Origin of the sequence: Shewanella sp. 4_MG-2023, from assembly GCF_030548015.1 — a bacterium.
In the GTDB taxonomy this organism is placed as follows: domain Bacteria; phylum Pseudomonadota; class Gammaproteobacteria; order Enterobacterales; family Shewanellaceae; genus Shewanella.
In genome coordinates, this window is sequence record NZ_JAUORL010000003.1 from 115,343 (window position 1) to 173,013 (window position 57,671).

The following is a 57,671-nucleotide window of genomic DNA, read 5'->3' on the forward strand; positions in this document are numbered from 1 at the left end:
AATATGTTTGGCATGCTCCCAAGCAAAGACTAATGCAGACACAATAACGCCGACAAATACTGCGAAGGCTAAATCTGTGAACACGGTTACCGTTGTTACTAACACAATGACAAACGCATCATGCTTAGGCACTTTGCCCATGACTTTGAAACTGGCCCATTCAAAGGTACCTAAAACGACAATGAACATAACCCCAACTAATGCAGCTAACGGAATTATTTCAATAAAGGCTGCACCAAATAAGATAAATGCCAATAAAGCGAGTGCTGCAGTGATCCCTGATAATCGTCCACGACCGCCAGAGTTGATGTTAATCATCGATTGTCCAATCATCGCACAGCCACCCATAGCGCCGAAAAAGCCACTGGTAATATTACCAACACCTTGACCAACACATTCTTTGTTACCTTTACCACGGCTGTTAGTCATTTCATCAATAACGGTTAGCGTCAGCAATGATTCAATCAAGCCTACAGCAGCAAGAATACAGGCATAAGGCAGAATGATATAAAGCGTTTCTAGCGTGAATGGGACACTTGGGATAGCAAAGCTTGGCAGGCTACCTGCAATTGTTGCTTGTTCATCGCCGCTCATGGTTTTTAAGAAATCGAGTACATTGCGAGTATCTAAATCTAAGCCTACAACCAATGCCGTTACCGTTAAAATAGCCACCAATGAAGAAGGGATAGCAGTGGTTATTTTGGGTAAGAAGTGAATGATCGCCATAGTTAGTGCCACTAAAGCTAACATAATCATTAGGGGCTCTTGTGCAAGCCATACCATGTTGCCAGCAGCATCTTTTACTTTAAATTGGCCTAATTGTGCAAGGAAAATCACAATGGCTAAGCCATTCACAAAACCTATCATCACAGGATAAGGAACAATACGGATAAATTTACCCAGTTTAAAAATACCGGCAGAAATTTGTATTATCCCTGCCAGTACTACTGCGGCAAATAGGTATTGAACACCATGTTCAACCACCAGTGATACCATAACAACAGCCATCGCGCCGGTAGCGCCAGAAATCATCCCAGGACGGCCACCAATAACAGCAGTAATTAGCCCCATGATGAAGGCTGCGTAAAGTCCTACCATAGGCTCAACTTGTGCGACAAAAGCAAAAGCAACGGCTTCAGGAATAAGCGCGAGTGCAACGGTTAAACCAGATAATATATCTGCTTTGCCGCTACTGGTTTTATGACGTAGTAGATCGAACATTTAACCTCTGAAATCTATTGATGTGTTTGATAATAAAAGTGTGAGCATGTTAACAAAAATGACAAACCTTCTAAACCTGAAATTAAACTTAATTTGTGCTAATTCGTATCGTTAGGGTTTTAGAGAGAATTTTTAAGAGGATAAGCTAAGCTTGATATTTTCGTTAGTAACAGAAAAACTAGATCACAGCTGAGGTTTTATAATCAGGATTAATATCAAGGCTTGATAAGGGCTGGTAGTTTGAACAGTCTCTAAGTTTTTAGTAAAAGTTAAGCATAAAAAAACCACGCTAAGAAGCGTGGTTTTTATTACCATCAAAGGTGAATGCTAACAGTTATGCTTTAGACATATCTGCTGAAGCACTATTGGCCACTTTTGACTTAACGCTATTGGCTTCAGTTTGCGAAGCTTGATACTCGCGGCCTTTTGGCACAGCTTGCTGAGTACGAACCTCTGTTACTGGCTTAGTCGTATCTGACATGACCATAGAGCCGAAGCGGCTAGCGACAGGTGCTTTTTTAACAGCTGGTTCAGCTTTAACTTCGGTTGGTGCGACAGTTGTTGGTGCGACTGCGGCTTTACGTTGTATTGCAACAGGCTTAGTCATAGGTGCAGATGCAACCGTTTTAACTTCAACTTTAGCTGTTTCAGGTTTAACTTCAACCGCTGGCGTTTCAGTTTTAACTTCAACCGCTGGCGTTTCAGTTTTAACTTCAACCGCTGGCGTTTCAGTTTTTACTTCAACTGCTGGCGTTTCAGTTTTAACTTCAACCGCTGGCGTTTCAGTTTTAACTTCAACCGCTGGCGTTTCAGTTTTCACTTCAACTGTTGGCGTTTCAGTTTTAACTTCAACTGCTGGCGTTTCAGTTTTTACTTCAACTGCTGGCGTTTCAGTTTTCACTTCAACTGCTGGGGTTTCAGTTTTAACTTCAACCGCTGGCGTTTCAATTTTAACTTCTACTGCAGGTGTTTCGGCTTTAACTTCGACAGCTGGCGTTTCTACAGTAGGTGCAGCTTTAGCTTCGTTAGCTTGCTCTGCATCAAGTTGTTTTTCTAGCTCATCAACAGATGTAAATACAGCAGGGCTTGACGAGGTATCATCTTCATCACGACGACGACGTTGACCCGCTGCACGAAGGTGGCGAGGGCTACGACGGCTACGGCGCTGTCCTTCACGCTTGTCATCAGCATCTTCATTTACGGTTTCAGAAGCATCTTGAGTTGCTGTGATTTCTTCTGCAGATGTTGTGTTAGCAACAGCGGTTTCAGTAACAGGCGCCTGAACCGGTGCTTGCGCTTCAACTGGCGTTTCAGCTTCTACTTTAATGTCAGTTTCAGTGCTAACGTCTTTAGTCACTGGAACAGCAGCCTTAGCTTCAGATTTAGCTGAATCATTTTTAGTGATAACTTCAGCGTCTTTTCTTGGGCGGCGAGTACGGGCAGGTTTTGAATCCTGTTTGGTCTCTGGCTTAGCTTTAGGTTCAACTGCAACTTCAACCTGTGAAGTGGTGGTTTCCGCTAATTTAGCTTCGTTTTGCTCATTTTCAATTCGCACTTTACGACGCATGTTACGACGTTGACGACGCTCTCTCGCTGCTTCTTGCTTAGGCGATTTCTCAGCATCTTGACGTGGCTTTTCTGTCTTCGCTTTTGGCTCTGCTTTAGTTGGACGCTTATCAAGTTGTTCTTTATTAGCTACATCTCTGTCCGACTTTTTATTGCGCGCTTTATTATCACGACCTTTATTATCAGCGTCGTTGCGAGTATTACGGCGGTTGTCATTTCGAGAATCGTTACGACGACTGTCATTACGAGAGTCGTTACGACGATTACGACGGTTGTTTTGTGCTTCTTTACGGTTCTTATCAGCAGATTTAGTTTCAGTTTTAACTGGCTCTGGTGAGGCGAATAAACCACTAATAGCAGCAACAATTTTTGAGAAGAACCCAGGCTCTGCAGGCGCAGCCGGTTTGGCTACTGCAGCAGGTTTAGCTGCAGTTGTAGCTGCAGGCGCCGCTTTAGGGGTACCGAAGCCTTTAATTGCTGGCTGTTGTGCTTCCGCGCGCTCTAATTTGCGAGGCTCGTAAAGTTTTGCAGCAGGCTTTTCAACACGCTTGTAGCTTGACTCAACCACTTCATCATCGCTTCTGAGGCGTGATACGCGGTAATCTGGTGTGGTCATATGTGCATCTGGGATGACATAAACTTCAACTTTATGGCGCTCTTCAGTAATACGAATTGCTTTACGCTTTTCATTTAACAAGAAGGCCGCTACATCGACAGGCACTACTGCTTCTATTTGAGTGGTGTTTTCTTTAATTGCTTCTTCTTCCATTAAGCGAAGAATAGAAAGCGCTAAAGACTCAGTGCTACGAATCGTACCTTGACCGTGACAGCGAGGACATAAATGGCCAGCTGATTCACCAAGAGAAGGACGAAGACGTTGACGAGACATTTCCATCAGGCCGAAGCGTGAGATGCGACCGAGTTGAACACGGGCACGATCTAAATGAACCGCATCACGCATTCTATTTTCAACTTCACGTTGGTGTCTAACAGGGGTCATATCGATGAAATCGATAACCACTAAACCGCCTAAGTCACGAAGACGTAATTGACGGGCAATTTCATCAGCAGCTTCTAGGTTAGTGTTTAATGCTGTTTCTTCGATATCACCGCCTTTGGTTGCGCGTGCAGAGTTAATATCGATAGAGGTCAACGCTTCAGTTGGGTCAATAACGATTGAACCACCTGAAGGCAAACGTACTTCACGTTGGAAAGCCGACTCGATTTGAGATTCAATTTGGAAGTGAGTAAATAACGGCACTTCTGATTCATAACGCTTAACGCGCTCAACAAAATCTGGTCGAACTAAACCTATGTGCTGTTTAGCTTCTTCAAAAATGCGCGGGTGGTCGATTAGAATTTCACCGACATCACGGCGTAAGTAGTCACGTATTGCGCGAACAATAACGTTACTCTCTTGGTGAATTAAGAAAGGTGCAGGTTTGGTTTGCGCGGCCTCTTGAATTGCATCCCAGTGATGTTGTAAAACTTTCAAGTCCCACTTTAATTCAGCAGCATCTTTACCAACACCTGCAGTTCGAACGATTAAGCCCATACCGTTTGGCACTGATAACTCAGACATTGCCGCTTTAAGTTCAGTACGCTCATCACCTTCAATGCGACGAGAAATACCGCCAGCACGTGGGTTATTAGGCATAAGTACTAAGTAAGAACCTGCAAGACTGATAAAGGTTGTTAGCGCAGCGCCTTTATTACCGCGTTCTTCTTTATCAATTTGAACGATAACTTCTTGACCTTCAGATACCACTTCTTTGATATTTGGACGGCCTTGGAAAGAGTAACCTTTAGGGAAGTATTCGCGAGCAATTTCTTTTAGCGGTAAGAAACCATGGCGATCAGCACCATAGTCAACAAAAGCAGCTTCTAAAGAAGGTTCTACGCGGGTGATAGTACCTTTATAGATATTTGATTTTTTTTGTTCATGGCCTGGGCTTTCGATGTCCAGATCATACAATTGTTGCCCATCAACTAGGGCAACACGCAACTCTTCAGACTGAGTTGCATTAATTAACATACGTTTCATGATGACTTAATTCTTCTAATAAGGTCATCAAACAAAGTAAATTCGCTGCATTACGGGCCTAAAATGGTTATGCACAAAGCCTCGCGGCTGGTTTTTAGGCAAGTTAGGTGCGCATTACTGTAAGACGCATCGCTGCGTGTCGCATCCTATTTATGGCTTATTTTTTAATAATTACAAAAACAAGGAATTGGTTGTTCATTATCAACCAACCCCATAAATTTAATATTTCTTCCGATAATGCCCAAGTCGAATTGGTTTGTTTGATAACAAGCTAAAATTTGTTCGAATTTGGGATGGTATTTTTCAGGAAAACTTTTAAAATAAAGATGACACCGACGGTTTAATTGTAAAAACGAATTATTTCGTTTTGTGATGTTTACAATTTGCAAATCAATGACTTGCTACCAGTCTTGTTCATGAATTCTACTGAAAAAACACCGTAATAAATTGAGTTTGTGAACATTTTATCCACTGTTTATCCTCAATCACAGCGCAAATATAGCAATAATCAATTTAGACAGCAATCAAAACTCTCATTCTTATTGTCCCATCAGGTAGAAACTTAGGTTACAATACGCGCCGTAATAACTTAAGGCGCATCATGAATACAGAAACTCCCACAAAAGTTCAATTGGTCACTATTGATGAAGACCATTTCGAACAACGCATTGACAATTTTCTTCTCACCAAATTGAAAGGTGTACCTAAAAGCATGATTTACCGAATCGTGCGTAAAGGTGAGGTGAGGGTTAATAAAAAAAGAGTGAAGCCAGAATACAAGCTTCAACTTGAAGATGTTGTTCGTATTCCGCCAGTTAGAATTGCGGAAAAAGACAACCGCACAGCGCCGTCTGCAAAACTGTCTAAAGTAAGCCAGTTAGAAAGCAGAATCATTCATGAAGATAATCATCTTATCGTGCTGAACAAACCTGCAGGTATCGCAGTTCATGGTGGTAGCGGTGTCGATTACGGTGTGATTGAAGGATTACGTTCTTTAAGGCCACAGCAAAAATTTTTAGAGCTAGTACATCGTTTAGATAAAGACACCTCTGGCGTGTTGCTTATTGCCAAAAAGCGCAGTGCACTTAAGCATTTGCATGAGCAACTTAGAAACAAAACGATGCAAAAGGATTACCTTGCATTAGTTAGAGGTGATTGGCAGGCAAAAGACAAAGTGGTTAAAGTGCCTTTGCTAAAAATTACCTTAAAATCCGGCGAACGTATTGTTCGTGCCAATCAAGAAGGTAAACCTTCTGAAACACGTTACAAAATTATGCAGCGTTACCAAGGATGTACCTTAGTCAAAGCCAGTCCAGTGACAGGTCGAACTCACCAAATTCGCGTGCATTGTCAATATGCCGGCCATGCTATTGCGTGTGACGACAAATACAGTGAGCAAAAATTTGACGATTCTATGCGGGCTAAAGGTTTAAATCGTTTGTTCTTGCATGCTGCAGAGCTTAAATTTAAACATCCTGACAATGATGAAGTCACCACAGTCAAAGCGCCACTTGATGATGTTTTGTTAGCCACTTTAGATAAATTGACTCGTGCATGAAGCTAAATAATATAAAGCAGTACCAATTAGTGATTTTTGATTGGGATGGCACCTTAATGGATTCAGTCGGTAAAATTGTCGATTGTATGCAAAGCGTGGCGCAATCATTAGCACTTGATATTCCCTCTGAGCAAGCGGTTAGGGATATCATTGGCTTGTCTTTATTACCTGCGTTAGAAAAATTATTTCCTCATCATGGGAATAAGTACGATGAATTAATCGCAGGTTATAAACACTATTACCTTAATGTTAATCTAACACCATCGCCTTTGTTTGACGGCATAGAGCATTTACTTGCACAACTCAAAACCGCTGGTTACACCTTGGCAATTGCCACTGGTAAAAGGCGGGCGGGCTTAGACCGAATGTTGGCTGAAACTGGTTTAGGGCAATATTTTGTCGCGACTCGCTCAGCCGATGAAGCGCATTCGAAACCGCATCCATCGATGATTTTATCTTTGCTCGAAGAGTTAAATATTAACGCGGATCAAGCGGTGATGATCGGTGATTCAAAACTTGATATTGCGATGGCGAACAATGCTAAGGTAAACAGTATTGCGGTCACCTATGGCGCCCATAGCCTAGAGGATCTGTTAACTGAAGGGCCCACAGCCACAGTTAATCAGCCGAAAGATATTTTATTACATATATAAGCAGAGCCATAATACGCTTTGCTTACTTTTGTAATTCATAAAGCCGATGTTAACCGCATCGGCTTTTTTGTGAGCCAATTACCAGTTGAACTGACAGCTAGCAAAACGGCATTGTGCAAGCTAAAGACGGTCTTGTTGAAAATTTAGCATTGTGTAAATATTTTTTAGCATCAAAAAGTTTATAGCACGTTTATATTATGGCGCTTTAATAGCTCGATTAAGCGGATTAATGGCAGACCAATGAGGGTATTAGGGTCATCTCCCTCAAGGCGTTCAAATAAAGCAATACCCAGTCCTTCAGATTTAAAACTACCTGCGCAATATAAAGGCTGCTCTAAATCAACATAACGCTCAATTTCTGCAGTCGTTAATTTTTTAAAGTGCACAGTGAAGGGTTCTACAATGCTATAAGCTTGCTGTGTGACATTATGGATAACACTTAAGCCAGTATAAAAGGTAATAGATTGACCTGAGGCTTGCTTAAGTTGTTTAACTGCGTTTTGTTTGTTTAGTGGTTTACCAATGATTTGTCCATTAATGACGGCCACTTGATCAGAGCCGATGATCACAGCAGGAATATGCGCTTGCTGACAGCTCGTTTGATTAAATAACTCAACACCAGCATGTGCTTTTAATTGCGCTAAACGCAAAACTAATTGCTGCGCTGTTTCATCTTTAAGCGGCGTTTCATTGGTTTTTGGGCTGACACATTCAAACGGCAGTTGTAATTTTTCTAATAACGCTTTGCGATAAATAGAGGTGGAAGCTAGGATGATTTTAGTGTTCATGGCTCACTATTCGGGGAATTAGACAATTACTTCTATAATACGATAAAAAAGCGACTGAATGGAGTAATTTTAGTCGGATCGCGCTTGTGATCGCGGGCTGTGACAGGTAAAATTTCGCTTCGATCCATTTTAATGTTGGTGTTTAAGTAATGAGTCTATTTTGTTTGGTTAAGTCATTAACCACAATTTGGATAAATTTTCTTTGACTCTAGCGTTTTCAAACTATAATATGCGCGCCTTATGCAAACAGTAAAGATACCAGTATCAATTGATCCTATTCGAACTGCAGCCAGTGGTCTTCGTTATGAAGGCATAGTGCCTGGGGTTCAAAATAAGCGATTAAATGAATTATGTGCTGGCGATTGTTCCGATGTGACAGTGTCGTTAGAATGTGGCGTCGATATTCAGGGGATAGTCTACCTTCGCGGGAAGGCTGTGACGGAGCTCACTCTGCTATGTCAACGTTGTATGACACCATATACCACAAAGGTTACGGTCGACTTCAGCTTTGGTCTTTGTAAGACCCAAGATGAAATCGATGAGCTCCCGGATGCGTATGAGCCGATTGAGTGCAATGAAATTGGTGAAGTTCGTCTACATCAATTGGTTGAAGATGAATTGATAATCGCTATGCCAATTATTCCTATGCATCAGAATGATGATTGCAATTTAGGAACGAGCGACGTAGTTGTAGGCGAGATTGACCCCTCTCATGAGGAGCGTCCAAATCCGTTTGCAGTGTTAGAAAAACTGAAGAGCAAGTAATCTAGGAGACAGGTCAAATGGCTGTACAACAGAATAAAAAATCACGTTCAAAGCGCGGCATGCGCCGTTCACACGATGCATTGAGCACAGCTCAATTATCTGTAGACGCTACTAGCGGTGAATTACATCTACGTCACAATGTGACTGCTGATGGTTTTTACCGCGGTAAAAAGGTTATCAACAAGTAATTGTTGCTAATCTTATGACGAATCTGACGCTCGCGTTAGATGTGATGGGGGGCGATCATGGCCCCCTCGTCACAGTGCCTGCAGCCTTGCAGGCACTGAAATTTAACCCTCAATTATCAATTTATCTAGTCGGTAATCAAGCCGAAATAGACCCATATCTAATTGATATTGAAACGGCTATTCAAGCAAGAATTCAAATTATCCATACCACTGAAGTCATCACTATGTGTGATCGACCAATTCATGCTATCCGTTCTAAAAAACAAAGTTCAATGCGCTTAGCATTAGAATTAGTTAAAGATGGTAAGGCTCAGGCCTGTGTGAGTGCGGGTAATACTGGCGCGTTAATGGCGCTATCAAAGATCTTATTAAAAACCTTGCCCGGTGTAGATAGACCTGCATTAGTCAGTTGTTTACCTGCTATGACAGGTAAACCAGTCTATTTACTCGATCTGGGTGCTAACGTTTCTTGCGATTCTGAAACCTTGTTTCAGTTTGCTGTCATGGGCTCGGTGTTATGTGAAGTTGTGCATAAACGCTCTAGACCAAAAATTGCGTTACTTAACGTCGGTATTGAAGACGTTAAAGGTAACGATCAAGTCCAACAAGCAGCTCAGCACCTGATACACACTTCTCAAGTCAATTACGATGGCTTTATTGAAGGTGATGAGATATTTACCGGCAAAGTCGATGTTATCGTCTGTGACGGCTTTGTTGGCAACATTACATTAAAAACATCTGAAGGTATTGCTAAGTTATTAGTTCATCAATTAAAACATGGATTAACTCAAGGCTTTTTCGTTCGTTTGTTATCAAAATTCCTCGCTCCACGTATCCAAGCTGTACTGAGTAAGATGAACCCCGACCACTACAATGGTGCAAGTCTGATAGGATTGCGCGGAATAGTAGTAAAAAGTCACGGAAATGCTGATGAAGCCGCTTATTTACAAGCAATCAATTTAGCTGCAACGGAAGCAAAACGTCGTTTACCGGAAATGATTAAAGATCGTCTGGAGACGATTCTTTTAGACATCAATAGCTGATCTCATAATATGTATACAAAAATTCTCGGAACTGGTAGTTATCTGCCGGTGCAAGTTCGTAGTAACCACGATCTAGAAAAAATGGTCGACACCTCTGACCAATGGATTGTGGAACGTACGGGTATTTCAGAGCGACGCATCGCTGCTGAATATGAATCTGTGACTACCATGGGTTATCAAGCTGCGCTGAAAGCCTTAGAAATGGCAGGTGTTGAAGCAAGCGAATTAGATATGATTGTCTGTGGTACAACCAGTGCCAATAATGCATTTCCAGCTGCGGCTTGCGAAATACAAAAATTATTAGGCATTCATACTATTCCTGCATTTGATATTGCTGCCGCATGTTCAGGCTTTGTTTATGCATTGTCGGTTGCAGATCAATTTATTAAAACCGGTGCCGCTAAGAAAATATTGGTGGTGGGCGCTGACGTGTTGTCACGCCTGTGCGATCCTGAAGATCGCAGTACCATCATATTATTTGGTGATGGTGCTGGCGCTGCGGTTATTGGCGCCAGTGAGCAACCGGGTATTATTTCAACCCATATTTATGCCGATGGCCGCCAGGGGGATTTGCTAAAGTGCACATTCCCGCCTCGGGCCAGCGAAACATCAGAAGCTGTGAGCTTTATGACCATGAAGGGCAATGATGTCTTTAAGTTTGCGGTGACGCAATTATCCCATGTGGTGACAGAAACCCTGCGAATTAATAATATCGACAAGTCTGAAATTGATTGGTTAGTACCACATCAAGCCAACTTTAGAATTATTAAAGCGACCGCCAAAAAGTTAGATATGAGTTTAGATAAAGTGGTATTAACGCTGGCAAAGCACGGTAATACTTCAGCAGCTTCTGTGCCTATCGCGTTAGATGAGGCAGTAAGAGATGGCCGTATTAAACGCGGACAGCTTATTTTACTTGAAGCATTTGGCGGTGGATTTGCTTGGGGCAGTGCGCTAGTTAGATTCTAGATATCATTGATAAATAGCAGTAGGATATAACGCGATTAATTTATATTTTACAGCTAGCAAAAAATAAAAAGTTGTTTTTCAAAAACGAATAAAGGTAATAATTATAATGGAAAATATAGCGTTTGTTTTTCCAGGTCAAGGCTCGCAATCAGTTGGTATGCTTGCTGATTTAGCAGCTGATTACCCTGTAGTAACTGAGACATTTGCTCAGGCGAGTGCCGTATTAGGTTACGACTTATGGGCATTGGTGCAAGATGGACCTGCTGAAACTCTAAATGAAACAGATAAAACTCAGCCTGCATTATTAACCGCAAGTGTGGCTATCTGGCGCGTTATCGAAGCAAGTGGCACGATTAAACCTGCTGTTTTAGCAGGCCATAGTTTAGGTGAGTATTCAGCATTAGTGTGTGCTGGCATTATTGCCTTTGAAGATGCGGTAAAATTAGTTGAATTGCGCGGTCAATTAATGCAGCAAGCAGTACCAGCAGGTACCGGTGCTATGTACGCCATTATTGGTTTAGATAATGATGCAATTGCTAAGGCATGTGAAGAGTCAGCAAATGGCGCTGTTGTTAGCCCTGTGAATTTTAATAGTCCTGGCCAAGTAGTTATTGCGGGTGAAAAAGAAGCCACAGAAAGAGCCGCTGGCGCATGTAAAGCTGCTGGCGCTAAAATGGCAGTTGCTTTACCTGTGAGTGTGCCGTCACATTGCGCATTAATGAAACCTGCAGCTGATAAACTGGCACTTGCATTAGAGAATATCAAGTTTAACTCGCCGGTTATTTCTGTGATTAATAACGTTGATGTAGCAAGCCCTAATGATGCAGCTGCAATTAAAGATGCGCTAGTTCGCCAATTATATTGCCCGGTACGTTGGAGTGAGACAGTTGAGTTAATGGCAAGTCAGGGGATTACTGATTTAGCTGAAATTGGCCCTGGTAAAGTATTAACTGGGTTATCAAAAAGAATTAATAAGTCATTAAAAGGGCAAGCAATTAATAATGCAGCCACTTTATCAGCTTTAATCCAATAAGGAATATTCATGAGCATTAGCTTTGATTTAACAGGTAAAGTCGCGTTAGTTACTGGCGCAAGTCGTGGTATTGGCCGTGCCATCAGTGAAACACTGGTTGAAGCAGGCGCTACCGTGATCGGCACTGCAACCAGTGAAAAAGGTGCCGCTGCAATTCAAGATTACCTTGGTGATAACGGCTTTGGTTTAGTATTAAATGTGACTGATAGTGAATCAGTTACACAATTATTCAGCCAGATAAAAGAAAAAGCCGGTGATGTTGATATCTTAGTAAACAATGCTGGTATCACACGTGATAATTTATTAATGCGCATGAAAGATGATGAGTGGCATGATATTCTTGACACTAATTTGACATCACTGTTTAGATTATCCAAGCCGGTTATGCGGTCTATGATGAAAAAGCGCAGCGGCCGTATTATTAATATTGGCTCTGTGGTCGGAACCATGGGTAATGCCGGGCAAGTAAACTACTCAGCAGCTAAAGCTGGTTTGATTGGATTTACAAAATCTCTTGCAAGAGAGGTTGCATCTCGTCAAATTACCGTTAATGCTGTTGCCCCTGGATTTATCCAAACAGACATGACAGATGAGCTTAATGAAGAGCAGCAAAAAGCTTTCATGGCGCAAGTTCCAATGGCTCGACTCGGTCAGGCGCAAGAGATTGCCAATGCGGTATTGTTTCTAGCTTCTGACTCTGCAGCTTACATCACTGGTGAAACTTTGCATGTAAACGGCGGAATGTACATGGTCTAAGGACCATAATTGATAACGACTTTTATTGAATCTCGTTTGATATCAAAGTATGATAATTTTCGTGGTTAGACCACGAAAACTAAGCTTGCAATGTCAGCTGGATCGAATAAACTACTCTCAATCTTACGCAAGTGTGTAATTTGAATAGGAAAGAAAACTAATGAGCAACATCGAAGAACGTGTAAAGAAAATCATTATTGAGCAACTTGGCGTTAAGGAAGAAGACGTTAAATCAGCTGCATCATTCGTAGACGATTTAGGTGCAGATTCTCTGGACACTGTTGAATTGGTTATGGCTCTAGAAGAAGAGTTTGACACTGAGATCCCTGATGAAGAAGCTGAAAAGATCACTACTGTTCAAGCAGCGATCGATTACGTTTCAAAAAATCAGTAATCCCTGATTCACTAAAACAGGTGGCATTTATGCCGCCTGTTTTTGTTTGTGGCGTCGAATAAATGTCGACTTAACTCTCTATAAAAGTGAGTTAACCCATCATTTCTTATCATCCGTTTGATCTTTTTCCTTTGATTGGTGGTGGGTTAACAGAATATCTCTTGGCGAATGCCTCATAAAATACAAAGGTGAATGCTGTGTCTAAACGTCGTGTGGTAATTACAGGTTTAGGACTAGTTACTCCAGTGGGTAACGATGTCGAATCTTCTTGGCAATCTTTATTAGCTGGTAAAAGTGGTATTGCACCTATTACCAAATTTGATGCAACTGAATTTAGTACTCGTTTCAGTGGCTCGGTAAAAGACTTCGATGTTGAGCAATATATGTCTCGCAAAGATGCCCGTAAAATGGATTTATTTATCCAATACGGCATGGCTGCAGGTATACAAGCAATGACAGACTCAGGTCTTGATATGGAACAAGAAAATCCAGCGCGAGTTGGCACAGCGATTGGTGCTGGTATGGGCGGAATGCCATTAATTGAGCAAAATCATGCAGCATTGCTTAAAGGTGGCCCTCGAAAAGTGTCGCCATTTTTTGTTCCTAGCACCATTATTAATATGATTTCTGGTCATTTATCTATTAAGTATGGCATGACTGGGCCAAACTTTGCAGTGACAACAGCTTGTACAACGGGTGTGCATAATATTGGTTTTGCAGCGCGTACGATTGCCTACGGTGACGCCGACGTTATGGTTGCTGGCGGTGCTGAAGATGTTACTTGTCCGTTAGCTGTTGCTGGTTTTGGCAGCGCCAAAGCCTTATCAACTCGTAATGACGATCCAACCGCTGCAAGCCGCCCATGGGATAAAGACCGTGATGGTTTTGTTATCGGTGATGGCGCAGGTGTGTTGGTGATGGAAGAGTATGAGCATGCTAAGGCGCGCGGCGCTAAAATTTATGCAGAGCTTGTTGGCTTTGGTATGAGTGGCGATGCTTTTCATATGACATCACCACCAAGTGATGGTGCGGGCGCTGCTGCAGCAATGGTTAATGCCATTAATGATGCGCAAATTGCCAATGAAGAGGTTGGTTATATCAATGCCCATGGCACTTCGACTCCAGCAGGTGATAAAGCTGAAGCGGCTGCGGTTAAGTCGGTGTTTGGCGACCATGCTTATGATTTACTTGTAAGTTCTACTAAATCTATGACCGGACATTTATTAGGTGCAGCGGGCTCAGTTGAAGCAATTATTACAATCTTAGCGTTGCGGGATCAAATTGTACCGCCTACCATTAATTTGGATAACCCTGATGAAGGTTGTGACTTAGATTTTGTACCGCACGTAGCCAAACCCCATAGTTTTGATTATGCATTGTGTAACTCATTTGGCTTTGGTGGCACTAATGGTTCACTTTTATTTAAAAAGTAACGTGATTAAAATGTAATAAAAAGGCAGTCACTTTAAAAGTGACTGCCTTTTTATTTAAATTAATTAAAGCTTACAGTTTTATTAGTCGCTGCTGTACTCGCTCAATGTCGTTACTCTTACCCACTAATTGAATATGATCGCCTTCTTCAGTTATCAGATCAGGAGTAATCAACATATCAAATTTATTTCTGGCAAGTGCTGTAATACATACTGAACTGTCGGTATTGGCATTCAGCATTTTTTTAATCGCTTTTAGTGACAGACCAACTAAGTGGTTAGGCTTAATCACGTATTCAAATGTCGTTTCAATAATGTTGCTATCATCAATAGCGATTTCAGTACCAATGATATTATCATCATAATAATAAAGTGCATTATTAGGTCCGGTAATGGTCACAATATCACCTGCTGCAATCATATCAGGCTGTTGTTTATCAAGGTTTTGGCTTAAGGTTAATTCAAAACTCACATCAATTGCTGCCTCATTAAGTTGTAACAAGGTTTTATCGACGACCGTACTATCGTTATTTACTTCAAATGAGCGAGAAACAATATTTTTAGTGGTATTGATATTTTTTGGCTTAAATGGATCCATTAACAAGAGTTTACTCTCTGTATATTTAGAGCCAGATAAAAAACCAATGATATAGATAAATATACCCAATAGCAGTACACCAAGTTCTGGCTCTAAATGGAGATGAAGCAGTGTGATGGTGATGCAACCACCGATAAAACTAGCCAGAATACCAAAAACTCTGTGCATGCTAATTAAGCCGATTAAAAAACCTATTACTAATGTTAAAACAAAAGTGATGTATGGGTTGGAATGAAATAAATTTTCAATTGTTTCCATAATTATGACTACTTTATTTTGGAGCGATTTATGCCAACAATACTCATTACTGTATATATTAATTACATAGTAGAGATATTCACCCTTGGTAAAATATCACCAACGATAATCAATACAGTGTGGTGTTATGCAGTCATAATAAAGTGCAGTCAGTTTTATAGACAATCTCATTTGAAGGATGAAACCCTGCATTGAAGTTGCTGAAGATAACTAAAGGGATGAAAGCCTCTTAATGCAGAGGCTACTAATACAAATATGATGCTATTATTTGGATCTAACTCTATTTATATAGTTAGCTATGGCTGATGTGATAGACTTTTTGGCCGGCATAATTTGTTTTGAGTGTGGGTTCCAAAGTGATATAGGTACTTGTAATGCGTCTTGTATTTGTTCTATTTCTATCGGTATAAGATCGTGTGCAGTATATTCCATGGAATTGATTAACAATGGGAAAATGCTCCACCCAAGACCTTCTTCAACCATTTTAATGATGAGAGTCAGTTGATCTACCACTTCATAATTGGAGGAGACAATGATTTTTTTACTCATATCATCATCAAGCATGGATTTTAAGATAAACTGACGGCTAGTCTTCATTTTAGCCAAGGTTGCTTCAGAGTTTAGTGTTGCTAGGTCAGCGTCTTTGTTGGTGAAAGCGGCAAATGACATGTTACATAAAAAAGTATGATCGATGCTGTTTAGCACTTTGCTTTCGTATACATTCACAATTCCAAAATGAATACTGCCGTCTTGTATTCCCACTTTAATATCATTTTTGGTTCTGACGAGGAAGTTAACTTTTAATGATGGGCTGTCAATTAGCAGTTGTTTTCTAATCTCAGATATCACTTGTTGCGGTATAAAACTGCAATACCCAATTGTAATTGAATTAAGCTCACCAAATGCCAAGCTCATGGCCACTTGGTCAAAGGTTTTGGATTGCTCAATAGCCTGTTTGGCATAGTTATAAAGTAGTACTGCATCTTCAGTCGGTTCAACGGTTCTACCGATCCGTTCAAACAGGGTAATGGCTAATTGATCTTCAAGGTTATTAATGACTTGGCCAATAGTTGTACGATGTTTGTCCAGTTTCACCGCTGCTTTACTGAAAGCTTTCTGCTCATAGACAGTTACAAAGGCAAGAAGTTGTTCCAAACTAAAGTTCATAGTTGTCTCTTCAAATAATGAAAAATGCGATGTGGTATGCATTTGGGGTTATACCGTCACTTAAATCACAATTTATCACACATAAAAACAATTGTTTATAGATTTCGATGGGTGAGATCCATCATAGATGATTACAAGATTTTCTCTGCCGCCATTAAAATATATGCATAAATGAGTAAGAAGACATTAAGTCAATGTTTTTTAAATAGTTAATATTATTTAGGTGATAGGCGTATGAGCATAATGCCCCATGAAGTGGTAATCGGTGATGTGTATTTTCCGCCATTATTACTGGTTGCCGCTATGGCATATATATTAACCGGCGTAGTTACCGCTATTGGTACTAAAATTGGTTTACATAAATATGTCGCAGCTCCGGCCATAGTTGAATTGTCTATGGTTATTCTTTTTATCGGCTTAATTAGCCAATTTATTTCCATATTTTAAGTAGGTAACGCCAATGTTTAAACGTTATTTTATTACCCTGTTGCTGATGGCGGCGGCAATAGGTGTTTTGTATAGTCAGTATCAAACTTACACTGATAATCCTTGGACAAGAGACGGTCAAGTCAGAGCCTATGTTATCCAAGTAACCCCACGAGTGACAGGTCAAATTGTAAAAGTTAATGTCATTGATAATAGTCATGTACAAAAAGGTGATGTGCTTTTTGAGATTGACGCTAGCCTATACCAAACCAGTTTACAAAAAGCGGTAGCAACTGAAAAGCAATCACAAGCATTAGTTCGTAAGGCTCAGAACGAGTCTAGTCGTGCTATTGAATTAGAAAAGCTAACCCCTGGTGCTCAGTCAGTGTTAACCCTTAATAATCTACAAAATGCAGTTGAAACCGCACAAGCGAACTTGTTAATGGCAAAAGCCCAAGTGGCAGAAGCTAAATTAAATCTAGCTTACACTAAAATTACTGCACCAACAGATGGCTATATTACTAATTTGAATTATCGAGTAGGCTCACAAGTCGTTGCTAATTCGCCTGTTGTTGCTTTGATTGATGAAAACAGTTTTTGGATTGACGGTTTTTTTAAAGAAACTGATTTAAAAGATGTGGCTATTGATAATAAAGCCCAAGTCACATTAATGATGCATGACCAAGTCACTTTAGAAGGTAAAGTACAAAGTATTGGTTACGGCATTTCGAAAACTGATGGCAGTACCGGCAATTCGTTACTACCTAATGTGAACCCGAATTTCGAGTGGATCCGCTTAGCACAACGCATTCCAGTTAAGATAAAACTTGATAAGTTACCTGAAGATATTCAGCTGCGAGTTGGTATGACGGCATCGGTAAAAATTCTGAAGCATTAAATTTTATAGAGTGAGAATGTGTATGCTCAGTTTACCCGTTAAGGAAGCGATAAAAGTTTCTGTCTCTGTCGGTATAGCAATTGCCTTAGCATTGTTTTTTCAATGGGAAAAACCTTATTGGGCTGCTATTACCGTTATTGCCATTGCTTCAAATGAAACTCTTGGGCATGGCTTACACAAAGGTAAAAACCGCCTTATAGGTACAGTTTGCGGCATTAGTGTGGCGTTATTTCTGGTGAGCTTTTTTGCCCAGACTCCGATGTTATTCATTGGTTGTTTACTGTTGCTTTTGGCTGTTAGCGTGTGGTTTGCTGATAATTTGCGTTATGGTTATGCATTTACCATGGGCTTTACTGTGTGCACTATTGTTGCGGTAATGGGAGGCTTTAATGGTGAAGCTTCATTTGATATTGCGGTTTTACGAATACAAGATAATTTACTTGGAGTGCTAGTTTATTCAATTGTTTATCGTTTTATTTGGCCTTTAAACACTGAATCTTTATTCTTTAGCAGCGTTGACTCTGCGTTAAATGCTTTTCATAAAATAGATAACGCGCTTAACGAGGCTGCAAAAAGTGCTCATCATGATAATATTCAAGACTTATTAGTCGATGCACAATTACTGATTGATAAATTAAGTGACTTGATCAGTATGCCATTGAGTTCCAGTTATAAACTTCAACATGAAAAAGATAAATGGACTGTCATAGTCGATGGTTTTTCTCACGTTCTGCAGCATAGCAAATCCACCATCAAGTTGTTATCCAGTGATAAACCCAATGATGATAAGTTGCAACAGTTAGGTTATTTTTCCCAAGAAATTAAAATGCTTGATAATGCCATTAATGGCGAAAAGTTAGATGTTGAAATTTTAGCTAACTACTGGAAGCAAGAGAGCATAAAGCCCCAAAACTCGAAAGAGGCTGTAAAAGAAAATTTATTGAAAGTGAGAATTAACAGAGTTATAAAGGCGGTTGCAATAGCCTCAACTTGTTATGGCGCATGGATATATTTTGCCTTACCTGGTGGTATTTTTATCCCTATGTTTGGTTCAATTTTTGCCAATATAACAGTCAGTTTACCATTTCCTTTAATGAAGCAGGTGATATTATCTGCACTGCTATGGGGAGTGTTTTTTTTACTGCAATATATTTTTATAATGCCCGCATTTACAGAGCTTTGGCAGTTAGTTGGTTTTTATATGATTAACGTTTTCCTCATTTGGGGACTTTTTCCAAAGCCTGCAATGATGCTAGTGCGTATGCTAGGTGGCAATTTACTTATGGTAATGACTATGAGTGCATTACATTTAACGCCTAGTTATGACATTAATACGCCATTGCTGATACTGGTCATATTAATGATTACCGTGATTGTTGCACGTTTCTATAATCAATTATTTATGCTCAAATAAGAGAAATAAGATTTCCTCATGACGCTCAATACAGCATTGAGCGTCATTAATAGCCTCGAATTTAAATTCTTTTATATATAATTCCAGTTTAACCCCCTAATCCTTCTATTGGTTTTGATCCGTTTTTATTTTATCTACTTAGGTAATTTTGATGCTGATTTGCTGTTTATCTCAGTAGTGGTTTTTATTCATGTAGGGTTTAATCCATCAATAGCGATTAAATATCTAATAAATAAACACATACAATATTCCCATTGAACGGAAAAAGCGCGTTAGCCAATAACGTTTGCTGAACTTGCATTATGTTTTTCCGAAATTTGAATCAGGAAATGATTCGATAACTTATTTGCCATAGATTGGCTTTCAAAGGGTACTATTAATGAATCAAACGCTATTTTGTTCACTTAATCATTTTTCTACTTCTCGCTGTATTCTAAAAGCAATACCAATAGCCATATTGTTAACACTCTCAAACGTAAGTTATGCGCAGGAAAGTATTTTTGTTGAAGATAAAAACAACAAACAACTCATTAATTCAGCGGAGCAAAATGTTTTTCAACAATACGGCGTTTCAGAAGATATTTTGAAATTAGGCTTAAGCTCGCTGTCACTAGGTGATCAGCAAGTTGAGCGTGTGGTTAGAACCTTGGAAGTCGGCGATAAGGTAAAAAGTTCAGATGTGTTTTTGGTTCAAAGTACAGATACTCGCGGTAATATTGATCTGAGAATTAAATATGACCAATCTAAATTAGATGATAATGAGGATGTCATAAAAACTATCGAACAAATAACTAAAACAGAATATCGCTTGAAAAATTACATGGAAAGTTATGATAAGTCTTCCGTCGTTGTTGATGAGATATCTGCCAATGAAATAGAAATAAGCTTTAATTACTCTAAATATGGTTTACCGCAAGATATTGCTTATTTTCGTTTTATGCGGGTTAAGCTTACTGTAGTAAATGGTGTTGCAACCAAAATGGTCATGACCAATTCAAAACCATTTGATTTTGATGCGTTTAGTGTCGAACATTATCGTCAAGAAGTTGATTTAATGACACTGGTTAACGGACACACAGCCATTGCAAATAAAGTGATTCACGCTACTGGTAAAAAAGGTAACAAAGAAGCAAGTTATCACGCAACTATCAAGCCCGTGGCATTTTATGATGATGAACATGGTGCATTAGTTTTTGATGAAGCGTCATTAAAAATGGTTTCTGATCCGCGCATTCGTGAAGAAAAGGTCGATTTAGATAGACTCTTTCCGTTAATGAGTGATTTAGTTCGCCAGCAAGGTATTGATGTGCCACTGCCATTTGGTTTTTCGGTCGCTTATCGAAATCAAGATATGGATTTTGGTTTTGATAGTTTTAATATTATGGGGGTAGATTTGGATGAATGGTTTGATCCATCGAGCTCAGTTGGCACTGTTAATGCTGAAAGTTATTCATTCAGAGCTGATGTCAATATTTTACCGTTTTGGAATATATATGCTTTAGTGGGCAAGGTGAATGTGGATGCAGTCGTTGATGCCCAATATACCGGAAAACTTAAAGATGTGTTTGAAGATAAGCTCGGGGTTATCGGTGGCAGTTTGGCATGCAGTTTATTAGAAAATCAGGGCGCTGATTTATGCTCACCAGGAAGAGTCGAAGTGCCGCTACATTTAGAATATGATCTGGCAGGTTTGGGGACAACGCTTTCTGTCGGTTATAAAGAATTTTTTGCATCTGTTACTGCAACTTACTCTAAAACTCGTCTTGATGGCCAGGATTGGGGAGATGGTATTGTGACTATCCAGCCAATGCTTGGTTATCAATTCCTTGAGTCGCGAGCACAAATTTTTATCGGCGCAGAATATCAAGGCCTTAAGCCTTCGATGACTGGTAATTTAGGCGATATATTGGGAACCGGTGAAGACTTTACTTTTGATGTGGGTGTAGGGTTAGAACAATGGGCTTATTTAGTGGGTTTTAATAAACAGATAGGTCGTCATTTAAATTTGACAGGGCTGTACAATAAAGGTGAAACAAGAAGTTCATTTACTTTAAATTTAGGTTATCGTTTTTGATGTATTCAGTGGTAATTCAAGAGCCACCCATTAGCTAACCCTTTATAGTGTCAGTTTTAGTAAGCACAACTTTTTTAAGTTGTGCTTTTTTGTTTTTTGAAACTCAGCAGTATTTTTTTGAACTACCAAATAGCAATTAAGTACTCTTTCATCAAATATTTTCATTTAGGCATAATTTTTACTCATTTCTTTGATTAATTATCGTAAACTGACATTAATTAGCTGAATTAGGAGTCGTTATGGCCGGATTAGAAAGAGAAATTACCTTAAGGTTTTTAGCTGAACCTGCAGATGTGAACTTTGGCGGCAAAGTGCATGGTGGCGCGGTGATGAAATGGATTGATTTAGCTGCATATGCTGGTGCTGCAGGTTGGAGTGGTAAATATTGCATTACCGCTTATGCTGGTGGTATTCGTTTTGTAAAGCCTATCCATGTGGGCAATATTGTTGAAGTAAGCGCCAAAGTTATTTATACCGGCACATCGTCCATGCATTTTGGTATAGCGGTTAAAGCGGGTGACCCTAAAGAGCCTGAACGTCATCTTACTACCCATTGTATCGTGATTATGGTCGCAGTTGATGATGATGGTAAACCTACATCAGTACCTGAGTGGGTCCCCCAAACAGATGATGATATTCGTTTGAGGGATTCAGCATTACGTTTAATGGATATGCGCAAAAAAATTGGCTCTGAAATGGAAGCCCATGTAAAACCGGCTTTGTAATCAATGTAATAGCCAAAATTCAATCGCTTACTCATAAAGCCTGACTCGTTTTGGCTTGTAGCACAATCAACACTATTTTTAATAAACAACCACAATAATAATGAACGAAGGAATGATATGGCTAAAGTAGCATTTATCGGCTTGGGCGTGATGGGATACCCAATGGCAGGGCATTTGGCTAACCAAGGGCATCAAGTTACGGTTTATAATCGCACCACAGCAAAAGCGCAGCAATGGGCAGCGCAATATTCTGGTGAGTTAGCATTGACCCCAAAACTTGCGGCAGTAGAGCAAGATATCGTGTTTACTTGTGTGGGTAATGATGACGATCTTCGCCAAGTGGTTTTAGGGGAAGATGGCATTGTTCATGGGATAAAAGCTGGTGCAATTTTGGTCGATCACACCACCGCATCTGCCGATGTTGCTCGTGAACTGGCAGCCGTGCTTGCTAAGCAAGAGGTTGAGTTTCTAGATGCGCCCGTATCAGGTGGTCAAGCCGGTGCTGAAAATGGCGTGTTAACTGTGATGATGGGCGGAAAAGAAGCCGTTTTTAACCAAGTAAAACCGGTCATTGAGGCCTATAGTCGCTGCGCAGAATTATTAGGGGAGGTTGGCGCGGGCCAGTTAACCAAAATGGTCAATCAAATCTGTATCGCAGGAGTGGTGCAAGGGCTTGCCGAAGGGTTACACTTTGCTAAAAGTGCAGGTCTTGATGGTTTAAAAGTGGTTGAGGTGATCAGCAAGGGCGCAGCTCAAAGCTGGCAAATGGAAAATCGTTATCAAACCATGTGGCAAGGTGAGTATGACTTTGGCTTTGCCATTGACTGGATGCGTAAAGATTTAGCTATTGCTTTAGATGAAGGGCGTCGTAATGGTAGCCAGTTACCAGTTACTGCCTTAGTGGATCAATTTTATTCTGAAGTACAAGCCATGAAAGGTAACCGCTGGGATACTTCAAGTTTGTTAGCGCGTTTAGAAAAAAACCGCTAGACGCTCTCAATGGTGATAACTTATTAGCCATTGCACAATTTTGTCGTTTAAGTTGCGAATTTAGTTTGTTGGTAACATAAAAGCTCGCTGGTATTTAACATTGCCAGTGAGCTTTTTTGTTATCGTATTAGCCCTTGGTATTTGTAAAAAATTCAATAATTTACTATCACTTGTTGTAATAATGTTCATTGGTTCTCAAGGTGATTGATTAGCTTATAAGCATTTGCTGCTCATAAATGGCGCTTAAGTTAATAGATCGTTAATTTGTATTAAATTATACTATCGGAAATATAAATTCGATTTAATTTAAATGCCGCATTTTACTCAATAAAATCGTAATAAATGCTAGTAAATTAAGCTTAGCTAACGTAAAATTCCAGCTTTTGTTTTACCCCCATGCTTTAGGCATAAAGTTGACTTTGTGCCTAGACTACTATGTCGCCTGATAATCAGGCGCCCAATAGCATTTGATATGCAAAAATGCAGTGGATGAGAAAATGCAGCAGTTAACAGAGATCGTAGAACAAGCCTTAGAAGTAATAGGTAAGGCCGGTGATCTAAAGACACTGGATGATATCCGTGTCGACTACCTTGGTAAGAAAGGTAAGATCACTGACATGATGAAAATGATGGGTAGCTTAAGTCCAGCAGAGAAACCTGCCTTTGGACAAGCAGTCAACCAAGCTAAGCAAGCGGTACAGAAGCAACTTTCTGAGCGTATTGAAGGCTTAAAGGCTGCTGAATTAGAAGCGCAACTTATCGCAGATAAAATCGATGTAACCTTACCAGGTCGTACGCTTGAAATGGGCGGTTTACACCCAGTAACACGTACGATTGAACGTATTGAAACTTTCTTTGGCGAGCTTGGTTTTACCACTAAGCATGGTCCTGAAATCGAAGATGACTTTCATAACTTCGATGCATTGAATATTTCTGAGCATCATCCAGCTCGTGCTGATCATGACACCTTTTATTTCAATCCAAAAGTGATGTTGCGTACGCAAACTTCAGGGGTACAAATTCGTACCATGGAGCATGAAAAGCCACCTTTACGTATCATTTCTCCAGGTCGTGTTTATCGTAACGACTACGATCAAACTCACACGCCAATGTTCCACCAAGTGGAAGGTTTGTTAGTTGATGAAAAAGTTAACTTTGCAGAGCTGAAAGGCATTTTGCATGACTTCTTACGTAACTTTTTCGAAGAAGATTTAGAAGTGCGATTCCGTCCATCTTACTTCCCGTTTACTGAGCCTTCAGCTGAAGTTGATGTTATGGGTAAAAACGGTAAGTGGCTTGAAGTATTAGGTTGCGGCATGGTGCACCCTAATGTCCTTCGCAGTGTCGGTATCGACCCAGAAAAATACTCTGGTTTTGCTTTTGGTATGGGTGTTGAGCGTTTGACTATGCTGCGCTACGGTGTTAACGACTTACGTGCCTTCTTTGAAAACGATTTACGTTTTCTTAAGCAATTCAAATAACGGAGCAATATAAAGATGAAATTCAGTGAATCTTGGCTTCGTGAATGGGTTAGCCCATCTGTAAGCCGTGAAGAATTATCACACCAAATCACAATGGCCGGTCTTGAAGTTGACGGTATTGATGCCGTTGCAGCCGAATTTAGCGGTGTGATTGTTGGTGAAGTGGTTGAGTGTGGTCAGCATCCAGATGCTGACAAATTACGCGTAACTAAAATTAATGTTGGCGGCGATGAGTTAATTGATATCGTTTGCGGTGCACCAAACTGCCGTTTAGGCTTAAAAGTTGCGGTAGCAATGGTTGGGGCAGTGCTACCTGGCGATTTTAAAATTAAAAAAGCCAAACTACGCGGCCAGCCATCATTTGGTATGTTGTGTTCATACGGTGAGATCGGTATTGATATCGAAAGTGACGGTATTATTGAATTACCTGCAGATGCGCCGATTGGTAAAGATATCCGTGAATATCTTCAACTAAACGATGCCATCATCGACGTTGATTTAACCGCTAACCGTGCAGATTGTTTAGGTATGGCAGGCTTAGCGCGCGAAGTTGGTGTATTAAACCGTCAAGCGGTTGCTGAGCCGACGTGGGATCCTGTTACTGCAACTATCGATGATAAAGTTGAAATTAACGTTATTGCAGCAGATGCCTGTCCTCGTTATTTAGGCCGTGTGGTTAAGAATGTAAACTTAGCGGCAGCAACGCCTTTATGGATGCAAGAGAAGTTACGTCGTAGCGGTATTCGCTCAATCGATCCCATTGTAGATATTACTAACTACGTATTGATTGAATATGGTCAGCCAATGCATGCGTTTGATTTAGCAGCCTTAAATGGTGCTATTCAAGTGCGTTTAAGCGACGGCGTTGAAAAGCTTACTTTACTTGACGGTAACGAAATTACAGTACCAAGTGACACCCTAGTGATTGCTGACGATAAAGCAGCCGTTGCCTTAGCGGGTGTATTTGGCGGTGAAGCGTCAGGCGTAACTGCAAAGACCCAAGATATTTTATTAGAGTGCGCATTCTTTGCGCCTTTAGCCATTATGGGTAAATCGCGTCGCTTAGGCTTACACACAGATGCATCACACCGTTTTGAACGTGGTGTAGACCCAGAGCTTCAACATAAAGTGATGGACCGAGCTACGCGCTTAGTACTTGATATTTGTGGTGGTGAAGCAGGTCCTGTTGCTGAAGCAGTGTCTGAAGCGCATTTACCTAAGCCGGCTCAAATCACTTTGCGTCGCAGCAAGTTAGACAAAATTCTAGGTCATCATATTCCTGATACTGATGTAACAGAAATTCTTGAGCGTCTTGGATTTACTGTTGCAGTAACTGCTGACGCTTGGAATGTGACCACGGCAACATATCGTTTTGATATGGCCATTGAAGAAGATTTAATCGAAGAGGTTGCCCGTATTTATGGATATAACAATATCCCAAATATTGCACCTGTTGCTTCATTAAGTATGTCTGATCACAAAGAAGCGAATATTCCATTAAGCAAAGTGCGCAGTGTATTAGTGGCGCGCGGTTTCCAAGAGGCGGTGACCTATAGCTTTGTTGATCCTAAGTTACAAAACATTGTTCATCCAAATGAGCCAGCAATGATTTTACCGAATCCTATTTCGGTTGAAATGTCAGCGATGCGTTTATCGATGTTCACCGGTTTGTTAACTTCTGTTGGTTATAACCAAAGTCGTCAACAAGGTCGCGTACGTTTATTTGAAACCGGTTTACGCTTTGTTCCTGATGCCAAAGCAGATTCTGGTGTTAGACAAGAAGCGATGATTGGTGCAGTAATTTCTGGTGTTCAAAATGATGAACATTGGTCAATGGAATCTAAAACTGTCGACTTCTTTGATTTAAAAGGCGATTTAGAATCAATAATCGGCTTGACAGTTTCGACTTCTGAATTTACTTTTAGAAGTGCAACACATTCAGCTCTTCATCCAGGGCAATGTGCTGAAATATTGAGAAATAATCGAGTCATTGGTGTTATAGGTGCTATCCATCCGAGTTTGGAGAAGCCTTTTGGCCTTAATGGCAAAACAATTGTTTTTGAGTTAGAACTGGACGCTTTACTGCAAGCCAGTTTGCCGCTAGCCCAGGCTGTATCTAAGTTTCCTGCTAATCGACGTGATATTGCAGTCGTTGTAGACGAAGAAGTTTCTGCAACTAATGTTATGGATTTGATAAGAAAAGTTGGCGAAAATCAGTTGGTTGGCTTAAACTTGTTCGATGTATACCGGGGTAAAGGTGTTGACGCTGGCAAAAAGAGCCTTGCAATCGCACTTACATTACAAGACATTACTCGTACACTTGAAGAAAAAGACATCACTGAAACTGTTGATTCAGTTGTCTCGGCACTTAAGAGCGAGTTCAACGCATTGTTGAGGGATTAAAAGTATGGCACTTACCAAAGCCGAAATGGCAGAACATCTTTTCGAAACACTTGGCATGAATAAACGTGTAGCCAAAGAGATGGTTGAGTCTTTCTTTGAAGAGATTAGAGAAGCACTTGAAAGTGGTGAGCAGGTCAAGTTATCTGGCTTTGGAAACTTTGATTTGCGCGATAAAAACCAAAGACCGGGAAGGAACCCAAAAACTGGTGAAGATATTCCTATTTCAGCTCGCCGTGTAGTGACGTTCCGTCCGGGACAAAAACTCAAAACACGTGTTGAAGAAGCAAATGCTGAAAAGAAGTAGTTTCACTGTTTAATAAAAAAGCCACTCATTGAGTGGCTTTTTTATTTTAACAAATTAAGCAAGATTCAAAGTAGCAATTTTACAATATTCAGATGTTGTCCCGCTGATAAATTGGTATTATGGCCAATTCCTTAGGCTCTTTGTTTCACTGTGTTAATGTAATCTTTGAGGTTTCTTTTGGCTAGACAAGCAAAACATTTCGATCGTCGCTTTACCCTATCTTTATTGCACCCGAAATATTGGGGTACATGGCTAGCCATTATGGTGTTATTTATGTTTGGGGTGATGCCTGCTTGGTTGCGAGATCCTATAGCGCGACTATTAGCCAAGCTGGTACTGTCTTATGCGAAAAAACCCATCAATATTGCGCGTATCAATATTCAAACATGTTTTCCTGAGAAGTCAGCGACTGAGGTGGATGAGTTAATTAACGCCAACGTCGATATGTTTGTTTTAACCTTGGTATCTCAAGCTGAATTATTAATTCGCTCAGATGCGCATCTAAGGCGTCGAGTCAGTATTACAGGTTTTGAACATGTGCAAGCCGCGCGTGATGCTGGCCAGCCGATTATTTTTATCATGCCCCATGTATGGCCGATTGATTATGCCGGGCTGCGTTTAAATATCGAACTGCCTATGGTTACCATGGCCAAAGCTCATAATAACGGCTTATTCAATTGGTTTAGTAATCGACTACGCAGTAGTAAGAATGGCCGCGTTTACATGCGAGAGGCGGGCATACGCGCGCTAATCACTGAATTAAAGCAAGATAATAGCTTCTTTTATTTACCAGATGAAGATTTAGGTCCTGAGCAAAGTGTATTTGCTCCATTGCTGGCAACAGAAAAAGCCACCTTACCGGTAGTAGGGCGTTTAGCGCAAGCAGGTAAGGCGCAGGTTTTACCGGTAAAAATTGGTTACGACAAAACAGCTTACCAGTTTAAGTTGACCGTGATGCCGCAAGTTAAGCCTGAAGATATGCAAGGTAAGGATAACGAAGCCATTGCTTTAAATAAAATGGTTGAGCAAGTTATTCAAGCTTACCCTGAGCAATATATGTGGTTTTTGAAATTCCTTAAAACCCGTCCAGAAGGGCAAGCAAAAATCTATTAATTTGAATAACTAATAAACCAAAAAAGCACTCGATGAGTGCTTTTTTTTGGTTAAAGGAAAATTAGTGTGGCGCTAAGATGTCACTTTAATTAACGGTTACTCTGAAAAGTAATACCAACCTTGATTGATAAGCTGGGTTAATACCGTCATGACTTGCTGATCATTGAGCCAGTTTTGAAGCTGCGATTGAGTGAGTAGGTGATTATTGGCGATCTCGGCGATGATGTCTTGTTCAATCCCTGCGGCGCAAACCACTTCACCATTGATATACAACTGCGCTTGGGTATCAGCCTCTAGGCTTAATACCTTTAAGCCGCCAATACGTTGCATGTTAGCGCCATCTTCAATGGCTTCCTTAACATCTGTTGTTGAAATTGGCGCTTCAAAGGGATTGATATCGAGTTCAAAACGATTTTGGCTGAGTAACTTACCTAGCATAGTTTGGTATTGGGCAGGATCAGTTGCTAATTGAGCCAGTAAATCCATGATCCCTTGCTGCTGAGTTTGACTGACTAGGCCATGGCTTGCAGCTTCTTCGCTAGAGGTAAATCTATGTTGGCCAGCACTGTTATCAATCAGCGAATCAGCCAACTCAGTTAATAATTCTTGCTGACTTGGCGCTCTAAAACCAATAGAATAACTCATTGCAAGACTTAAGGTTTCACCGCAATGAGGGTAGCCTGGCGGAATATATAACATATCGCCTTTGCTGAGCACCACATCAATAATGGGTTCAAAGTCATCGACTAATGGACTTGATGGATCTCCACCACGGCATTGATGTTCGCCATTATGGCCCACTTTCCAGCGGCGTTCCCCTTCTCCTTGGATCAAGAACACATCATAATTATCAATATGTGGCCCAATGCCGCCTTGTGGGGTGGCAAACGATACCATTAAGTCATCAAAACGCCAATCAGGTAAAAATCTGAATGCTTCAACCAGTGGTTGAGACTCCGGATACCAATGGTTTACCGCTTGCACAAGTAACTGCCATTTGTCATCGCCATGTTCGTCATAGTCTTCAAACGGCCCTTGAATCACTTTCCAGTCATCGGTTTCAGTTTTAACGATGCGAGAAGAGATATCTTCTTCCATGGCTAGGCCTGCAAGTTCATCGGCCGATATTGGATCTTCAAATGCCTTAAAGGCATTTTTGATGACTATAGGTTTTTGTTGCCAATATTTACTGATGAACTCAGCAGTATCAAAATTTAATGTATACATAGTATTAAAAAAGGCGGCAATCCTTATGGAACTGCCGCCTATCCTTATTCAACAATCAATAGTTGTTATTGAGTGGAAGATTATTTTAACTCGTCAACAAATGCTTCAGCACGACCAATGTAGTTGGCTGGCGTCATTGTTTTAAGTTCAGCTTTAACGTTATCAGGTAACTCTAGACCATCGATAAAGACTGCAAGTTGATCGCCGTCGATACGCTTACCACGGGTTAACTCTTTTAATTTCTCGTATGGCTTTTCAATGCCGTAGCGACGCATCACTGTTTGTACTGGCTCTGCTAATACTTCCCAGTTTTTATCTAACTCAGCGCGAAGGTTTGCTTCATTCACTTCAAGCTTGCTGATGCCTTTCATTGTTGCTTGATAAGCAATTAATGAATGCGCCATACCAACACCTAAGTTACGCAATACTGTTGAGTCAGTTAAATCTCGCTGCCATCTTGATACAGGAAGCTTTGCGGCTAAATGCTGCATTAACGCGTTAGCAATACCTAAGTTACCTTCAGAATTTTCAAAATCAATTGGGTTAACTTTGTGCGGCATGGTTGATGAACCAATCTCGCCAGCGATAGTGCGTTGCTTGAAGTGACCTAATGCAATGTAGCCCCAAATGTCACGATCGAAATCGATTAAGATGGTGTTGAAACGGGCAATAGCATCAAATAACTCAGCGATGTAATCATGGGGCTCAATTTGAGTGGTGTATGCGTTCCAGTTAATACCTAAACTTGTCACAAAGCGTTGTGACAGCTCATGCCAGTTAACTTCTGGGTAAGCAGAAAGGTGAGCATTGTAGTTACCCACAGCGCCATTGATTTTACCCATGATTTCTACTGCATTGATTTGGTCTAGTTGGCGTTCTAAACGAACGGCAACGTTAGCCATTTCTTTACCCAGCGTAGAAGGCGAAGCCGGTTGACCATGTGTACGTGACATCAATGGTACTGATTTGTTGTCTCTTGCTAATTGCTTAAGCGCATTGACAATTTCTAGACACTGAGGCGCTAATACTAATTCACGTGCTTCTTTAAGCATTAATGCGTGAGATAAGTTATTAATATCTTCAGAAGTACAAGCAAAATGTACGAATTCGTCGATTGCAACTAATTCAGCGTTATCTGCAATTTGTTCTTTGATGAAATACTCAACCGCTTTAACGTCATGGTTAGTGGTTCTTTCAATCGTTTTAACGCGCAAAGCGTCTTCTTCACTGAAGTTATCCTTAATGCTATCTAGTAACGCTAATGCGTCTTCACTAAATGGCGGAACTTCTTCAATCTCTGGGCAACTTGAAAGTAGTTTTAACCAGTTAATTTCAACTTGAACACGGTATTTTGTTAAACCGAATTCGCTGAAAATACCTCGTAGAGAGGTGGTTTTACTACCGTAACGACCGTCTATCGGCGAGATAGCTGTCAGTGCAGAAAGATCCATTTGAAGCTCCTTGATGAACTTTTATTGTAAGTTGGAATATTTGTAGGGTGAATCGTTAATTATTTTTACGGCTACTGATAGCGGTATCCACAATGGCTTTACGGGCAAAAACTAAGTGACGGCGTTTGCCTCCCAGTTGTCGCCATAAAACGGCACTGCGCATCGCTGCTAGCAATAAAGCACGAATTTTTTGTTGTACTTGCGGTTGTTGTAAATAAGCTGGATTCCCAGAAATTTGCAATTTAGGTCCCAGTTCACTGATGGTATCACTGTAAATACTGGCAAGACTGGCGATGATTTGTTCATCAGTAATCGCAAAATGGTGTAGTTGTCGATGCACTTGGTTGATGCGTTCAGCTAACATGCCTAAGCCATTTGCTGAGCGAGCCAGTTTGCGCTCCAGTGCTAACATACCAACAAGGTAGCGGGTGGTTTCCACATCCTTGCTATTACCATCACCCAATTGGTTTTCAATGAGCTGATAACCTTTATTAAGTGCTTGCTTATCGGTATAGATATCACTAATAGAATCAGGATCTGTGACCATGATGGTGTTCAGACTTGCAGCAAGTGCGCTTTCATCTGAATCACCATGACGAGCAATATGTTGTACTTGAGCAATAGCTTGTAATATTCCGGCAAACGCCATAGTGCGTTCAAATAAGACTTGGCTCACAGACTATCCTCTAATTAAACAATCAATGATTCCGCCGCCAAGGCAGACTTCACCATCATAAAATACTGCAGATTGCCCTGGCGTTACCGCAGCAACGGGTTCATCAAAAATAACCCTTAAGTTACTGTCATCATCATAAGTCACAGTGCAGTGCACATCTTGCTGACGATAACGAGTTTTAACGGTAATTTTTGCTGGTGCGCTTGGGCCTTTGCGGTCAACCCAATGTAATTGATTGACCAACATGCCAGTAGACATTAACCGTGGATGCTTACCACCTTGGGCCACAACGAGCACATTGCGGGTTAAATCTTTATCAACCACATACCAAGGATCATCGTTACTATTTTTCAAGCCACCAATACCCAGACCTTTACGCTGGCCTAGTGTGTGGTACATCAATCCTTGGTGGGTACCAATCACTTCACCTTCATCAGCGGTTTCAATATCACCAGGCTGAGCAGGTAAGTAGGTTGCTAAAAAGTCAGTAAACTTGCGCTCACCGATAAAGCAGATGCCAGTACTGTCTTTTTTATCATGGGTGATTAAGCCCATTTCTTTGGCGATATCACGAACTTGGTGTTTTTCTAATTCGCCCACAGGGAATAAACTTTTAGCCACTTGCTCATGACTAAGGGTATAGAGGAAATAACTTTGATCTTTATTGCCATCAACACCACGTAACATTTGAGTTCCGTCAGCACTGTCATAACGGCGAACGTAGTGGCCCATAGCAATATAGTCAGCATCAAGAATTTCGTCAGCGAATTCTAAAAATGCTTTGAATTTGATTTCTTTGTTACAGATGATATCGGGATTTGGGGTACGACCTGCTTTATATTCCGCTAAGAAATACTCGAAAACATTGTCCCAATACTCTGCCGCAAAGTTAACTGTATGAAGTTTAATGCCTAATTTATCACAGACGGACTGGGCATCTTTTAAGTCTTCAGAAGCCGCACAATACTCATCGGTATCATCTTCTTCCCAGTTCTTCATGAACAATCCTTCTACTTGGTAGCCTTGCTGCATAAGCAAATACGCAGAAACAGAAGAATCTACACCGCCGGACATGCCAACGATGACTTTTTTACCATTTGGATTGGGAGTACTTAATGTCATAAAACCTAGAAACCATGAGTGTTTGGGTAGTTAGAGATCATAATGTGGTCGCCGTTAGTGCATTTCAAGTGCGCTGACAAATGAACCTATAAATCTCCAAAATGTGCGGCGCATATTCTATCATGCATTATTGGTTGCGGCTATGATCTGCAGTTCACTATTAATCAGTGATAATGGGCTGTGGGGTTTATGTAAATAGTCTTCAATAGATTTGAGTACTAATGGGCTGCGAAGTTGATTTTGACGGGCTTTTACCTGTTCTATAGTTAACCAATGGCAGGCACTAATAGCAGGATCTATTGGGGTGCATTCAACGCATTTGTTTACTTGTGCGCAAAAAGTAAATCGCATAAAAGACAATGCGTTTGATGCACTAAATTGGTAGATGCAAACGAGTGCCGAAATAGTAATATTTAATCCGGTTTCTTCTTTTACTTCCCGAATGCAGGCATCAATGATGGTTTCATTGGCTTCTAAATGCCCTGCAGGTTGGTTAAAGCGCACTTCACCATCAATAATTTCTTCAACTAATAAAAATTTATTATCACAATGGATAACACAAGCAACAGTGGTATTGGGTTTATAACGTGGTTTCACCATGACTTATCCTATTGCCTAAAAATCTTGTGTGACAGATTAACTTTCTTGTTTGTGGACTTTATATTCACCACAATTAATGTCATCTAAATTCCATTGACCTATTTTATAGCGAATTAATCTTAAAGTAGGGTGGCCGATATGCGCGGTCATGCGTCTAACTTGTCGGTTTCTGCCTTCACAAATTTGAATTTCTAACCAGGTTGTTGGAATAGACTTTCGCTCACGCACTGGCGGGGTTCGCTCCCAAACCGCAGGTTCATCGATTACTTTTGCTTTTGCTGGCAAGGTCATGCCATCTTTTAGTTCAACCCCTTGGCAGAGTGCTTTTATTGACGCTGCATCTGGCTCACCTTCAACTTGAGCCCAATAAGTCTTAAAGGTTTTCTTTTTCGGCTGGGTCAATTTCGCCTGCAGTTTACCGTCATTAGTGAGTAGCAATAAGCCTTCACTGTCTCTATCTAAACGTCCTGCAGCATAAACGTCTTTTACTGGAATAAAATCTTTTAAGGTTTGGCGACCAGATTCATCGGTAAATTGACATAAAACATCAAAAGGTTTGTTAAACAACACAATTACGGGATCGGATACTGGCTTAGCTACTGGGCGTTTAAAGCCTTTTTTCATTGGGCGAGTTGATGTTGGGGATGCAAATTTATTACTGAAACGTTTTGGTTTGCCATTGACTGACATATAAAAGCCTTTAATGATGAAATTGATTCATTTTGTATAGTTTACTCGGCATTGGGCCTTAGTGGAATTTGAATCTTGCACATAATGGTCTATGATGTTGGCCTAAAAATGTGATCTGTACCCGTTTTTAAAAAACAAGCAGCCACTATTTATTTTTCAAATTTCATATGGATTTGTGCCGCAAAATTACACTTTAACAATAGATTAAAGGTCTTTTTAGGTAGATACTTATTACAATAATAATTTATAAAAACTATTTATTTCAATAATGTAGGAAAAAGCATGAAAGATAATTCTCCAACGATCATTTATACTGAAACTGATGAAGCCCCCGCATTAGCTACGCTGTCATTACTCCCTATCATCCGCACATTTACCAATGCTGCAGGTGTAAAAGTCGAGACTAGAGATATATCTTTATCTGGCCGTATTATTGCTAACTTTCCTGAAAAGTTAACTGCAGAGCAAAAAATTGCTGATGCACTCACTGAGTTAGGCCTAATGGCAAATACGCCTGAAGCTAATATTATCAAGTTACCTAACATCAGTGCGTCAATTCCACAGTTAAAAGCCTGTATCGCTGAACTTCAAGCGAAAGGTTACGATATACCAAACTACCCAGATGAGCCATCGACTGATGCAGAGCGTGAATCTCAGTCACGTTATGACAAGATTAAAGGCAGTGCAGTAAACCCGGTATTGCGTGAAGGTAACTCTGATCGCCGCGCGCCAACATCGGTAAAAAATTACGCTAAGAAAAACCCGCATTCAATGGGTAAATGGGCAAGTGATTCAGCATCACACGTTGCGCATATGATTGAAGGTGATTTTTACGGTAGTGAGCAATCAGTCACCCTGACTGATGCTGATACTGTAGATATCGTGCTAACCCAAGCAGATGGCCAAAAAGTAGCTTTGAAAACGGGCTTATCTTTATTAGCCGGTGAAGTAATTGATACCGCAGTAATGAGCAACAAAGCTTTAGTTGCCTTTTACGAGCGAGAAATCGAAGCGGCTAAATCTGAAGATGTACTATTGTCATTGCACCTTAAAGCAACAATGATGAAAGTATCAGACCCGATTTTATTTGGTCACGCTGTAAAAGTTTTCTTTAAAGAGGTTTTTGACAAGCACCAAGTGCTGTTTGATGAATTAGGCGTTGATGTTAACAATGGTTTTGGTGATGTATACGCAAAAATTACCACATTACCAGAAGCCCAGCGCGCAGAAATCGAGGCTGATATTGCTGCGGTTTATGCTAAACGTCCAGCATTGGCGATGGTTGATTCAGATAAAGGCATCACTAACTTACACGTACCAAGTGATATTATTATTGATGCATCTATGCCTGCAGCTATTCGTTCTTCAGGTAAAATGTGGGGCCCAGATGGCCAACTTAAAGACACCAAAGCAATGATCCCTGATCGTTGTTATGCCGGTGTGTATCAAGAAACAATTGCATTTTGTAAAACCAATGGCGCATTTAACCCAACCACAATGGGCAGTGTGCCAAACGTCGGTTTGATGGCTCAAAAAGCCGAAGAATACGGTAGTCATGATAAAACATTTGAAATTGCACAAGCAGGTGTTGTTAACGTTGTTAACCGTGCTGGCAAGGTGTTGATGACGCATAATGTTGAAGTTGGTGACATTTTCAGAATGTGCCAGGTAAAAGATGCACCAATCCGCGATTGGGTTAAGTTAGCAGTTCGACGTTCACGTTTAAGTGCCACGCCTGCAATTTTCTGGTTAGACAGTAAGCGTGCTCATGACGCTCAATTAATCACTAAAGTTGAAGCTTATCTTCAAGATCATGATACTGACGGCTTGGATATACAAATTCTTGCACCAGTAGAAGCAACTCGAGTGACACTCGCTCGCGTTAAACAAGGTTTAGATACTATTTCTGTAACGGGTAACGTACTGCGTGATTACCTGACTGATCTATTCCCAATTCTTGAATTAGGCACTAGTGCTAAAATGCTATCAATTGTGCCGTTAATGAATGGCGGTGGCTTATTTGAAACAGGCGCGGGTGGTAGTGCACCTAAGCATGTTCAACAAGTTGAGAAAGAAGGCCATTTACGCTGGGATTCACTGGGTGAATTTTTGGCATTAGCGGCTTCTTTAGAGCATTTAAGCCAAACAGCAAATAACCCTAAAGCACAGGTGCTAGCGGATACGTTAGATATTGCTATCGGCCAATTCCTTGATAGCAATAAATCACCTTCACGTCGTGTTGGTGAGCTTGATAACCGTGGTAGTCACTTTTATTTAGCCATGTATTGGGCTCAAGCTGTCTCAGTGCAAACTGTTGATACGGAATTAGCTGCGCAGTTTACTGAACTTGCTGAGTCGCTAACATCTAACGAAGCGGCAATTGTGGCGGAATTGAATGCATCACAAGGCCCTGCTGTTGATTTAGGTGGTTACTACCGTTTAGACGCAGCAAAAGCTGAAGCTGCCATGCGTCCAAGTGCATTACTAAATCAATTTATTACACATTAAGCGTTTTTTTGTGGCTAAATTGAAGGCATAAAATTGATGCCGTAAAGCAGAGGGCTTGCTCTCTGCTTTTTTGTGCCTGTTTGCCGCCATAGCCAGTTCGACTGATTTTAATCGCACTCAGTTAATGGGATAAGCTTTCAAGGCTTGAATACTGAAACTAGGCTAAGTGAGATTTAGCCTCTGTCAGCAAATTTGTTAACGCCGGAGGTTGAAGTTGCTTAAGTTAAGATGAATTGAACCTCAGTTTTATTTACGATTAGGTGTTTTTTTGGGCAAACAGTTTAATATTTACTTTTTATTTGCCCAATAAAAAAGGCAGAGATTAAAATCTCTGCCTTTTTGATTTATAGTTTCACCGACTATTTTGTTGGTGAAATGGCTGAAGCATGCATGCCCTTTGGGCCCTGCTCAGTTTCGAAATCGACAGGCTGACCCGCTTTTAGCGTTCTGTAGCCTTCCATTTCAATAGTTGAATAATGTGCAAAAACATCTTCGCCACCCTGATCTGGGCATATAAACCCGAATCCTTTGGCGTTGTTGAACCATTTAACAGTTCCGCTTGCCATACTTCCACTTCCTTCTGTTGCCTACTTACCAGTAAGATAGTAAAACTTATTAAGAGCGGTCTACATGTGCCGCCTGCAAACAGAATGAAATTTGTACGAAAAGATGTCAAGTAAAAATTAACAAAATGACAACATTTAATTAATTTAATAATATCAATTGGTCTTGTACCAAACTAGAGGCTAGTATTAACACATGGGTAGATTAGGCAGCGTAGAGCACACTAAAGAGCGTGTTGAATCGGAGCTACAACCACCTTCAATGTATAAGGTCGTGTTAAATAACGATGATTACACACCGATGGATTTTGTTATTGAAGTGCTTCAACGCTTTTTTAACAAGGATGAACAGCAAGCCACAGACATCATGTTGGCTATCCATCACCAAGGTAAAGGAATATGTGGTGTTTTTTCATTTGGGATCGCTGAAACCAAAGTCTTACAAGTAAATCAATTTGCCAGAGAAAACGAACATCCGTTGCTGTGTACATTAGAAGCCGCATAGTGAACTTGCTGTTCACAACCGGTAACTCTGCAGTATTTGAGTATTTTTAGGGGGTGCTATGCTAAACAAAGATCTTGAAGTCACCTTGAATCTCGCTTTTCAACAAGCTCGAGATTCACGTCATGAATATATGACAGTAGAACATTTATTATTAGCATTAATTAATAACCCATCGGCTAAAGAAGCACTATTAGCCTGTGGTGCAGATCTGTCTCGTTTACACGAGGAAGTATCTAACTTCATCCAACAAACAACCCCATTAATCGCTGACACCACAGAAGAACGTGAAACTCAGCCTACCTTAGGCTTTCAACGTGTGCTTCAGCGTGCAGTATTTCATGTGCAGTCATCAGGTCGTAATGAAGTGACAGGTGCCAATGTCTTAGTTGCTATTTTTAGTGAGCAAGAGTCTCAGGCTGTATATTTACTGCGTCGCTGCGAAATAACGCGTTTAGATGTGGTTAACTATATCTCCCACGGTTTACCAAAAGACGATAGTGACGAAGAGATAAATAACCCAGAAGCCAGCGAAGAAGGCACTGAAGCCGGTGAAGATAGAAGTTTATTGGCTCAATTTGCTACAGACTTAAATCAATTATCTAAAGATGGGGTCATAGACCCACTCATTGGCCGTGATGATGAAGTTGAGCGTGCGATTCAAACCTTATGTCGTCGTCGTAAAAATAACCCATTATTGGTCGGTGAGGCTGGTGTGGGTAAAACAGCCATTGCTGAAGGTTTAGCCTACCGTATCGTTAATGAGCAAGTACCTGATGTTATCAAAGATGCTACTGTGTATTCGTTAGATTTAGGCTCATTACTCGCTGGCACTAAATACCGTGGTGATTTTGAAAAACGCTTTAAAGGGCTATTAAAAGAGCTGGCCAAAAATGAACATGCGATTTTATTTATTGATGAAATTCATACCATCATTGGTGCAGGTGCCGCTTCAGGTGGGGTAATGGATGCCTCAAATCTGTTAAAACCTTTGTTATCCAACGGCTCACTTCGATGTATGGGCTCAACCACATTCCAGGAATACCAAAGTATTTTTGAGAAAGACAGGGCTTTAGCCCGTCGTTTCCAAAAAATTGATATTAACGAACCTTCGGTTGCTGAAACCACTAAGATTTTACTGGGACTTAAATCAAAGTATGAAGAACATCATGGGGTTCGTTACACTCAGGCTGCAATCAGTTCTGCGGCTAGCTTGTCAGCTAAGCACATTAATGACCGTCACTTGCCTGACAAGGCCATTGATGTGATTGATGAGGCGGGCGCTAGAATGGTGATGCTGCCAGCTAGCAAACGTAAAAAAACCATCGGTCAGCCAGAAATTGAAGCCATTATTGCCAAAATAGCACGTATTCCTGAGAAGTCCGTATCGTCTACTGACAAAGATTTACTTAAGAACCTTGAACGTAACCTTAAGATGTTGGTATTCGGGCAGGACAAAGCCATTGAGGGCCTTAGCTCTGCCATACGTTTATCTCGAAGCGGCTTAGGTGCAGAGAAAAAGCCTGTGGGCAGTTTCTTATTTGCCGGCCCTACTGGGGTGGGTAAAACCGAGGTGACTAATCAGTTGGCATCATGTTTAAACATGAAGCTTATCCGTTTTGATATGTCTGAGTATACCGAAAGACATACGGTTTCACGTTTAATTGGTTCACCACCCGGTTATGTCGGTTACGAGCAAGGCGGTTTACTTACTGATGCCGTAATTAAAAACCCGCATTGTGTGGTGCTGCTAGATGAAATCGAAAAAGCTCACCCTGACATTTATAATTTGCTGTTGCAAGTCATGGATCACGGTACCTTAACCGATAATAACGGTCGCAAAGCAGACTTTAGAAATGTGACCTTGGTGATGACCACCAATGCTGGCGTTCAAGAGTCTATCCGTACTTCAATAGGCTTTAAGCAACAAGACAACAGCCTTAATGCGATGTCAGAAATTAATAAAGTGTTTTCACCAGAGTTTCGAAATCGTTTAGATTCGATTATTTGGTTTAATCATCTTGATATGACCATTATTGCTAAGGTTGTCGATAAGTTCCTTATTGAGCTGCAAGCGCAGTTAGATGAGAAGCGTGTCACCCTCGAGGTCACTGATGAAGCGCGCACTTTATTAGCTGAAAAGGGTTACGATAAAAATATGGGCGCTCGCCCGATGAGCCGTGTTGTTACTGAGTTAATCAAACGACCATTGGCTGATGAAATCTTATTTGGCAAGCTTGAAGCTGGTGGAATAGCAAAAGTTGATGTCAAAGATAATGAGCTGGTGATCAGTTGCGAATGTGAAGAGAAAGTCTCTTAAACCTTGTTAATTATTTGGCTCAAATAAAAATGGCTATCTGTTTTCAGATAGCCATTTTTTCTTGACGTTAATCGCCTAATTACTATTACTAAAAATTACTGCTAATTCTTAGTATTTGCCAGGATAGCTAGCAAATAAAAAACCCGACATTAAAGCCGGGTTTTTAATATATGAGGCAGGATTAACGTGCGCGGAAGACGATACGACCTTTACTTAAATCGTAAGGAGTCAACTGAACAGTGACTTTATCACCCGTTAAAATACGGATGTAGTTTTTGCGCATCTTGCCAGAAATGTGTGCTATCACTACATGACCATTTTCAAGTTCTACGCGGAACATTGTATTTGGCAAGGTCTCAAGGATAGTGCCCTGCATTTCAATGTTGTCTTCTTTCGCCATTAATTGGTTACCTTTATGCCTTCAAATATAAAAAATTCGCCGTATCATGCCGTAAAAAGCGCGAGCTGTAAAGGCTTGAAACACTAAAGCATAGGTTCTTTTTCAATATGTTGCCATCCTTGAGCTGTTAAGATTTGATAAGGACGATATAAACGCTTGTAATTCATTTTACGATTTTCATCAATTTGGTAGCCTAAATAAAGAAATTGCTTATGTTTTTGCTGCGCGAGCTGGCATTGCAATAAAATCATATATGACCCTAAGGAACGTTTTGCATATTCGGGGTCAAAATAACTGTAAATTGCCGACATTGAATGCGTCATCATATCGGTTACAGCAACGCCAATGAGCTTTTGTTGGTCATAAACTTCAATGAAGGTATCAGGTAGCCACTGGCAAGCAAGAAAGTCGTTAAACTGGCTCTCAGAGGGAGGATACATAGGACCATCAAAATGGCGACCAATAATATATTGTTCATATAATTGATAATGTGCCGCCGTACGCTCGTGCGTAACTTTCCAGGTTAAATCTTGATTATTCTTTAAGGTTCTTTTTTGTCTTTTGGATACCTTAAACTGGCCAACATCCACTCGAATGGACTGACAAGCCTGACAGCTAGGACATCTGGGTTTGTAAATTGAACTGCCATTACGTCTAAAACCCATTCCTAACAATTGTTCGAATAAGTTTGCGTCAAGTTCAGACTCTTGAATAACAAGTAATTGCTCTTGTAAACCGTCAATATAATTACAATCAAACGGCTGGGTTAGGCCTACGCTAATGCTTCTAGAACTCAAAATAGACCTCTTGTTGTAACCAAGTATCATCGTTAATAACTTGATTTCGTAATTGTTTTAGTTGAGCTAAAAATGCTTTTCTGGGAACGTCTACGGCGCCTAAATTGGCTAGGTGAGGGTTCATAATTTGTGCATCAATGAGTTTAAAACCCTTGTCGAATAAATGCTGGTTGAGCATAGCAAAGGCCGCTTTTGAGGCATTAGATTGACGATGAAACATTGACTCGCCACAAAACACGCTTCCCACTGCAATGCCGTATAAGCCGCCAACTAGCTCATCATTATCCCACACTTCAATTGAATGTGCTTTTCCCAGTTTATGCAGCTGTATATAGGCCTGCTGGATGTCAGATGAAATCCAAGTGCCTTGCTGTGTGAGCCTAGGTTGTGAGCAAGCATGGATAACCTCAGTGAAGGCTTTATTAATACTAAAGCGCCATGGACTTTTTTTGAGCAGCTTTAACATACTTTTATTTACTGCATGTCGCTTGGGGATAAAAATGGCTCTAGGATCTGGTGACCACCAAAGGATGGGGTCGTGTTCATTAAACCAAGGGAATATGCCTTGATAGTAGGCTTCCACAAGGCGTTGCGGGCTTAAATCACCACCAACAGCTAGTAAACCATTGGGATCTGACAATGCTTGTTGTGGATCAGGAAACAAAGGCAGTTTATTTAAATAGGACAGTGAGTTCACAATTGAGTATATTAATGAGTAGACCTTATGCATACGTTAGCGGAATTTTGCCTATGTTGAAACTCACAAACTGTTCTCGAGCACTTTTTAGTGCGATTTTGTTTATCTTAATCTCAGTGCCAGCAAGTGCGGCCTACGACCGAAATCAAGCTGTCCCAGTAGAAAAGGTTGTCTACGGCCAAGTTGAATCAATTAAACATGTCACTCAAACCCAGTTGGTGGAAGATCGAAATGTTGGCTGGAAAACATTTGGCGGCGCCTTGGTGGGCGGCGTTATTGGCCATCAATTTGGTGGTGGCTCAGGCCAAGATGTTGCAACTGTGCTTGGTGCGTTAGTGGGCGGCGCTGCTGCAAATCAGTATGGAAACACGACCAGAACATTAGAATATAAACTCATTGAAATGATGATAAACCTTGATGATGGTAGCCAAGTGATGGTGATTCAAGATCAAGATCCTGGCATGGCATTTAACGCAGGTGACGAAGTGAGGGTGGTTTATCTAAAAGGCTATGTCAGAGTTGATTTAGCCATGTAAGTCTGGATGTAATTTACACAATAAAAAAGGACACAATAAAAAAGGAGCCTAAGCTCCTTTTTTATTGTGTAAACGCACCTGAAACTAGAAACCGCGAGGTAAGGTACTTTTACCTGCCGCAGCTAGTTTTTCACGCCATAATTCTTTTGGCGTTTTACCACCAGAAGTTGACGTTGCTGGTGTACTTGCAACTTTAACAGCAGGCTTTTTAGCAACTGCTTTTTTTGCGACAACTGCTTTAACCGGCTTATCTGCTACAGGCGCAACAGCGGTTTGACCTTGTGTGGCTTCAAGGTGCATTTTCTCAAGTTCGCTAAAGCGTATCGACTTGCCGCCATCAATTTTGTACCAACTGCCTTTCTGTTCAATTTCAACAGATTTACCAGTTTGATTTTCAAGAGCCGCGGTTAATTCAGCGATAAGCGCTTCTTTTGTCAAGTTTGACATTTTGAGACCTATTTTTATTTATTGAATAGTTTATTTAATGTGTTCAACATCCCGTGGGCTAATTTTAATGTTTAATGTACTTAAAAGTCCAATTTATGCAAAAATCGTTCAGCTATTAGCCAATCTTAACAAGGGTTTTTCAATAAGTATTGGTCTGCGTTACACTATTACTATCAATAAATTTAGGGTTAGTTTTATGTCATTAACGTCTGTATCTCGCCAACAATTGTCTAAATATCTCAATGATTTTCTGAATGTGAATCAGTTTAAAGATTACGCTCCCAATGGGCTGCAAGTGCAGGGCACTGAACACATCAGCACGATTGTGACTGGCGTTACCGCTTGCCAAGCATTAATCGATCAAGCTGCAGCATTAAATGCAGACGCGATTTTAGTGCACCATGGTTTTTTTTGGAAAAATGAACCCGAAGTGCTTACTGGTATGAAATACCAAAGAATAAAATCACTAATGACCCACGATATGAATTTATTCGGCTATCATTTACCTTTAGATGCACATCAAACACTGGGTAATAATGCTGAATTAGCTAAAGAATTAGGTATTGTCGATGTTGAGGTGTGTACCGATATACCGCAAAATTTACTATGGCAGGGGAAATTTCCTCAGCCATTAACTGTTGCACAAGTTAATGCATTATTAACAGAGAAGCTTAATCGAGTGCCATTACACATTGGTGACGAGACTGAGGTTATTTCATCTATTGCTTGGTGTACTGGCGGGGCGCAGGATTATATTGATCATGCTGCAGGCTTGTACGTTGACGCCTTTATCAGTGGTGAAGTGTCAGAAAGGACCTTTCATTGCGCTATGGAGCAAGGGATCCATTACTTTGCCGCAGGTCATCATGCTACAGAGCAATTTGGTATAAAAGCTTTAGGTGAACATTTAGCCAATGAATTTGGTTTAACCCATCACTATATTGATATTGTGAACCCTGTGTAATGTTTGTCACCTGAGCGCAAAATAACTACAGATAAGGAATAAATGGATGACTGAGTATTTTTTACAAGCGTTTATATATTTATCAGCTGCAGTTATCGCCGTACCATTGGCTCAGCGTTTAGGGCTTGGCTCAGTGCTTGGCTATTTAATTGCCGGACTGGTCATTGGTCCCATCATCGGCCTTGTTGGCAGTGAAACCAGCACCATTCAGCATTTTGCTGAATTTGGTGTAGTGATGATGTTATTTCTGGTGGGCTTAGAGTTAGAGCCTAAAATGCTGTGGTCCATGCGGCATCGTCTTATTGGCATGGGCGGCTTACAAGTTGGCTTGTCAGTGGGCGGTGTGATGGCCATTGCGATGTTATTTGATATTCAATGGTCAATCGCATTAACCATAGGTTTGATTTTTTCATTGTCTTCAACAGCAATTGTATTGCAGACCTTTAATGAAAAAGGCTTAATTAAAACGCCTGCCGGTCGAAATGCATTCTCAGTGCTTCTGTTTCAAGATATTGCCGTGATCCCCATGCTGGCGTTAATCCCATTGCTAGCGTTACCTGAATTAGTCGCAGTGACACAAACAGCGGTGTCTGAGGCAGCAGCCCATCATGAAGAGTTATCCTTGGTGGCTGAACTCTCCAGTGGTGTGTATGCCATCGTTTTAGTGCTCTCAATCGCTTTTGTTATTTTTGGCGGCCATTATTTAACTCGACCCATTTTTAAATTTGTTGCAGATTCTGGTGTCAGAGAGATTTCAACTGCTGCGGCATTATTGTTAGTTATTGGCATTGCGGCATTAATGAGTTTGGTTGAGGTTTCACCTGCTTTGGGCACATTTTTAGCAGGTGTGGTACTGGCTAATAGTGAGTTTAAGCATGAACTTGAGGCGAATATTGCGCCGTTTAAAGGTTTATTACTGGGGCTATTTTTCATTACCGTGGGGGCGGGGATTGATTTTGACATCTTATGGCAATATCTAGGACCCATTTTAGCCATTACTTTTGGGGTGATGTTTTTAAAGGCATTGGTGTTATTTATATTGTCTTTTATATTCCGAATTACAGGTAGTGATAGGTGGCTGTTTACCCTAAGTCTCGCTCAAGCGGGTGAATTCGGTTTTGTGTTATTGAGCTTTAGCCAACAAAATGATGTATTACCCATTCATATCGCCCAGCCATTATCTATTGTGGTTGCCTTGTCGATGTTTTTGACTCCAGGCTTATTCATCTTCTATGAAAAGTTTATTGTGCCCAAATATGAAAAGAACTCAAACGAGCGGGAACAAGATACGGTTGATGAGCAAGGTGTGGTGATCATTGCCGGTATCGGTCGTTTTGGTCAAATAGTCAATCGATTACTGTTATCTAACGGGGTGAAAACGGTTGTACTAGACCGTCAGGCATCCCAAGTGGATACATTGAGAAAAATCAAAACCAAAGCCTTTTATGGTGATGCCACCAGGCCTGATTTATTAGAAACAGCTGGTGTTGCCAACGCTGCCGCCTTTGTCATTGCCATTGATGATCAGCAAAGTAGTATTGAGTTGGTTAAGTACCTTAAACATAAATACCCACAGCTTAAAGTCATCAGCCGTGCTTTTGACCGTGGTCATGGGCACTTATTGCGAGAAGCTGGCGCAGATTTTGTCGAGTCAGAAACCTTCCACTCCGCCCTGAAAGTTGGTGCGGCGTCGATGCGGGCAATGGGATTTTCTGATGAGTTAGTCAGTCAGCAAAAGCTAACATATCAAAGAGTTGAAAAAGAAGCGGCAGATGCCTTATATAAAGAATGGTTGAAGCGACCTGAAGGTGAACGCTATGGCAATGATTTCATCAGTCTGTTTATGCTTTACGAAGAGCGAATGAAGCAAGCCATTGAAGCAGATACTGAGGCTTATAATAGCCGTAACTTTGCCAAAGAGGCGCCTTGTGATAGCTCTGATGATTGTCAAAATCCAAGTCAAAAACCATCTCAAAGTCTAGTATAAATCTCAGCCTAAAATCTGAGTGCTAGTGCCATAAAAAAGGCCATCTTTTGATGGCCTTACTATTCAAGCTTTGTTGCTAATTACATGACTCGCATGCCAGGTTTCGCGCCTGCATGAGGCTCTAAAATCCAGATATCTTTTCCACCAGGGCCGGCGGCTAATACCATGCCTTCAGATTCACCGAACTTCATTTTACGTGGTGCAAGGTTGGCAACCATCACAGTGTGTTTGCCAATCAAATCTTCTGGTGCGTAAGCAGATTTAATGCCTGCAAAAACCTGCTTGGTTTCGCCGCCTAAATCTAACTCTAAACGGAGTAGTTTATTGGCTTTTTCAATATGCTCAGCTTTTGAAATAAGCGCGATACGCAAATCAACTTTGGCAAAATCATCAAAAGTAATTTCAGGGCTTAGGGGCTCTTTCTCAAGCTCAGTTTGAGTAGCTTCCGGCGCAGCATCAGTCACTTTACTTGCAGTTACTTGTAAGTTTTCAGTTGATGCCTCAATGATAGCTTCAATGCTTTTCATTTCAATGCGCTGCATTAATGCTTTAAACTTAGCAATTTCATGGCCAGCTAGATCTACAGCTAAATTATCCCATGTTAATGGCGTCTGTAAGAAAGCTTCAACATTGTCAGCTAGCTTAGGTAGTACCGGTTTAAGGTAAGTGACTAAGATGCGGAACAAGTTAAGTGCATTGCTACACACTTGATGGGCTTCATCTTGCTTGTCTTCTTGTTTGATTAACTGCCAAGGCGCGGCATCAGCAACATAGGCATTTGCCATGTCAGCTAAAGCCATAATTTCGCGCATCGCTTTACCAAACTCACGAGTCTCATATAAATCAGCAATGATATCCTGTTTAGCTAAAAAGGCCTCAGTCAAAGTCATATCGTTGATTTTAGCTAACTTGCCGTCAAAACGTTTACTGATAAAACCAGCGGTACGTGAGGCTAAGTTCACTAATTTACCAACTAGATCAGAGTTCACTCGCTGTGCGAAGTCTTCTAGATTTAAATCTAAGTCATCAACACGGCTGTTTAATTTCGCCGCGTAGTAATAGCGAAGATACTCAGGATCTAAATTATCTAAATAAGTACGCGCTTTAATAAACGTGCCTTTTGACTTAGACATTTTGGCACCATTTACCGTAACATAACCATGTGCATAAACAGCAGTAGGTTTACGAATACCCGCGCCATCTAGCACTGCAGGCCAAAATAAACCGTGGAAGTTGACAATATCTTTACCAATGAAGTGATAAAGCTCTGTTGTAGAGTCTTTTTTCCAAAATTCGTCAAAATCAAGGTCACCACGTTTATCACATAAGTTTTTAAACGAGCCCATGTAACCGATAGGTGCGTCTAACCATACGTAGAAAAATTTACCTGGTTGCTCTGGTATTTCAAAACCAAAATAAGGCGCATCACGGGAAATATCCCATTGCTGCAGACCTTGTTCGAACCATTCTCTTAGCTTGTTGGCAATTTCAGGTTGTAGTGAACCTGATGCAAGCCATTCACTTAACATGGTTTCAAATGCAGGTAAGTCAAAGAAGAAATGTTCACTGTCCTTCATTACTGGCGTAGCACCTGACACGACCGAGTAAGGATTGATTAAATCTGTGGTGCTATAAGTCGCACCACAGTTATCGCAGTTATCACCATATTGATCTTCACTCTTACATTTCGGGCAAGTGCCTTTGACAAAGCGGTCTGGTAAAAACATTTCTTTTTCAGGATCGAATAATTGAGAAATGGTTTTGGTTTTAATGTAACCACCATCACGCAACTTCAGATAAATATCGCTGGCAAGCTCACAGTTTTCTTTACAGTGCGTGCTATGGAAGTTATCAAAGTTGATATTGAAATCAGCGAAATCTTGTTCATGTTCTTTTTGAACTTGAGCAATCATTTCTTCTGGTGTAATACCCAGTTGTTGGGCTTTCAGCATGATTGGGGTGCCATGGGCATCATCTGCACAAATATAGTGACATTCATGTCCACGAAGTTTTTGGTAACGAGACCAAATATCAGTTTGAATATACTCAAGCATATGACCTAAATGGATAGGACCATTTGCATATGGGAGGGCACTTGTCACCAGAATTTTACGTTGTGAATTTGTCATTTTGTCTCAACAATCGATTACACCAAATATATGTTGATGATACTAACCGATCAAAGTGATTATTTCATCAAACAACAACAAAATGGGCTAAATTTGCGCTCATTTTTCTTGAATTCTGGTACACTTGAACAAATTTATCGCTGGGAGTTCTGCTTTTGTCTACTTCGCATACAGATTATCAATTAAGTGCTGACCTATTAGGTCCCGTGTTGAGTATTTTAGATGCATATCAAGATCCATATTTAGCCGAAGGGCTTGTATCTGCAGGTTGTGTCACTAAGCTTTCAATTGAAGGCAAACGTTTATCACTTGGGTTAGTTTATCCATACCCATGTATGACGCAATATCGTGATACTGTCATGGATGTGACTAAAAAATTAGCCGTACTTGATGCTATTGATGAAGTAGAGTGCGAAATTGATTTTCAGCCAAGAGTATTTTCTGCGGTTAGCTCTGTAGCGCCATTGCCAAATATTAAGCAAGTCATTGCTGTGGCTTCAGGTAAAGGCGGCGTGGGTAAATCAACCACGGCAGTTAACCTTGCATTAGCTTTAAAAGCAGAAGGTGCTGAAGTGGGCATCTTAGATGCTGACATTTACGGTCCTTCAATTCCTATGATGCTGGGTTTACAAGGTTTTAAACCGACTTCACCTGACGGGAAAATGATGACCGCAGCCAGTGCTCATGGCATTACTGCCCAATCAATCGGCTTTATGTTAGGTGATGGCGAAGCTGCAGTATGGCGTGGCCCAATGGCGGCCGGTGCTTTAAATCAGTTATTAACTGAAACCCAGTGGCCAGAACTTGATTATTTGGTTATCGATTTACCACCTGGAACCGGTGATATCCAATTAACCCTTTCGCAAAAATTTCCTGTGAGTGGCACGGTTGTGGTGACTACACCGCAAGATATTGCCCTTGAAGATGCGAAAAAAGGCATTACCATGTTCCAAAAAGTGGATATCCCAGTGTTAGGGATTATTGAGAACATGAGTTTTCATTTATGTCCAGAATGTGGCCATAAAGAACACCCATTTGGTACTCATGGTGGCAGTAAAATTGCCGAGCGTTATGAAGTACCGTTATTAGGTGCTTTGCCGCTTAATATCAACATTCGTGAATCAATGGATGAAGGTAACCCTGCAGTTGTGAGTCAGCCTGATTCTGAAGTGGCAGGGATTTATCGTGAGATCGCTCGTAAAGTTGGGGCTCAACTAGCCAAACAACAAAGTAAAAAGACAGTATCAATTAGTATTTCAGACGACGAGTAAGGTTTTAAATAATGAATTCTCCGCAATGTGTCATTATCGGTATCGCGGGTGCGTCAGCATCAGGTAAAAGTTTAATTGCTCAAACTATTTTTGAAGAGTTAAAGCGTGATTTAGGTACCGACCAAATTGGCGTAATCAATGAAGATGCCTATTATCGCGACCAGAGCCATTTATCAATGGAAGATCGTGTTAAAACCAATTATGACCACCCTAAAGCATTAGATCATCAGTTGTTGGCTGAGCATCTAAAACAGCTAAAACGAGGCGAGTCGGTTGATATTCCTTGCTACAGCTATAAGGAACATACTCGTATTGGCAAGACCTTAGATATGCAACCTAAAAAGGTGATTATTTTAGAAGGTATCTTATTATTAACGGATCCTAAACTGCGTGAATTAATGGATGCCAGTGTATTTATGGATACGCCGTTAGATATCTGTTTTTTACGTCGTCTATCACGTGATGTTGCTGAGCGCGGGCGTACCATGGAATCTGTGATTTCTCAGTATAAAGCGACCGTTAGGCCGATGTTTTTACAATTTATTGAGCCATCTAAGCAACATGCTGACATTATCGTGCCTCGTGGTGGTAAAAACCGTATTGCAACCGATATTCTTAAAGCAAGAATACAGCATTTATTGGCACGCTAGATATTAGCACGCTTAATATAGCCGTGTTTTGCGGATTAAAATTGTATTAAGATAAAATGATGACACAGAAAGGCTCCTACAAATGGGGCCATTCTTTTGTGTAAAACCGCTTGAATCGACATGCTAATATCAAGCTGGCAGTCAGATAACACTCAGGAACGAGAATGGCATCAGTATTTGTTAATGGATTACCACAACAGCAAATTAACCCACTGGATAGAGGTTTAGCCTACGGTGATGGTGCATTTGCCACCATGCGTGTGTTACAGGGTAAGGTGTTATTCATTGATGAACATATTGAGCGATTGCAGCAAGCATGTTTGCGTTTGGGCTTTGCATTACAAAATCAACTTGAGTTAATAAATCAGCTTGAGCAGCACGGCCAGGTTTTAAACCAAGGCTGTATCAAAATACTCATTAGCCGCGGTGTAGGTGGTCGAGGTTACAGTGCCCCAGACATTGTGGAGCAAACAAGCGTCATTTCCTTACATGATATTCCCGCTCACTATCAGCAATGGCAACAGCAGGGGATCAGTTTATCTTTAGCGGCGATTAGCTTAGCGCGCCAACCAATACTTGCTGGGATGAAACACCTTAATCGGCTTGAGCAAGTGCTGATAAAGCAAAACCTATTACCACAAGGTTGCGATGACTGGCTGGTACTTGACACCGATGGCAATGTGGTTGAATCATCAATGGCCAATGTCTTTATTGTAGAAGGCCAAAATGTTTATACCCCAGCAATCAGCCACAGCGGTGTATCAGGGGTGATGCGACAACAAGTTATTATCGCGTTATTAGAAAACAACATTAACGTTTACGCTGAACCAATCAGCTTATCCAGGCTTAAGCAAGCAGATCATGTTTTTATCAGCAACAGCCTGTTGGGCGTTGTTAATATTAATCATCTTGATGATAACCAATATTCCAGCTGGCCTATGAGCCATAACTTAATTAAACAGTTACAATTATCACTCTAATATGAAAAAAATACTGACCGTTTTACTCGCATTTTTGATGACCCTAACCACAGTGGCTTGCATTGTCGGTTACTGGGGATATCAACAGATAATTGCTTATCCCAATCAGACTCTCACCGTCGATGCGCCTGTTGAGTTAACTATTTCACAGGGCATGAATGTCACCAAGCTTGCTAAAGATTTAGAGCATAAACAATGGCTAACAGATAGCTGGAAATTAAAATATCTGGTTAAGCTTAAACCTGAATATGCCCATATCAAAACAGGCTTATATCAAATTGAGCCGGGTGACAGCTTGGCCTCTTTACTGAATAAGATTAATTCGGGTGACCAAATCAGCTTTTCAGTAACGTTAATCGAAGGCAAGACCATTAAGGAATGGCAACAAGTGTTGGCCACATCACCGCATCTAACTTTTGATGAGCAAGTGTTCAATCGAGTGTTATTGAAAAATGGTGACGATTCAAATTTACCAGAAGGTAAGTTTTTCCCTGAGACCTATCAATATCATGCAGGCGATAGTTTAGAGTCGGTGCTGCAACGCAGTTATACATTAATGCAAACCACTTTAGAGGCTGCGTGGCAACAGCGCGATAAAGATCTTAAACTAAAAACACCCTATGAGTTATTGATCATTGCTTCAATCATCGAAAAAGAAACAGGCAAGCCAGAAGAGCGCGATTGGGTCGCTGCAGTATTTAATAATCGCTTAAAATTAGGCATGCGTCTTCAAACAGATCCGACCGTTATTTATGGCATGGGCGATCGCTACCAAGGTAATATCACTCGCAGTGATTTACGAGAACACACGGCATTTAATACTTATCGTATAAATGGTTTACCGCCAACACCGATTGCAGCGCCAAGTAAAGCTGCTTTGTTTGCAGCAGCAAAACCTGCTGAAGTCGATTATTTATACTTTGTCTCAAGAAATGATGGCAGCCATGTTTTTTCAAAGACACTTGCACAACATAACCGTGCAGTTAACGAATATCAGAGAAATAGAAAATGAGTAAAAAAAACGCTAAATTCATTACAATTGAAGGATTAGAAGGCGCGGGTAAGTCCAGCGCAGTTGAATTAGTAAAGCAAATTATTACAGACCATTGTCATCAAGCGCCAATATGCACCCGTGAGCCAGGCGGTACGCCATTAGCAGAAAAAATTAGAGATTTAGTCAAAATTGCTGATGATAGTGATCCACTGTGTGATGAGGCTGAATGTTTACTGTTTTACGCAGCCCGTACTCAGTTAATTTCAAATGTCATTAAGCCCGCTTTAGCCGACGGAACTTGGGTATTAGGCGATAGACATAACCTCTCGTCGTTAGCTTACCAAGGCGGCGGTAGAGGATTAATGCCATTAGTAAAATCCATTAGTGATGCTTGTTTACAGGGCTTCAAGCCCGATTTAACCCTTTATTTAGATATTGAACCGCAATTAGGCTTAGCCCGCGCAGCCAAACGTGGTGAGTTAGATCGCATCGAGCAACAAGAATTGGATTTCTTTATTCGTGCTCGAGAAACCTTTTTAGCGTTTGCTGCTGAAGATAGCTCAATTTTAGTTATTGATGCTAGTAAACCCATTGATCAAGTCCATGAACAGATCCGAGTCGCATTAGCAGCGAATCTTGTGTAATGGTAATGACCTTGATTAAAACAGCGTAAAGTGAGTCATTGATGCAAGCTTTTGGATTAAATCAGTTGCCCTGGTTAGATGAACCGTTTCAGCGATTCTTAAATGAGTTAGCAAACGGGCATAGTGCTCACGCACAACTGTTAACCATAGATACCGGTCTAGGAGGGTATTTATTTGCTCATGAAATGGCCCATGCCGCCATGTGCCAAAACTTAACCCCTGTTGGGGCATGCGGTCAATGTAAAAGCTGTCTGTTATTTAAAGCGGGAACACACCCTGATTGTCATGTGATTAAAGCTGATGGCAATCAAATCAAGGTCGATCAAATTCGCGACTTATGTCAAAAATTAACGGTCACAGCCCAGCAAGGCGGTCAACGTGTCGCCATTATTCAAAACTGCGAGCAATTTAATTTAGCGTCAGCCAATGCGTTATTAAAAACCTTAGAAGAGCCGGGTAATAATATTTTAATTATTTTACAAACAGACGTGCCTTCAAGATTGTTAGCAACCATTAAAAGTCGCTGCCAGAATGTGGCCTTTAATGCCCCTGATAGACGCCAAGTATTAGCTTGGCTGTCTTCCCATCAATTATTACCACAACCTCCTTATGGCGAGAAAGCCCATGATGTGACTTGGTGTTTAAGTATGATTGGTGGGCCGTTGAAATTAGCTGAAAGCCTAGGTAATCAACATTACCAACAACTACTGCAATATCGAGTCGATTGGGCAAACAGTATTAAATCAGGACATTTGACTGGCAGTTTAATTAAGTTATCAGAGCAACAAATTATTGATGCACTTAATGTTTTATATTTGTACTTAAGGCAATATGTGTTAAAAAGTAAAGAGCTCGACGCATTAGCTGCGAGTAACATCATTGGTTTCTCATCGAAAGTCGCGCAAATGTGCCAAAAATTAGCGACGATGGCGAGTATAAACGCGCCTGCATTATGTCAAGACTACATTCTTGAATTTAGACAACTTATTCATTACAGACAATAGAATTACACTATGACCGATCTTGTTGTAAATTTTGATACTCTGCACCAGTTGTACAGAGCATATATGCCATTCATTAAACCTGCGGGTTTGTTTATTTCGACCACAGAAAGCCACTTTCTAGGTCAGGAGTTATCCATAGCTTATAAGTTGCCAGGTACTTCACAAATGGCTGATTTTCAAGGTGTGGTGGTGTGGATTAATCCACTTGGTGCATCAGGCGGCCGACCTGCGGGTATTGGCGTAAAAATAAAAACCGATCCTGAAAGTCATAAACATCATATTGAAAAGCTGCTTTCTACTCAGTTATCTTCAAGTGACATGACTTGTACCATGTAATAGTTAAACAAGGGTACTGTAAAGGTTCTTCCTCTATCATAGGTTTTATTTGGCTAATACAATTAAGTTAAACAAAAAATGTCAAAACCAAATCTAACCTTTGATTAAACTGTGGTAACTGCTGATATGAAAATCAGCTTGAAAGATAATCCTCCCCTAGGTATTCTTGCTGGCTTGTTTAAGCCTTTAAAGAATCATCATGTTAATCGACTCTCACTGTCATCTAGACCGCTTAAAATCCGCGCCAGATCAAGCTAGTTTGCACGCTATTGTAGATGCTGCAAAATCTCGCGGGGTTGAATATCTTCTTTGTGTTAATGTTCGCCAGCAAGGTTTTGAAGCCATGCGCGATAAAATGGCCGACTTTGATAATATATTCTTATCATCAGGGGTGCATCCACTTGACGTTAAAGACGGTCTCAATGTCAGTGAAATTAAGCAATTTGCCACTGATAAAAAAGTCGTGGCAATTGGTGAAACCGGCCTTGATTATTTTTATGCCCCTGAAACGAAAGTATTGCAGCAACAATGCTTTGAACAACAAATAGCCTTAGCCGTAGAGGTGAATAAGCCGCTGATTGTTCACACTCGTGATGCCCGCGAAGATACTATTAACATGTTAAAAGCTGGCTACGCAGACAAAGTGGGTGGGGTATTGCATTGTTTTACAGAAAACTGGGAAATGGCCAAAGCAGCGATTGATTTAGGTTTTTATATCTCGGTGTCAGGTATTGTCACTTTTAAAAATGCCGGTGAACTTCGTAGCGTGATCCGTAAAGTACCTAAAGACAGGCTACTGGTTGAAACTGACTCACCGTATTTAGCGCCAGTACCGCACAGAGGGCAAGAAAACCAACCAGCTTTTGTGCGAGATGTTGCTGAGTTTGTTGCCGAGTTACGGGGTGAGAAATATATCGATTTAGCCGAATATACCACGGAGAACTTTTTTAACTTGTTCAAAGAGGCTGCAATATTAGCCAAGCGTTAACTTACGCTTTTGTGGTAAATTTTGATATTAAGTTTAGGCTGAATTTTAGGCAAAAAGAGACCCAAAACTATCCAATTGTTCTGGGTCTAGGGGAACGGCTCTTTTAGAAAAGAGCCTTGCGCTACTGTCGAAAACCAATTTCACTAAAAATCTTACTTCTCAGTATAGACCCGTTAATCATACTTTGCCTAAAAATTGCGCAACCGGTCAGTGTTTTATGCCGCAATAGCTTAACAACTAGCGCCTACTGATAATTGTTAAACGATAAAAGTCGCTGAATTATCGGCAATAAAGTGTATCTACTCTATTTTATCTTTTACCAATTCTCTTGGTAAATTATTTTTCAATCTATGGCCTAAATGCTTTACCACCCCTAATGGACTGTGGTGATGAGTGACAATCATTTCGCCCTTTGGGGTTAAGTCTAAATCGCTAAAGCTATCAGTTGCGATATCACGGCCCATTAAAAAGTCTTTCGCTTGTTGAGCATCAAGTTCGATAATTTTATCGTCTGAGCTGATATAGCGCCTAAGGCAGATAATGGCTTCATGTTTCACCTTAAAGCCTTTTTTCATCACATCGGCCAATTTTACCCCAATGCGTTGATAACGCATTAAACCGGTGAAATCGTTAAATTCAGCTGGAAATAACCAATACTCATCATCACGGATCATCACCGTATGATCTGCAGGTAAAGTGAGATTAAAGGTGGTGCTAAAGTATTGTTCAATGGCGGATACTTGTTTGGCATTCGCAACAGAAAACGGGAAGTTACGCTGAGGCTTAGGCTGCTTTTTAATTCGTTCAACAGATGCGGTTTTAGCAATTTTAGCGACGAAGAAACCTTCGCTATCATAAATTTGTGGCCAAACGTGTAAAAAACCTTCTTGGGTACAGGCTTGTTCTGCGCCAGGGAATAAATCAGTTAGAGGAATAAATTCAACCGCATCGGCATAGGTTTGTTTTAAAAATTGACAAATTTGCTGATTTTCAAGCTGACTTAAGGTGCAAGTGGAATAAACCAATGTGCCACCGGGCTTTAAGGCTAAAAAGGCGGATTGGATCAGCTGTTTTTGAGTCTCGGCAATATCAACAACATCATCTAATTGCCAGTTTTTAAGCGCATTAACGTCTTTTCTAACCGTACCTTCGCCACCGCATGGTGCATCGAGCAACACAGCATCAAACTTTTCAAATAAATACTCCCCAAAGACTTTGCCATCAAAATGGGTGAGGGCACATTGCTTTACGCCCATTCTAAGCACGTTGGCGTGCAAAATTTTAACGCGACTGGCAGAGTACTCATTAGCAATTAATAAGCCTTGATTATCCATTAAGGCGGCTAACTGAGTCGTTTTTGAGCCAGGCGCTGAGGCGACATCGAGGATCAGTTTACTGTGGTTATCATTTTGTAGCAGCGCAACAGGTGGCAACATCGAACTGGCTTCTTGGATATAAAATAAGCCTTGAATATGCTCAATCATATTACCAATTTGCACATCATCGCTGACTGAAACCCAAAACCCTTCAGCGCACCAAGGGATAGCTTCAAACTGCCAGCCATTATCAGTCATTATTTGGGTAAATTGCGCCACGGAAATCTTTAAAGTATTTACTCTGATTGATTTACGTAAAGGACGATTACAGGCAGCAATAAAGTCGTCCATATTAAGATGTGCGGGGAGTTCTGTAGCAATATGGGTTAAGTATTGCGGATTTATTTGAGCCATAGTAAAAATATCGATAAAACAACTGTGTAATAATGCGATAGATTATATCATGCATTTTCACGGTGTCGCTCACCCTGTAAAAGAAAGCGCAACCAACACATTCGCTAAAAGATGATGTTGAAAACTACAGCTGTGAAAAATAACGGAGTATTCAGTGCTAAATAGAGTTTGGTTGTTTTTTTTCTTAACGGCAGCAATCGCCATAATCGTGCAATTGTTTAATGGCCATGTTGAGGTATTAGGGGAGTCGGTTAAAGCTATTTTTAGTAGCGCTAAGTTAGCTGCTGAAATATCCATTGGCTTAATTGGTGTATTAGCGCTATGGATGGGGCTGATGCAAGTGGGTGAGAAAGCCGGTGTGGTTACGGTATTTGCTAAACTATTTGAGCCGTTATTATCAAAGTTAATGCCAGAGGTGCCAAGGGGGCATAAAGCTTACGGCAGTATCACCATGAATCTCACCGCAAACATGTTAGGCCTAGACAATGCAGCTACGCCGCTTGGTCTTAAAGCGATGCAAGACTTACAAAGCCTAAACCCAAATAAAGACGTGGCGACCAATGCGCAGATCTTGTTTTTAGTGCTCAATACTTCCTCAGTCACTTTAGTGCCAGTGACGGTATTTTTGTATCGAGCTCAGCAAGGTGCAGTCAATCCTGCAGATGTGTTTTTACCTATTCTATTAACCACAGTGGCATCAACCTTAGTGGGTTTATCTGTCGTGGCAATTGTTCAGCGTATTTCTTTAATCAATAGTGTGGTGCTGGCTTATGGCGCAACTTTGTTTAGTATATTAATTGCGGGTGTGTTTTATTTATTAACCCTATCTGCTGAAGCCATTGGAACATTATCGACTGTATTAGGTAATGGCATATTATTAGCCTTAATTATGAGTTTTATCCTGATTGCTGGTTACCGCAAAGTCGCCATTTATGATGAGTTTGTCGAAGGGGCCAAAAGCGGTTTTTCCCAAGCAATAATGTTAATTCCATATTTGTTGGCAATGTTACTCGCCATTGGATTATTGCGCTCATCGGGCGCCCTTGACTTTGCCCTTCAAGGCATAGCAGGCCTAGTGAGCTTGTTGGGGTTTGACAGCCGTTTTGTCGATGCCATGCCTACGGCGTTAATGAAACCATTTAGTGGTTCAGGGGCAAGGGCGATGATGTTAGAAACGATGGAGCATCATGGGGTAGACT

Annotated in this window: 53 protein-coding genes (2 of these 53 running past the window's edge); 35 read left to right on the forward strand and 18 right to left on the reverse strand. The window is 40.8% G+C overall.

The genetic code is table 11. The features are described 5' to 3' along the window. Both Q4546_RS02450 and rne read right to left on the reverse strand, forming a co-directional pair. On the reverse strand, window positions 1-1,221 hold the 5' portion of the coding sequence (locus Q4546_RS02450; RefSeq protein ID WP_076536194.1) for a SulP family inorganic anion transporter. The gene continues 339 nt to the left of window position 1, outside the view; only the first 1,221 of its 1,560 coding nucleotides appear in the window; the start codon lies at window positions 1,219-1,221; its stop codon lies off the left edge, out of view. Between the two features lie 334 nt (window positions 1,222-1,555). Next, entirely contained in the window at window positions 1,556-4,831 is a 3,276-nt protein-coding gene (rne, locus tag Q4546_RS02455) for a ribonuclease E (RefSeq protein ID WP_303445621.1), read from the reverse strand. 601 nt (window positions 4,832-5,432) lie between these two features. Here rne and rluC point away from each other — a divergent pair. Then, window positions 5,433-6,389, forward strand: a complete 957-nt coding sequence (rluC, locus tag Q4546_RS02460; RefSeq protein ID WP_102520007.1) for a 23S rRNA pseudouridine(955/2504/2580) synthase RluC — start codon at window positions 5,433-5,435, stop codon at window positions 6,387-6,389. Beyond that, window positions 6,386-7,042, forward strand: a complete 657-nt coding sequence (locus Q4546_RS02465; RefSeq protein WP_102440289.1) for an HAD family hydrolase — start codon at window positions 6,386-6,388, stop codon at window positions 7,040-7,042. Before rluC ends, Q4546_RS02465 begins: the two co-directional genes overlap by 4 nt. Before the next feature lie 179 nt (window positions 7,043-7,221). Here Q4546_RS02465 and Q4546_RS02470 read toward each other — a convergent pair whose 3' ends face one another. Further along, window positions 7,222-7,830, reverse strand: coding sequence for a nucleoside triphosphate pyrophosphatase (locus Q4546_RS02470; protein WP_303445622.1), 609 nt, complete (start codon window positions 7,828-7,830; stop codon window positions 7,222-7,224). A 240-nt stretch (window positions 7,831-8,070) separates the two neighbouring features. Between Q4546_RS02470 and yceD the strand changes: the two genes are divergently transcribed. The 8 genes from yceD to fabF all read left to right on the forward strand — a co-directional run bounded on the left by yceD (window position 8,071) and on the right by fabF (window position 14,411). After that, window positions 8,071-8,595, forward strand: a complete 525-nt coding sequence (yceD, locus tag Q4546_RS02475; protein WP_076536204.1) for a 23S rRNA accumulation protein YceD — start codon at window positions 8,071-8,073, stop codon at window positions 8,593-8,595. 17 nt (window positions 8,596-8,612) lie between these two features. Then, on the forward strand, window positions 8,613-8,783 hold the full coding sequence (rpmF, locus tag Q4546_RS02480; protein ID WP_011496728.1) for a 50S ribosomal protein L32: 171 nt from the start codon (window positions 8,613-8,615) through the stop codon (window positions 8,781-8,783). 14 nt (window positions 8,784-8,797) lie between these two features. Further along, window positions 8,798-9,826: a phosphate acyltransferase PlsX gene (plsX, locus tag Q4546_RS02485; protein ID WP_076536206.1), complete on the forward strand. Its 1,029-nt coding sequence runs from the start codon at window positions 8,798-8,800 to the stop codon at window positions 9,824-9,826. A 9-nt stretch (window positions 9,827-9,835) separates the two neighbouring features. Further along, window positions 9,836-10,795 carry a beta-ketoacyl-ACP synthase III gene (locus Q4546_RS02490; RefSeq protein WP_102440291.1) on the forward strand — a complete coding sequence of 320 codons (960 nt, stop codon included), beginning with the start codon at window positions 9,836-9,838 and terminating at the stop codon, window positions 10,793-10,795. Window positions 10,796-10,901: 106 nt separating this feature from the next. Continuing rightward, entirely contained in the window at window positions 10,902-11,828 is a 927-nt protein-coding gene (fabD, locus tag Q4546_RS02495) for an ACP S-malonyltransferase (protein WP_102440292.1), read from the forward strand. A 9-nt stretch (window positions 11,829-11,837) separates the two neighbouring features. Then, a complete protein-coding gene (gene fabG / locus Q4546_RS02500; RefSeq protein ID WP_102477237.1) occupies window positions 11,838-12,584 on the forward strand; it encodes a 3-oxoacyl-ACP reductase FabG in 747 nt (248 codons plus the stop codon). A 160-nt stretch (window positions 12,585-12,744) separates the two neighbouring features. Next, window positions 12,745-12,978, forward strand: coding sequence for an acyl carrier protein (gene acpP, locus Q4546_RS02505; RefSeq protein WP_011496723.1), 234 nt, complete (start codon window positions 12,745-12,747; stop codon window positions 12,976-12,978). Between the two features lie 197 nt (window positions 12,979-13,175). Beyond that, window positions 13,176-14,411 (forward strand): beta-ketoacyl-ACP synthase II, encoded by a 1,236-nt coding sequence (gene fabF / locus Q4546_RS02510; RefSeq protein ID WP_102440294.1) that lies wholly within the window; start codon window positions 13,176-13,178, stop codon window positions 14,409-14,411. A gap of 70 nt (window positions 14,412-14,481) precedes the next feature. On the opposite strand, the gene Q4546_RS02515 is transcribed toward fabF, so the two are convergent. Then, complete coding sequence (locus Q4546_RS02515) at window positions 14,482-15,174, reverse strand: TrkA C-terminal domain-containing protein (protein ID WP_303445623.1); 693 nt, start codon at window positions 15,172-15,174, stop codon at window positions 14,482-14,484. Window positions 15,175-15,528: 354 nt separating this feature from the next. Beyond that, the gene (locus tag Q4546_RS02520; protein WP_303445624.1) at window positions 15,529-16,431 is read right to left on the reverse strand and encodes a LysR family transcriptional regulator; all 903 of its coding nucleotides are present in this window, start codon (window positions 16,429-16,431) and stop codon (window positions 15,529-15,531) included. A gap of 234 nt (window positions 16,432-16,665) precedes the next feature. Here Q4546_RS02520 and Q4546_RS02525 point away from each other — a divergent pair, with 234 nt between their 5' ends. From Q4546_RS02525 to lpxM, 10 genes are all read left to right on the forward strand, one after another. After that, window positions 16,666-16,878 (forward strand): DUF1656 domain-containing protein, encoded by a 213-nt coding sequence (locus Q4546_RS02525; protein ID WP_102437895.1) that lies wholly within the window; start codon window positions 16,666-16,668, stop codon window positions 16,876-16,878. A gap of 13 nt (window positions 16,879-16,891) precedes the next feature. Beyond that, a complete protein-coding gene (locus Q4546_RS02530; protein WP_102437893.1) occupies window positions 16,892-17,755 on the forward strand; it encodes an HlyD family secretion protein in 864 nt (287 codons plus the stop codon). A 16-nt stretch (window positions 17,756-17,771) separates the two neighbouring features. Further along, window positions 17,772-19,169 carry an FUSC family protein gene (locus Q4546_RS02535; RefSeq protein ID WP_102520010.1) on the forward strand — a complete coding sequence of 466 codons (1,398 nt, stop codon included), beginning with the start codon at window positions 17,772-17,774 and terminating at the stop codon, window positions 19,167-19,169. A 379-nt stretch (window positions 19,170-19,548) separates the two neighbouring features. Beyond that, the gene (locus Q4546_RS02540) at window positions 19,549-21,243 is read left to right on the forward strand and encodes a hypothetical protein (protein ID WP_198589307.1); all 1,695 of its coding nucleotides are present in this window, start codon (window positions 19,549-19,551) and stop codon (window positions 21,241-21,243) included. A 239-nt stretch (window positions 21,244-21,482) separates the two neighbouring features. After that, a complete protein-coding gene (locus Q4546_RS02545) occupies window positions 21,483-21,968 on the forward strand; it encodes an acyl-CoA thioesterase (protein ID WP_102437889.1) in 486 nt (161 codons plus the stop codon). 117 nt (window positions 21,969-22,085) lie between these two features. Beyond that, the gene (locus Q4546_RS02550; protein WP_102437887.1) at window positions 22,086-22,958 is read left to right on the forward strand and encodes an NAD(P)-dependent oxidoreductase; all 873 of its coding nucleotides are present in this window, start codon (window positions 22,086-22,088) and stop codon (window positions 22,956-22,958) included. 497 nt (window positions 22,959-23,455) lie between these two features. Next, complete coding sequence (gene pheS / locus Q4546_RS02555; protein ID WP_303445625.1) at window positions 23,456-24,439, forward strand: phenylalanine--tRNA ligase subunit alpha; 984 nt, start codon at window positions 23,456-23,458, stop codon at window positions 24,437-24,439. A 15-nt stretch (window positions 24,440-24,454) separates the two neighbouring features. Continuing rightward, window positions 24,455-26,842, forward strand: a complete 2,388-nt coding sequence (gene pheT / locus Q4546_RS02560; RefSeq protein WP_102477242.1) for a phenylalanine--tRNA ligase subunit beta — start codon at window positions 24,455-24,457, stop codon at window positions 26,840-26,842. 4 nt (window positions 26,843-26,846) lie between these two features. Then, the gene (gene ihfA, locus Q4546_RS02565; RefSeq protein WP_102437883.1) at window positions 26,847-27,146 is read left to right on the forward strand and encodes an integration host factor subunit alpha; all 300 of its coding nucleotides are present in this window, start codon (window positions 26,847-26,849) and stop codon (window positions 27,144-27,146) included. A gap of 177 nt (window positions 27,147-27,323) precedes the next feature. Next, the gene (gene lpxM / locus Q4546_RS02570; protein WP_303445626.1) at window positions 27,324-28,259 is read left to right on the forward strand and encodes a lauroyl-Kdo(2)-lipid IV(A) myristoyltransferase; all 936 of its coding nucleotides are present in this window, start codon (window positions 27,324-27,326) and stop codon (window positions 28,257-28,259) included. 96 nt (window positions 28,260-28,355) lie between these two features. Here the strand turns inward: lpxM and Q4546_RS02575 are convergent, their stop codons facing one another. From Q4546_RS02575 to Q4546_RS02600, 6 genes are all read right to left on the reverse strand, one after another. Then, a complete protein-coding gene (locus tag Q4546_RS02575) occupies window positions 28,356-29,486 on the reverse strand; it encodes a cupin domain-containing protein (RefSeq protein ID WP_102477243.1) in 1,131 nt (376 codons plus the stop codon). 80 nt (window positions 29,487-29,566) lie between these two features. Further along, a complete protein-coding gene (gene purB, locus Q4546_RS02580) occupies window positions 29,567-30,937 on the reverse strand; it encodes an adenylosuccinate lyase (RefSeq protein WP_102437878.1) in 1,371 nt (456 codons plus the stop codon). 55 nt (window positions 30,938-30,992) lie between these two features. Then, window positions 30,993-31,613 (reverse strand): high frequency lysogenization protein HflD, encoded by a 621-nt coding sequence (gene hflD, locus Q4546_RS02585; protein ID WP_076536241.1) that lies wholly within the window; start codon window positions 31,611-31,613, stop codon window positions 30,993-30,995. A gap of 3 nt (window positions 31,614-31,616) precedes the next feature. Beyond that, window positions 31,617-32,735: a tRNA 2-thiouridine(34) synthase MnmA gene (gene mnmA, locus Q4546_RS02590; RefSeq protein ID WP_102520013.1), complete on the reverse strand. Its 1,119-nt coding sequence runs from the start codon at window positions 32,733-32,735 to the stop codon at window positions 31,617-31,619. Between the two features lie 120 nt (window positions 32,736-32,855). Beyond that, window positions 32,856-33,332: an NUDIX hydrolase gene (locus tag Q4546_RS02595; protein ID WP_102437909.1), complete on the reverse strand. Its 477-nt coding sequence runs from the start codon at window positions 33,330-33,332 to the stop codon at window positions 32,856-32,858. Between the two features lie 39 nt (window positions 33,333-33,371). Continuing rightward, a complete protein-coding gene (locus Q4546_RS02600) occupies window positions 33,372-34,025 on the reverse strand; it encodes an rRNA large subunit pseudouridine synthase E (RefSeq protein WP_303445627.1) in 654 nt (217 codons plus the stop codon). Between the two features lie 282 nt (window positions 34,026-34,307). On the opposite strand from Q4546_RS02600, the gene Q4546_RS02605 reads away from it, so the two are divergent. Then, window positions 34,308-36,533: an NADP-dependent isocitrate dehydrogenase gene (locus Q4546_RS02605; RefSeq protein ID WP_303445628.1), complete on the forward strand. Its 2,226-nt coding sequence runs from the start codon at window positions 34,308-34,310 to the stop codon at window positions 36,531-36,533. A 359-nt stretch (window positions 36,534-36,892) separates the two neighbouring features. On the opposite strand, the gene cspD is transcribed toward Q4546_RS02605, so the two are convergent. Then, a complete protein-coding gene (gene cspD, locus Q4546_RS02610; protein WP_055024439.1) occupies window positions 36,893-37,099 on the reverse strand; it encodes a cold shock domain-containing protein CspD in 207 nt (68 codons plus the stop codon). A 193-nt stretch (window positions 37,100-37,292) separates the two neighbouring features. Here cspD and clpS point away from each other — a divergent pair, with 193 nt between their 5' ends. Both clpS and clpA read left to right on the forward strand, forming a co-directional pair. Further along, window positions 37,293-37,601 (forward strand): ATP-dependent Clp protease adapter ClpS, encoded by a 309-nt coding sequence (clpS, locus tag Q4546_RS02615; RefSeq protein WP_102437870.1) that lies wholly within the window; start codon window positions 37,293-37,295, stop codon window positions 37,599-37,601. A gap of 58 nt (window positions 37,602-37,659) precedes the next feature. Beyond that, entirely contained in the window at window positions 37,660-39,918 is a 2,259-nt protein-coding gene (gene clpA, locus Q4546_RS02620; protein WP_102437868.1) for an ATP-dependent Clp protease ATP-binding subunit ClpA, read from the forward strand. A gap of 181 nt (window positions 39,919-40,099) precedes the next feature. On the opposite strand, the gene infA is transcribed toward clpA, so the two are convergent. The 3 genes from infA to aat form a co-directional block, all read right to left on the reverse strand. Then, window positions 40,100-40,318 (reverse strand): translation initiation factor IF-1, encoded by a 219-nt coding sequence (infA, locus tag Q4546_RS02625; RefSeq protein ID WP_011496276.1) that lies wholly within the window; start codon window positions 40,316-40,318, stop codon window positions 40,100-40,102. An 83-nt stretch (window positions 40,319-40,401) separates the two neighbouring features. Next, on the reverse strand, window positions 40,402-41,145 hold the full coding sequence (locus Q4546_RS02630) for an arginyltransferase (protein WP_102437866.1): 744 nt from the start codon (window positions 41,143-41,145) through the stop codon (window positions 40,402-40,404). Further along, window positions 41,105-41,812: a leucyl/phenylalanyl-tRNA--protein transferase gene (gene aat / locus Q4546_RS02635; RefSeq protein ID WP_102437907.1), complete on the reverse strand. Its 708-nt coding sequence runs from the start codon at window positions 41,810-41,812 to the stop codon at window positions 41,105-41,107. The genes Q4546_RS02630 and aat overlap by 41 nt, the downstream gene beginning before the upstream one ends. Before the next feature lie 53 nt (window positions 41,813-41,865). Between aat and Q4546_RS02640 the strand changes: the two genes are divergently transcribed. Then, entirely contained in the window at window positions 41,866-42,348 is a 483-nt protein-coding gene (locus Q4546_RS02640; RefSeq protein ID WP_102437864.1) for a glycine zipper 2TM domain-containing protein, read from the forward strand. 84 nt (window positions 42,349-42,432) lie between these two features. Here Q4546_RS02640 and Q4546_RS02645 read toward each other — a convergent pair whose 3' ends face one another. Next, a complete protein-coding gene (locus Q4546_RS02645) occupies window positions 42,433-42,795 on the reverse strand; it encodes a hypothetical protein (RefSeq protein WP_102437862.1) in 363 nt (120 codons plus the stop codon). Between the two features lie 196 nt (window positions 42,796-42,991). Between Q4546_RS02645 and Q4546_RS02650 the strand changes: the two genes are divergently transcribed. Continuing rightward, window positions 42,992-43,759, forward strand: coding sequence for a Nif3-like dinuclear metal center hexameric protein (locus tag Q4546_RS02650; protein WP_303409898.1), 768 nt, complete (start codon window positions 42,992-42,994; stop codon window positions 43,757-43,759). Window positions 43,760-43,805: 46 nt separating this feature from the next. Then, window positions 43,806-45,746: a monovalent cation:proton antiporter-2 (CPA2) family protein gene (locus Q4546_RS02655; protein WP_303445629.1), complete on the forward strand. Its 1,941-nt coding sequence runs from the start codon at window positions 43,806-43,808 to the stop codon at window positions 45,744-45,746. An 80-nt stretch (window positions 45,747-45,826) separates the two neighbouring features. On the opposite strand, the gene metG is transcribed toward Q4546_RS02655, so the two are convergent. After that, window positions 45,827-47,875: a methionine--tRNA ligase gene (gene metG / locus Q4546_RS02660; protein WP_102531766.1), complete on the reverse strand. Its 2,049-nt coding sequence runs from the start codon at window positions 47,873-47,875 to the stop codon at window positions 45,827-45,829. A 155-nt stretch (window positions 47,876-48,030) separates the two neighbouring features. Between metG and apbC the strand changes: the two genes are divergently transcribed. From apbC to Q4546_RS02700, 8 genes are all read left to right on the forward strand, one after another. After that, window positions 48,031-49,146, forward strand: coding sequence for an iron-sulfur cluster carrier protein ApbC (gene apbC / locus Q4546_RS02665; protein ID WP_303409893.1), 1,116 nt, complete (start codon window positions 48,031-48,033; stop codon window positions 49,144-49,146). 11 nt (window positions 49,147-49,157) lie between these two features. Next, window positions 49,158-49,796, forward strand: a complete 639-nt coding sequence (udk, locus tag Q4546_RS02670) for a uridine kinase (protein WP_102437854.1) — start codon at window positions 49,158-49,160, stop codon at window positions 49,794-49,796. A gap of 164 nt (window positions 49,797-49,960) precedes the next feature. Then, window positions 49,961-50,776: an aminodeoxychorismate lyase gene (gene pabC / locus Q4546_RS02675; protein ID WP_102520018.1), complete on the forward strand. Its 816-nt coding sequence runs from the start codon at window positions 49,961-49,963 to the stop codon at window positions 50,774-50,776. A gap of 1 nt (window position 50,777) precedes the next feature. Further along, complete coding sequence (gene mltG / locus Q4546_RS02680) at window positions 50,778-51,788, forward strand: endolytic transglycosylase MltG (protein ID WP_102437848.1); 1,011 nt, start codon at window positions 50,778-50,780, stop codon at window positions 51,786-51,788. Then, window positions 51,785-52,414, forward strand: a complete 630-nt coding sequence (tmk, locus tag Q4546_RS02685; RefSeq protein WP_303445630.1) for a dTMP kinase — start codon at window positions 51,785-51,787, stop codon at window positions 52,412-52,414. The genes mltG and tmk overlap by 4 nt, the downstream gene beginning before the upstream one ends. A 41-nt stretch (window positions 52,415-52,455) precedes the next feature. Beyond that, complete coding sequence (holB, locus tag Q4546_RS02690; RefSeq protein WP_102437845.1) at window positions 52,456-53,418, forward strand: DNA polymerase III subunit delta'; 963 nt, start codon at window positions 52,456-52,458, stop codon at window positions 53,416-53,418. Between the two features lie 9 nt (window positions 53,419-53,427). Continuing rightward, window positions 53,428-53,754, forward strand: coding sequence for a PilZ domain-containing protein (locus Q4546_RS02695; protein WP_076536275.1), 327 nt, complete (start codon window positions 53,428-53,430; stop codon window positions 53,752-53,754). Window positions 53,755-53,953: 199 nt separating this feature from the next. Beyond that, complete coding sequence (locus Q4546_RS02700; RefSeq protein WP_102437843.1) at window positions 53,954-54,742, forward strand: TatD family hydrolase; 789 nt, start codon at window positions 53,954-53,956, stop codon at window positions 54,740-54,742. Between the two features lie 299 nt (window positions 54,743-55,041). On the opposite strand, the gene rsmF is transcribed toward Q4546_RS02700, so the two are convergent. Continuing rightward, entirely contained in the window at window positions 55,042-56,472 is a 1,431-nt protein-coding gene (gene rsmF, locus Q4546_RS02705; RefSeq protein WP_102437841.1) for a 16S rRNA (cytosine(1407)-C(5))-methyltransferase RsmF, read from the reverse strand. Between the two features lie 154 nt (window positions 56,473-56,626). Between rsmF and Q4546_RS02710 the strand changes: the two genes are divergently transcribed. Then, window positions 56,627-57,671, forward strand: the 5' portion of a protein-coding gene (locus tag Q4546_RS02710; RefSeq protein ID WP_102437839.1) for a nucleoside recognition domain-containing protein. It continues 182 nt past the right edge of the window; 1,045 of the gene's 1,227 nt are visible here — the first part of the coding sequence; it begins with the start codon at window positions 56,627-56,629; its stop codon lies off the right edge, out of view.

Coding starts and splice junctions, on each gene's coding strand:
- infA (WP_011496276.1), bottom strand. CDS start 40,318: ATGGCGAAAGAAGACAACATTGAAATGCAGGGCACTATCCTTGAGACC.
- rne (WP_303445621.1), bottom strand. CDS start 4,831: ATGAAACGTATGTTAATTAATGCAACTCAGTCTGAAGAGTTGCGTGTT.
- clpA (WP_102437868.1), top strand. CDS start 37,660: ATGCTAAACAAAGATCTTGAAGTCACCTTGAATCTCGCTTTTCAACAA.
- pheT (WP_102477242.1), top strand. CDS start 24,455: ATGAAATTCAGTGAATCTTGGCTTCGTGAATGGGTTAGCCCATCTGTA.
- pheS (WP_303445625.1), top strand. CDS start 23,456: ATGCAGCAGTTAACAGAGATCGTAGAACAAGCCTTAGAAGTAATAGGT.
- ihfA (WP_102437883.1), top strand. CDS start 26,847: ATGGCACTTACCAAAGCCGAAATGGCAGAACATCTTTTCGAAACACTT.
- Q4546_RS02490 (WP_102440291.1), top strand. CDS start 9,836: ATGTATACAAAAATTCTCGGAACTGGTAGTTATCTGCCGGTGCAAGTT.
- Q4546_RS02640 (WP_102437864.1), top strand. CDS start 41,866: ATGTTGAAACTCACAAACTGTTCTCGAGCACTTTTTAGTGCGATTTTG.
- plsX (WP_076536206.1), top strand. CDS start 8,798: ATGACGAATCTGACGCTCGCGTTAGATGTGATGGGGGGCGATCATGGC.
- Q4546_RS02655 (WP_303445629.1), top strand. CDS start 43,806: ATGACTGAGTATTTTTTACAAGCGTTTATATATTTATCAGCTGCAGTT.
- fabG (WP_102477237.1), top strand. CDS start 11,838: ATGAGCATTAGCTTTGATTTAACAGGTAAAGTCGCGTTAGTTACTGGC.
- acpP (WP_011496723.1), top strand. CDS start 12,745: ATGAGCAACATCGAAGAACGTGTAAAGAAAATCATTATTGAGCAACTT.
- rsmF (WP_102437841.1), bottom strand. CDS start 56,472: ATGGCTCAAATAAATCCGCAATACTTAACCCATATTGCTACAGAACTC.
- udk (WP_102437854.1), top strand. CDS start 49,158: ATGAATTCTCCGCAATGTGTCATTATCGGTATCGCGGGTGCGTCAGCA.
- mnmA (WP_102520013.1), bottom strand. CDS start 32,735: ATGACATTAAGTACTCCCAATCCAAATGGTAAAAAAGTCATCGTTGGC.
- Q4546_RS02600 (WP_303445627.1), bottom strand. CDS start 34,025: ATGTCAGTCAATGGCAAACCAAAACGTTTCAGTAATAAATTTGCATCC.
- Q4546_RS02630 (WP_102437866.1), bottom strand. CDS start 41,145: ATGATACTTGGTTACAACAAGAGGTCTATTTTGAGTTCTAGAAGCATT.
- cspD (WP_055024439.1), bottom strand. CDS start 37,099: ATGGCAAGCGGAACTGTTAAATGGTTCAACAACGCCAAAGGATTCGGG.
- clpS (WP_102437870.1), top strand. CDS start 37,293: ATGGGTAGATTAGGCAGCGTAGAGCACACTAAAGAGCGTGTTGAATCG.
- Q4546_RS02530 (WP_102437893.1), top strand. CDS start 16,892: ATGTTTAAACGTTATTTTATTACCCTGTTGCTGATGGCGGCGGCAATA.
- Q4546_RS02645 (WP_102437862.1), bottom strand. CDS start 42,795: ATGTCAAACTTGACAAAAGAAGCGCTTATCGCTGAATTAACCGCGGCT.
- Q4546_RS02575 (WP_102477243.1), bottom strand. CDS start 29,486: ATGTATACATTAAATTTTGATACTGCTGAGTTCATCAGTAAATATTGG.
- Q4546_RS02605 (WP_303445628.1), top strand. CDS start 34,308: ATGAAAGATAATTCTCCAACGATCATTTATACTGAAACTGATGAAGCC.
- purB (WP_102437878.1), bottom strand. CDS start 30,937: ATGGATCTTTCTGCACTGACAGCTATCTCGCCGATAGACGGTCGTTAC.
- holB (WP_102437845.1), top strand. CDS start 52,456: ATGCAAGCTTTTGGATTAAATCAGTTGCCCTGGTTAGATGAACCGTTT.
- mltG (WP_102437848.1), top strand. CDS start 50,778: ATGAAAAAAATACTGACCGTTTTACTCGCATTTTTGATGACCCTAACC.
- metG (WP_102531766.1), bottom strand. CDS start 47,875: ATGACAAATTCACAACGTAAAATTCTGGTGACAAGTGCCCTCCCATAT.
- fabD (WP_102440292.1), top strand. CDS start 10,902: ATGGAAAATATAGCGTTTGTTTTTCCAGGTCAAGGCTCGCAATCAGTT.
- Q4546_RS02695 (WP_076536275.1), top strand. CDS start 53,428: ATGACCGATCTTGTTGTAAATTTTGATACTCTGCACCAGTTGTACAGA.
- Q4546_RS02465 (WP_102440289.1), top strand. CDS start 6,386: ATGAAGCTAAATAATATAAAGCAGTACCAATTAGTGATTTTTGATTGG.
- Q4546_RS02650 (WP_303409898.1), top strand. CDS start 42,992: ATGTCATTAACGTCTGTATCTCGCCAACAATTGTCTAAATATCTCAAT.
- Q4546_RS02520 (WP_303445624.1), bottom strand. CDS start 16,431: ATGAACTTTAGTTTGGAACAACTTCTTGCCTTTGTAACTGTCTATGAG.
- Q4546_RS02515 (WP_303445623.1), bottom strand. CDS start 15,174: ATGCACAGAGTTTTTGGTATTCTGGCTAGTTTTATCGGTGGTTGCATC.
- Q4546_RS02700 (WP_102437843.1), top strand. CDS start 53,954: ATGTTAATCGACTCTCACTGTCATCTAGACCGCTTAAAATCCGCGCCA.
- Q4546_RS02535 (WP_102520010.1), top strand. CDS start 17,772: ATGTGTATGCTCAGTTTACCCGTTAAGGAAGCGATAAAAGTTTCTGTC.
- yceD (WP_076536204.1), top strand. CDS start 8,071: ATGCAAACAGTAAAGATACCAGTATCAATTGATCCTATTCGAACTGCA.
- Q4546_RS02470 (WP_303445622.1), bottom strand. CDS start 7,830: ATGAACACTAAAATCATCCTAGCTTCCACCTCTATTTATCGCAAAGCG.
- Q4546_RS02540 (WP_198589307.1), top strand. CDS start 19,549: ATGAATCAAACGCTATTTTGTTCACTTAATCATTTTTCTACTTCTCGC.
- Q4546_RS02550 (WP_102437887.1), top strand. CDS start 22,086: ATGGCTAAAGTAGCATTTATCGGCTTGGGCGTGATGGGATACCCAATG.
- Q4546_RS02545 (WP_102437889.1), top strand. CDS start 21,483: ATGGCCGGATTAGAAAGAGAAATTACCTTAAGGTTTTTAGCTGAACCT.
- rpmF (WP_011496728.1), top strand. CDS start 8,613: ATGGCTGTACAACAGAATAAAAAATCACGTTCAAAGCGCGGCATGCGC.
- Q4546_RS02525 (WP_102437895.1), top strand. CDS start 16,666: ATGAGCATAATGCCCCATGAAGTGGTAATCGGTGATGTGTATTTTCCG.
- pabC (WP_102520018.1), top strand. CDS start 49,961: ATGGCATCAGTATTTGTTAATGGATTACCACAACAGCAAATTAACCCA.
- tmk (WP_303445630.1), top strand. CDS start 51,785: ATGAGTAAAAAAAACGCTAAATTCATTACAATTGAAGGATTAGAAGGC.
- rluC (WP_102520007.1), top strand. CDS start 5,433: ATGAATACAGAAACTCCCACAAAAGTTCAATTGGTCACTATTGATGAA.